The organism is Galactobacter caseinivorans, assembly GCF_003640665.1.
GTDB classification, from domain to species: domain Bacteria; phylum Actinomycetota; class Actinomycetes; order Actinomycetales; family Micrococcaceae; genus Galactobacter; species Galactobacter caseinivorans.
Map to the genome: position 1 here is coordinate 56,573 of NZ_QQXL01000009.1, position 57,671 is coordinate 114,243.

A 57,671-nucleotide genomic window follows, 5' to 3' on the forward strand; every position below is an offset into this window, starting at 1 on the left:
CAGGCACGGATCCCTGCGGCGCTACCGCCGCGGCGCTGGTGCTCGACGACGGCGGGGCGGCCTGGGTGCCCGGGGCTGCGGTGGCGCAGGAGGCCAGGGCGAGGGCTGCCACGGCGGCCGCTGCGGCGAAGGAGAGGGCGGTGCGTGTCTTCACGGGAGTCTCGATCATCTTGGGGAATCAGCGTGTTTTTTTGGGGGGCTGCGGTGCTGGGGGTGTTAAACGATGAGGGCCGGAGGGCCGGGCGCGGTGGTGACCACGCCCGGCCCTTGTTCCGGATCAGCGCTGCGCGGCGTAGGCCTTACGGCGTGCTGCGAAGGTGATGGCCGCTGCGCCCAGGAGGGCGAGCAGGCCGGCCGTGCCCACCAGATCGGTGGTGTTCTCTGCGCCGGTCTTGGCCAGGTTCCCGCAGACCACCTTGGAGGTGGCGGCGGAGGACTTGCCCACGGACAGGGTCATGGGATCCATGACCTGGCCGGCGCTGTAGAAGCCGGCGAAGGCCTTGGCCCCTGCCGCGGTCAGCGTCACCGAGGCGCCGCTGAAGCCGTTGGCGGAGCCGCCGTTGAACTTCACCGTGGCGAAGGAGACGTTGGACGCGGAGAGGTCCTTGCCCTCCATGTCCTGGCTCTTCACGTTGGCGATCAGGGTCGCCGAGCCGGGCCCGGTGACCTGAACACGCAGCCCGGAGAGCGTGGTGTTCATGAGGCCCTTGTGGCCCGTGAACTGCACGGAGCCCGGGAAGGAGACCGTGCCGGTTCCGGCCGCCGAGAGGGCGCCGGAGCCGGTGCCCCACGTGAAGCCGTTGCCGCTAGCGACGGCCCCGCCGCCCGTGGAGATCTTGCCCTTGGCGATGCCGCCCTTGGTGTAGGAAACGAAGGAGGCCTTCACGCCCCAGCTCAGCGAGACGCCGCCGGACGTTCCCGGCACCGAGACGGTGCGGCACTGCTGCTGAGCGCCAGCGCCCGTGCCTGGTGCAGCGGCCGCGCCGTCGGCGGTGCCGTTGCTGGCGTCCTTGCCATCGCCCGCCCCGGCCCCGGCGATGCCGGCGCCGAGCGAGGTACCCAGGTCAACGCCGTCGACCGTGGCGGCACTGGCGGAGGCCTTGCCGTTGATGCTGACGTTATCCAGCTTCTCTCCGGCGGTGTAGAAGTCGCCCATGGCAGCGGCGCCGGCCCGTGTCAGCGAGGCCTTGGCGTTGCTGAGGGAGAGCGCCTGCGCGCCGTTCGCCGCGGCGCCCGGCATGGCAACGCCGGCCACCACAAAGTCCTTGGACCCGTAGCGCAGGTCCGCGAAGACCACGTTCTTAGCGTTCACGGCCGGGCGATCCATGGTGGGGGAGGCATCCGCCTTAGCATCCAGGATCAGCTGGGCCCGGCCGGCCCCGGTGAACTTCACGCGCAGCTTGGAGAGCTGCATGTTCAGCTCGCCGTGGTGACCGGAGACCTGCAGGGAGCCCTTAAACGCCAGGGTGCCCTTGCCGTCCTTGAGCGTGCCGGTGCCTCCCGTGAAGGAGAACACGCCGTTGTTCTTGGCCTGGCTTGCGCCGTCGACGCCCGTGAACTTGCCCTTGGCGATGTTGCCGACCACGTACGTGCGGAAGGACTGGCGCAGGCCCCAGTTCAGCGTCGCGGAGTTGATGTCCACGGACTTGTTCTTGGTGTTGTCCTTGTCCTTGCCCGGGGTGGGCTTGGGCACGACAACCTCGTCGTCCTTGCCCGGGGTGGGCTTGGGCTTGGGGTCCGGGGTGGGCTTGGGGCCGGCAGTGACGGTGGCGTTGATGGAGAGCTTGTCCAGCTTCTCGCCGGCGGCGTAGAAGCCTGCCATGGCCTTGTTTCCCTCCTCCGTCAGCGTGACGGAGGCATCCTTCAGCGTCAGCTTGGCGTCCTTCAGGACCAGGGCGTTCTTGGGGAAGGTGACCTGGCCGAACTGGACGTTCTTGGCATTGATGGCGGGCAGATCCATGGCCGGGGCGGCGGGCGCCACGGCGTCCAGGATCAGCACGCCCTCCGTCGCAGAGGTGAGCTTGACGCGCACGTTGGAGTACGTCAGGTCCATCTGGCCGTTGTGGCCGGTGAAGTGCAGCTTGCCCTTGAAAGCCAGGGTTCCCTTGCCGTCCTTGAGCTCGCCGGTGCCGCCGGTGAAGGAGAACTCGCCATTGTTGGCAGCCTGGGTCACGCCGCTGGTGGCGGTCACCTTGCCCTTGGCGATCTTGCCGACCACGTACTTGCGGAAGGATTCCTTCACGCCCCAGTTCAGGGTCGCGTCCTTGACCGTGCCTGCCGGATCAACCGGATCAACCGGATCAACCGGGTCAACCGGATCAACCGGATCAACCGGCTCCACGGCGGTCGGGAAAAGGGCCTCGCGCTGGGCGTCCGTCAGGGTCAGCGGCTGGCGCTCCAGCAGGGTGTCGGTGGTGACGTTGCCGTGGGCGGACCACGTGACGATGTCGTACTGGCCGTCCTTCTTGAGCTTGCTCACCGGGGCGGTGACGTTGGTGGAGAAGGCACCATCCACGATCATCGCCTTGTAGGCGAAGCCTGCGCCGAGGGCGTTGTCGCCCGTGATCTCGGTGGAGGTCATCTGGCGATCCACGATGGCGGAGTAGACGCCCTGCGAGCCGTTTTCGGGCTTGTTGGTCGGCGCGGGCAACTGGGTGTAGCCGGAGCCTGCGACCGTGACGACGAGGTTCTTGTCATCGGCGCTCTTGACCGTGGCGGTCGTGGCGCGCTTCGCGGGTTCCACGGCGGTCGGGAAGAGGGTCTCGCGCTGGGCGTCGGTGAACTCCAGCTTGGCGCGGTAGGCCACGTTGGAGTCGGACGGGTTGGTGCGGCGGGGCCACACGATCACGTCGTAGTTCTTGGTCTTGTCCAGGCTGCTGGCCGCGATGGCCTTGGTGGCGCCGGTAAAGTCTGCGGCCACGCTGGTGACGGAACCGGTGCCCAGGTAGGTGGCCTGATCGGCGGAGTAGGGCTTCTCGCGGTCCATCACGGCAACGTGAACGCCCGCTGGGTAGGCGGCGGTGCTGTAGTTGCTACCCGAGATGGACACGGTCAGGCCGGCGGCGGCATCCACCTTCACCTCGTGTGAAGTGGTGGCCTTGGGGCTCGGGAAGAGCGCCTCGCGCTGAGCCGCACTGATCGTCAGCGGCTGGCGGTCAATGATCGCAGCGCCCTCGGGATTGCCGGGCGCGCGCCAGGTGAGGATGTCGTAATTCTTCTCCTTGGCCAGATTGGCGGTGGGCGCCGTCAGGGTGGTGGAGAACGCGCCGTCCGTGATGGCAGCGTCCTTGACGTGGCTGGCGGTGTCGGTGTCCACCGAGGTGGCCTCGGCGCCGCGCTCCACCAGCGCAGCGTAGATGCCCGCATCCATGTTGACGGAGGAGTTGGGCAGGTCCTTGTAGCCGGAGCCATCCACCTTCACGCTGAGGCCCTCGGCCTGGCTGGCCGCCGTGACGTTGGAAGTCGTGACCGGCTTGAACTCGGAGACCTTGGTGAAAGCGCCGGAGATGGACGCCGGGTCCAGTTCGACGCCCGCCTCGTAGAAGCCGGCAAAGGCTTTGTTGCCCTCGGCCGTCAGGGTGGCGGCCGCGCCGTTGATCTCCAGCTTGCCGCTGGCGACGTTCACGCCGGAGAAGGTGATATCAGCAACGTGGGCGTTCTTCTTGGAGAACGCCTCGGTGCCGATGGTGGGGGAGGCGGGCACGTCCGCGTCCAGGCGAATCTCTCCCGTGGTTGGGGAGGTGATGACCACGGACGGGTTAGCGAAGGTCACGTCCAGCTCGCCCTTGTGGCCCACAAAGTGCAGGGAGCCGGTGTAGGCGATGGTGCCCAGGCCGTCCTTGAGCTCGCCCGTGCCTGCGCCGAAGTCAAAGATGCCGTTGCCGCTGCGCTGCGTGGCGTTGCCGGTGGCCTCGATGGTGCCCTTGGCGATGGGGCCTTTCAGGTAGCTGCGGAAGGAGGACTTGACTCCCCACGAGAGGGTCGAATCGCTGACGGCGCCGGTGGCGCCGGCCGCGGCCGAAGCGGCTGGCACGGCCGCCAGGGCGCTCGCGGCAACGACGGCAGTCGCGGCAACCGCGCTGACCAGACGTCGCCAGCGGGGGGACTGGGTGGATGACATGGGTGATCTCCAGGTCTCAAGGGAAAGGGCATGGCACCCGCACTGGGCACTCAAAGGCAACACTAAGCGCACGTTTCGATATAACGCAACACGGGCGTGATGTAACGCCACGAAGGGTCGGTTATGCTTCCCTTAACTTCTAAGAAAGGCTCCCTGCCGTGCACACCGACGTCTCCACCTTCTCGGCTCGCCTGCGCCAGGCGACCCGCCTGGATCACGGCGAGGCCGAGGCCTCAGAGTTCATCTCTTCCCTGATGCAGGGAGAGCGAAGCGGCGCGGATTACGTGCTGTTGCTGGCCCAGTACCGCCCGCTGTACGCGGCCCTGGAATCCGCGGCTGAACGCCTGCGTAGCGACCCGGAACTGGCCGAAATCCTTGATCCCGCGCTGGATCGACTGGCCGCCTTGGACGCGGATCTTCCCGGCCTGGCCCAGTGGGCCGGCCTTGATGCCATCCCCGCCGTGACGCCCGAGGCCCTGGCCTACGCGGACCGCATCACGGAGGCCGGCCTTGACCAGGACGCCTCTCGACTGGTGGCCCATCACTACCTGCGCTATTTGGGTGATCTCTCCGGCGGCCAGGTCATCGGCACGCTCGTGGCCCGCCACTACGGCGTCCCCGCGCACCTCCTGAACATGTGGGATTTCCCACACATCCCCAAGCCCAAGGTCTACAAGGATCGCTACCGCGACCTCATGGACGTCTACGCGAATCAGGAGCGCGGCGATGCCATCGTGATGGAGGCGGTGCTGGGCTTCCAGCTCAACCGCGAGCTCTTCAGGGCCCTCTCCGCCATCTCTCCCCGCACGGTCATCGCGTGAGCACGGCTCGCCCGGCAAGCGCCCGACCCGCGGCGCCCCGCCGCTCACTTCTCAGCCGCGCCACCGCCACGGCGGCAGCGCTGGGACTGCTGGCCTCCGGCGCGGTCGTCGCCGTCGGCGCCACGTCGCTGGAACTGGCGGCCGCCCCGGCGGCCCAGGCCGCGACGTCGAGCACGGTTGATGGTGCAGCCAGCGCCGCAACGCTGAGCTGGGGGCTGAAGGAATCGTTCCGCTCGTACTTGACCAAGCCCTTTGTTGGCGGAGTAATCACCACTTCCGGGGGCGCCACTCAAGGCGCCAACAATGGCGTTTTCAGCTTTGGATCCGGCGCGGGCACTCTGCGCGGCGGCACGGGAACCCTCTCCTTTAAGGGCACCGTGCGCATCCAGGGCCACCACGGACAGATGGACTTGACGCTGTCCAATCCCCAGGTGGTGCTGACGTCCGGCACCGCCGGCGAGCTGCGCCTGGACGCCAAGCTGCCCCAGACCACGCAGACAGAGGCGTTCGAAAAGAAGAACGCCGTGGTCGCGAAGCTGAGCTTCAGCGGCGCGTCGGTCGCGTCCGGCAAGTTGGAACTCAACAACGCCGCCGCCGTCCTGACCGCGGACGGCGCCAAGGCCTTTGGAGGCATGTATTCGACCGGTGACGCCGTAGATCCGGTGAGCGTCCGCGCCGCGTTTGCGGCCCGCACCGCCACCGCGATCAAGGCCAGCGCCGGCTCCTCACAATACGGAACCAACGCCTGGCTCACCGCGAGCGGCCTGCCCTCCGGCGCCAAGGTCGCCTTCAAGCGCGGCTCGACGACGCTGGGTACCGCCACCGCGAACAGCCGCGGCACCGCGGTGCTCAAGGCCAAGGCCGGCGGCGTCGGGACCCAGCGCCTCAGCGCCAGCTTCGGCGGATCCGCCAGCAAGAAGCCCGCCGCCGTGGCCTTCACCGCCAAAGTGAACAAGCGCTCCAGCGCCACCCAGGTGGCCGCGCCGAAGTTCAAGAAGAACACCAAGGCCAAGGCCACTGTGACGGTGCCGCGGCTGGCCGACGGCAGCTACGCCGCGGGAAAGGTCTCCGTGACCTGGGACGTTCCGGGCAAGAAGGCCACCACCAAGAGCTACACCCTGAGCGCCAGGTCCAAGGGCAAGCTGACCGTGAGCGCACCGCACGCCAGCAAGAAGACGGTCGGTCTGCAGGCCACGTTCCAGGGCTCATCCACGACCCACGGCAGCAAGTCCAAGAAGACCTGGGTGAAGGTGCGCTGATGTAGCAGTCGGTGGGTTCAGGACCCAACGATGATGGGCGGTGAGGCACTGTGTGCCGCACCGCCCATCATCGTTCTTGACTGCGGGCCTAGTGCTTCGCTGCTCGCTTGGCGTCGCGGCCGGCCTGGCGCTTGGCGGCCTGCTTGGCGGCCTGCTTGGCCTCCTGCTTGGCGCGGGAGGCCTTGGAGCCGCCCGCCACCAAGGACGTCAGCGCAGTAGCTGCCGTGACAACGCCCACGGATTCCCACGCGCCCAGCTTCTTGGCCAGGGGATGGGAGGCACCAAAGGCGCCCACGTACAGCAGCGTCAGGGCGGTGGCCCGGCCCGCCCCCGCATCCTTCTTCCACCGCGCGAACGCCAAAGCGCCAGCGGCGGCCAGGACGGCGCCTCCGAGCTGGCGATTGCCGGTCTGCCTGGCGGTGGCGTAACCGCCCACCAGTCCGGCGGCGGTCACGATGGCGGTGGACGGCGAGGCCATGTCCCACTCCTAGGGTTCAGAGAAAATGCGCTGTTGTGGGGCCCGGATAGGGGCCCCACAACAGCCTAAACCTTGGCCGAGTTTTAGGCCTTGCCGGAGCGCTGGGACTTGGCCTGTTCGCGTGCCTCGCGGCGCGCGGTCCTGACCATCGCCGCATCCTGGTTCAAGCGGCGTCGGGCACTGAGCAACGCAACAAAACCGGCCGCGATCCCCAGCGCCCAACGCAGCCCATGACGCGGAGGAATGTCATCCGGGCCAATCGGGTTGGCCATGGCACGCAACTCACGCCCGGTCTGCACATCCCGTGCCAGGGCAATCTCCTGCTTCTTGCTGACCACCGTGGAGCGCGGCGGGAGCTGCAGCTCCTCCTCGGCCTTGAGCCCGGACTGCAACTGCTTTGCGCGCTCCGTCTCCGCATCCACCTCCGCACCAAAGAGCAGCACGGAGTTGGCGATCCAGAGCCACAGCATCAGGGCGATCAAACCACCGATGGTGCCGTACGTCTTGTTGTAGTTGGCGAAATTGGCCAGGTACCAGCCAAAGCCGGCGGTCGCCAGGGCCAGGACCAGCAGGGCCACGACGGCGCCGATGGACAGCCACGGGAAGCGCTCGCGGCGCACATTCGGGGTGAAGTAGTACAGGCTGGCAATCATGAGGATCACGATGATGATCAGGACCGGCCACTTGGCGTAACCCCAGATCGTCAGAGACTGCTCGCCCAGGCCCACGAGGTTGCCGATGGTGGTCGCCACCGAGCCGGAGAACACCAAGATGCCCACGCAGAGCACCGCGCCAAGCAGCACGCCCAACGTCAGCAGGTACATGGCCGGGCGCAGGACCAGCGGTGAGCGGCCCTCCGGGGTGTCGTACACCTTGTTCATGGCGCGGCCGAAGGACACCACGTAGTTGGAGGCGGTCCAGATGGCACCCAGCACACCGATCGCAAACGCGAGCCCGGCGCCCTGGCCGTCCGCCAGCTGCGCGATCATGGGCTCCAGCGCCTTGGCCACCTCAGGTGAGCCGTACTTCTTGATCGCGTCAATCATGAAGGCGGTCGTTGATTCCGCCTGGCCCACCAGGCCCAGGATGGAGACCAGCGCCAGGAGGGCGGGGAACATCGCGAAGAGCGAGCGGTACGTGAGCGCCGCCGCCAAATCCATGCACCCATCACGGGTGAACTCGCGGATGGCCCTGCCGAACAGGTACTGCCATGCGGTGCCAGGTAGCTTGCGCACAGACTCGATCTGATCCGCGTCCGTCGCTGCGACGTCCTTGGCCACGGTCCCCTCCGTTTCTGGGGGCCGGCGGCCGCCCTTCGTTCGGAAGGCTACCGTGCCAGGTGCCGTGGGGTGGTGCGGGGGCAGAGGGTGTTGAGCCCCGTGCCCGGGAAATTAACGCGGCGCCGGCGAGTCCCGGGAGGAGCGCGGGGCAAACGTCAGCCCGGTGGCGCGGGCGGCCAGCCCGCGTGCGGCAGGGTCAAAGAGCAGCCCGATGCCCGCGGCCAGCACCCACAGCCCGGCGACGGTGCCGAGCCACTCTGGCGCACCTGGCACCAGCTCCGAGGACAGCAGCCACAGTGTGTAGCCGGCCCCGCCAAACAGGGCGCGGACCAACGCCCAGATCAGGGGAGCGCGCCGACCGTCCTGCCGCGCGACGTCGAGCCAGACGCACCGCTGCCCCCACGAGGCGCGGCGCGGGCCAAGCACCGGGAGGAGCGTGACCGCCAGCGGGAGTAGCCAGCCCAGCCACGCCGCCCACGTCGCCGCTCCGGCGGGGAGCCCCATCCGGTGCCCCTCCGCGCGCACCAACTCAACGATGACCGCGGCGGCCACGCCGGCGGCGCCCACAAAGGCAAGGTCAAAGACCATGCCCCAGAGCCTGCGCCCGCGGCTCAGCGGGCGGCGGGTGGCCGTCGCAGTCAGTTGTCCCGGCGTTTTAATCCACTTAAACAGCGGCGTGAGTGCCAAGAGCACACCGACCAGCGTGCCGAGGGTATTGGTCGTCAGGTCGCCAATATCGGCCACGCGGTAGCGGCAATAGAGGCCAAAGATGCCTGTGTATTGCGTGGCCTCGATGCTCAGGCTGGCCAAATAGCCCAGCGCCACCGCGCCGACAGGGTGGATCCCGAGCAGGCGCACCGCCAGGATTCCAAACGGAATGAAGAGCAGTACGTTGAGCGCCAGCTGCCAGAAAGCGAGCTCGTGCAGCCCGGAGACGAACCCGTCCCTCATTGCGTAGCGGAGGTCATTCACGGGTCCCATCGGGTTCAGCGAAAGCCCACCGGCTGGCGCCACACACGATTCCCGGCGCGAGGCAGGCAGCGGCAACTGGGTAAACGTGCCCACCGCAATCAGATAAACGATGGTGGCGGCGCCGGCCAGCGTGCGCCCCCAGGTCAGCCGCCCAAAGCGCCGGTATTGCAGAGCGAGCAAGAAGACGCCGCCGAGCAGGATGCTGAGCCCGCCAAACAGCACGGCGACGAGGCCCGGATACAAAACGGCGGAGGTGTTCATAACGAACGATTCTATGAACGCCCGACGCCGCTGGGCGAGTTTGGTGGGCAAGCGCACCTTGGCGAGGAGGCGCGCGGGCGGGCCGGTTTACGCCGAGTGCGGACCCACGGCGATGAGCAACGCGACCGCGAGCGAGGTCAGCGAGGCCGGGTCGGAGAGGCTGATGCCCAGCTCATCCTCCACCTTGGAGATGCGGTGATAGACGGCCGGGCGTGAGAGATACAGACGCGTGGCGGCGGCCTGCTTGGAGCCCCCGGTTTCCACGAGCGCGCGCACCAGCGCCAGGTCCTGTTCGCGGCCCGTTGCCAGAAGGGACCCCAATTCCGATGCGGCAAAGCGTTCGCACCGCGGGTCCGACGCCAGCATGGCCATGAGCCCAGGCAAACGCACATCCGCGGCGCGGAACCAGAGCCGCGCGTCGGGGGAGTGGGTGTGAGGGGCCGCGCCGCCGGAACCGGACAGGGTTGCGAAACCCGACCCAGCGGCGTCGGGCAGGGTGGCACCCAGCTGCCGCGCGGCGTCGGCCACATGGTGCGCCTCGGCGAGGTTTGCCGCCGCCTCCAGCACGCCGCCCGCCGCCGGGCCGACGCCCACCCAGCGCTCGCCGGGCGCCGCAGCCGTGACCACAGCGCGGGCCACCCGGTCCAGGGTGGTGCCGCGGGGCGCGCCGCGGCCCGGGGCCAGCAGCACCGCCACCGCATCGCTGCCGGCGTGGCCCACCAACGCCGTGGCGCCGGCCTTGGACACCGCGCGCTGCAGGTCCTCGCGCAGCGCGCGCTCCGCCCGCGTGGCCGCCAAAGGGTCATCGCTCCGGGCGGGAACTCGGATGGAGAGCGGGATCAACCGCCCACCGGAATCTAGGCCAAGGGACGCGGCGCGCGCCTCCGCCTGCACATCGGTGCCCGGCCACTGCGCCAGCTCAGACAGGAACGCCGACTGCGCCAAAACCGCCAGATCGCGGGCATCCCGCTCCGCCATGAGGTGCAACGCCAGGGCCTGTGCGGCGCGCTCCGCCACGTGCAGCGCCGTGGCGTCGCTGCGATCCGGGACCAGCAACCGGCCCCAAGCGCTGTCCCTCACAGAGACAAGCACCGCGGTGCCGGCCGCGCGCTGGTGCGGGTCTCCCAGGTCGACGCCGCGTGGCTGGGTGCCGGGGGCTGTTGCCGCGCCGGGGTCTGGCGCCGTTCCGGGGGCTGTTGCCGCGCCGGGGGCTGTTGCCGCGCCGGGGGCTGTTGCCGCCCCGGCGACCTCCACGACGCGCCCATCCGGGTCCTCCAGGAGAACCGCGGTGCCCAGCATCGACGCGGCGGCGCCCACGATCTGTGCGGGGGAGGCGTCGGAGAGCGCCAGGTCGGTGAACGTCTCGTGGATGCGCCGATTGGCTTCCAGCTGCTCCAATTGCTCGGCGACGATGAGGCGGTGCACCGCCTCCGTGATGTCCACGAAGCGGACGCGCTGATGCAGGATCACTACGGGCAAGGTGGCCCCGGCGGCCGCTGTGCGCAGGGCCTGGCGGGTGGGTTCGCGGCCAGGAGGCAGCTCCACGATGACCCCAGCGGCGCCTGCCCGCTCCAATTGCGCCAGCTGCGCGGCGGCGGCCGCGGGGTCCGCGCCGATCATGAGCCCGGTGGTGAGGACCAGCTCGCCGCCCTGGAGAAGCTCCGCGATGCGGAGCTGTTCGCTGACGTGGACCCAGCGCACTACCGCGTCCAGCCCTTCGCTGCCCGCGATCAGTTCGGGGTGCCCTGCCGCGACGGTGGGCAGGTTGAGGACGGAACGCACGGTGACCAGCATGGACACAGTGTAAATGTGATACCCAGCTTTCTTTACAGGGTGAGTGATGTGTGGCGGTGGTGTGGCGGCAAGGATGGAGCCAAGGGAACGCGGCGGCCCGTCAACTGGAGGCGCGCCGGGTGTCCCAGCGACATCGCACGCAAGAGCAACCGCAACATCGCAGGCAACATCACAGGCAAAGGGACGAACATGGCGCTGACGCAGCACTGGATCAACGGAGCAGAGACCTCGGGGCAAGGCGGACGCCTCTCCGATATCACGAACCCGGCCACCGGCCGCATCACCGGGCAGGTCACGCTTGGCTCCCGCGAGTTAGTGGACCAGGCCGTGGCCAACTCCTACGAGGCGTGGAAGTCCTGGGGCTCTATCTCCCTGGCCAAACGCGCCACCGTGATGTTCAGGTTCCGTGAGCTGCTCAACGAACGCAAGCCGGAACTGGCCGCAATCATCACGGAGCAGCACGGCAAGGTGCTAGATGACGCGCTCGGTGAGATCAGCCGCGGCCAGGAGGTCGTGGAGTTTGCCTGCGGCGCCCCGCACCTGCTGAAGGGTGGCTTCAGCGAGAACGCCTCCACCAACGTTGACGTGCACTCCAAGCGCCAGTCCCTGGGCCCCGTCGCCATCATCTCCCCGTTCAACTTTCCTGCCATGGTGCCCATGTGGTTCTTCCCGGTGGCCATCGCCTCCGGCAATACCGTGATCCTGAAGCCCTCGGAGAAGGACCCTGCCGCCGCGAACTGGATGGCGCAGCTGTGGAAGGAAGCCGGCCTGCCGGACGGCGTCTTCAACGTGGTGCACGGCGATAAGGAGGCGGTGGACGCCCTCCTGGACCACCCGGACGTGAAGGCCGTTTCCTTTGTCGGCTCCACCCCGATTGCGCAGTATGTCTACGAGCGCGGCACCGCCAACGGCAAGCGCGTTCAGGCCCTGGGCGGCGCTAAGAACCACATGCTGGTCCTGCCGGATGCGGACCTGGACCTGGCCGCAGACTCGGCGATCAACGCCGGCTTTGGCGCCGCAGGCGAGCGTTGCATGGCCATCTCGGCGCTGGTGGCCGTGGGCGAGATTGGCGACGCACTGGTCGCCAAGATTGCCGAGCGCGCCCGGACGCTTCGCACCGGCGACGGAACGCGCGGCTGCGACATGGGCCCGCTCGTGACGTCGCAGCACCGCGACAAGGTGGCCGGCTACATCGAGGCCGGCATCTCCGCCGGCGCCACCCTGGTGGTGGATGGCCGCCCGGGCCAGAGCGCCGATCAGTTCGACTCCGACGGCGAGGGCTTCTTTGTTGGCCCCACGCTCTTTGATCACGTCGGCGAGGACATGAGCATCTACCAGGACGAGATCTTTGGCCCCGTGCTGTCCGTGGTCCGCGTGGACTCCTACGATGAGGGCCTGGCCCTGATCAACCGCAATCCCTACGGCAACGGCACCGCGATCTTCACCAATGACGGCGGTGCGGCACGCCGCTTTGAGAACGAGGTGACGGTGGGCATGATTGGCATCAACGTGCCGATCCCGGTGCCGATGGCGTACTTCTCCTTCGGTGGCTGGAAGGCCTCGCTCTTTGGGGACTCGCACGCGCATGGCACCGAGGGCTTCCACTTCTTTACCCGTGGCAAGGTGGTCACCAGCCGCTGGCTGGATCCCAGCCACGGTGGAATCAACCTCGGCTTCCCGCAGAACGACTGAACTCGCAAGAACTGCACCAGCAACGACTGCACCTGCAGCACAACAAGGAGCGCATCACCATGACGGCATCCACCGACACCGGCGTGAGCCAGGAGCTGCTCGAGGCCGGCCGCCGCGCCTACGAGCTGGACCGCGAGCACGTTTTCCACTCGTGGCAGGCTCAGGGCCCGTTCAAGCCCATGACCATCGTGAAGACCGAGGGGTCCTACGTGTGGGATGGCGAGGGCACTCGCATGATTGACCTCTCCAGCCAGTTGGTCAATACCAACATTGGCCACCAGCACCCCCGCGTGGTGGCGGCCATTCAGGAGCAGGCGGCGCAGATCTGCACCATTGCGCCGCAGCACGTGAATACGGCTCGCTCGGAGGCCGCGCGCTTGATCGCCGAGCGCACCCCCGGGGACTTGAACCACATCTTCTTCACCAACGGTGGCGCGGATGCGGTGGAGCACGCTGTGCGCATGGCGCGCCTGCACACCGGGCGCCACAAGGTGCTCTCGGCCTACCGCAGCTACCACGGTGGGACGCAGCTGGCCGTGAACATCACGGGGGATCCGCGCCGCTTTGACTCGGATTACTCCTCTGAGGGCGTGGTGCACTTTATGCCCGCGTACACCTACCGCTCCTACTTTGGCTCGGAGACCCCCGAGCAGGAGACCGAGCGCGCGTTGCGTCACCTCGAGGACATGATGGTGCTGGAGGGGCCCAAGAACATCGCGGCCATCATCCTGGAGACGGTGCCGGGCACCGCGGGCATCTACGCGCCGCCTCCCGGTTACCTGGCCGGCGTGCGCGCCCTGGCGGATCGGTACGGGATCATCTACATCGCGGACGAGGTCATGGCCGGCTTTGGCCGCACGGGCCAGTGGTTCGCGGTGGAGAACTATGACGTCACCCCAGACCTGCTCACCTTCGCCAAGGGCGTCAATTCCGGCTACGTCCCGCTAGGCGGCGTCGCCATCTCTGACGCCATTTTCGAGACCTTCCGGGACCGCGCCTACCAGGGCGGGCTCACGTATTCCGGCCACCCGCTGGCCGCCGCGGCCGCCGTCGCCACGATCGGCGCCATGACGGACGAGCACATGGTGGAGAACGCGGAGCGCCTGGGCAGGGAGATCATTGGCCCGCGGCTCCAGGAGTTCAAGGCCAAGCATCCCAGCGTGGGAGACGTGCGCGGGCTGGGCTGCTTCTGGGCCATCGAGCTGGTCAAGAATCGCGAAACGCGCGAGCCCATGGCTGCGTACGGCGGTTCCTCGCCGGAGATGAACCAGGTCGTCGCGGCCATCAAGGCCGCCGGCGTGCTGCCGTTCAACAACTTCAACCGCATCCATGTGGTGCCGGCGCTGAACATCCCGGACGAGCTCCTGATCCAGGCGCTGGACGTGGTGGATCGGGCCCTCACGATCGCGGACGGCTTTGTGACCGGCTGACCTGCCGGCTCAGTCGCCTGACGACGCCCGCCCAAGGTGAGCTCCTAGCTCGCGGTGGGCGGGCGTCGTGGTTTGCAGTGTCTGGGCGCGCTGTGGCGTGGTGGTTGACACGGAAAAGTGCGCCGCGAGACGGCAATCCTTGGGTGGGTTGGTGTTCGACGACGCCCGCTCCCGGTGCGTGGGCCGCAAACGTCGATGGTGAGCCGCAAACTCGGCCACGGGTGAGGTTTGCAGTGTCTTGGCGCACTTTGCCGTGGTGGTTGGCACGGCAAAGTGCGCCGCGAGACGGCAAACCTTGGGTGGGGTGGTGTTCGACGGCACCCACTTGCGGTGCGTGGCGCCGTCGGGCCGGGCGTCCGCATCCCGGCGTGCGGGAGGTTTGCGGCCCGGGATCGAGGTGTGCGGCGGGTACGTGGGCCGCAAACGTCGATGGAGAGCCGCAAACTCGGCTGCGGGTGAGGTTTGCAGGGTCTTGGCGCACTTTGGCGTGGTGGTTGACACGGCAAAGTGCGCCGCGAGACGGCAAACCTTGGGCGGGGTGGTGTTCGATGACGCCCGCTCCCGGTGCGCTGCCCGCTTGCGGTGCGTGGCGCCGTCGGGCGGGGCGACTAACCTAGCCAAGTGTCGCTTTCCATCCTGCTGATATTGCTCATCCTGCTCATCGTTGGCGCCATTGCCCAACGCGTCGCCGGGCTCGGGTTCGCCATGGTGGTCTCGCCGTTTGTGGTGATTGTGCTGGGCGCGCATCAGGGCATTGTGCTTGTGAACCTGTGCGGCGTGTTCTCCTCAATGCTCGTGATCCACCATGTCTGGAAACGCGTGCGGTGGAAGGCGTTCCTCTGGCTGATCATCCCGGCGCTGATCGGCTCGCTGCCCGGCTCCTTCCTGGCCAACTGGCTCCCGGCCGGCCCTCTCTCCGTGATCGTGGGCGGCGTCGTGTTGCTTGCCCTTGGCGTTTCCCTGCTGCTCAGCCACCGCGGAACGCAAATTCAGGAGTCCGGCCCCAACCGTTCCGTGGCCGGGTTCTTCGCCGGGTTCAGCAACTCACTCTCCGGCGTGGGCGACCCCGTGCTGACCGCGTACGCGCAGCTGAGCCGGTGGAAACAACAGGATTTTGTGGCCATGCTGCAGCCCTTCTTCATCCTCGCCGGCACCTTTTCTGCCGCTACCAAGGTCGCCGCAGACCCCAGCACCATGCCCGTGCTGGATTGGTGGCAGTGGCTGCTGCTCGCGGCCATGATTGTGCTCGGCGTGCAGATTGGGCACCGCCTGGCTCCCAAGGTGAACGACACACTGGCCCGCCGGATCGTCGTGATCCTCGCGATCGTTGGCGCGGCGAGCGCTGTGGTCAAGGGCATCATGGACACGGTGGGTGCCTGACCCGGTGCCGACGGGTGCGGGGTGGCACCATGGATACACCGGCGTCGCGCCGGGCTGGGGCTGGCAGTCACGCCGTTCCCGCCACGCGGTGCCGGCCGTACCGAGCCACACGTACCGAGCCACACGTACCGAGCCACACCTACCAAGCCCTACCCAGCGATACCTAGCCCTACCTAGCCAGCCCGAGAGGCCCCCGCGAATATGACCCCGCCCCGCATCCCGTCCAGCGCCGGATCGTCCTCATCGACGAATCCTGCCGCCGCTGACGCCCACGCGGAGTCAGGTCGGCCGGGCGGCCCGGGTGCCTCGAAGTTGCCGGGTGCTTCGAAGGTTCCGGGCGCCTCGGTAGAGGTGGAAGCAGAAGGCGTCTACCCGGAGAATGAGCGCCCGTCCTTCACCACGCGTAGCCGTGGCCGCTGGGCCCGTTTCCGGCAGGGGCTGCGGGACGGTTTGCCGTTCCCGCTCTGGTGTCAGGGCGCCATCGAATCTTTTCAGGCTTATCTTTTTGGCGCTCTTGTGGTGCTCATCCCCGCTCTGGCCGCGTGGTTTGCGGGCGCGTGGAGCGATAAAACGTGGCAGGACGCGGTGTCCATCGGTGCGCAGTGGTGGCTCAGCGCCCACGGCGTGCCGCTGTTCCGTGCGGAGAACGCGCAGGGCGGCGGGGGAGTCTTGTGGTTTGTGCCGTTGCTTCTGACGTTGGTGCCCTTTGCCCTGGCTTGGCGGGCCGGGCGGCGTCTGGCCCGTGCCTCGTGGTCGGATCAGCTGTGGCAGGGAATTGCCGGGGCCAGCCTGTTTTACGCGGCCGCCGGCGCGCTGACGGGATGGATCGGGCGAACGGAGGACGCGCAGAGCAGCTGGTGGATGGCCGCCGTGATCCCGCTGGTGGTGGTGCTTCTTGGCCTGGTGGTGGGGGCGCGCCGTGAGGCCGGCAGTTTTGGTCGCCTGATTGGAGTCGACGCCGCGGAGTGGTTGCGTCGCACCAGTCAGTATTCGCGTTGGGCCGGGTCCTATTTGTGGGCCGTGGCCCGCGCTGGCCTGATTGGTTGGGTCGCAAGCTTTGGCATCGCCGCCGTGGTCCTGTTGGTCCGCGGATTGACCCACTGGGTAGAGATCGTCACCGCCGCGCTGCACCTGGCACCGGGCCCCGTGGGTGGCGCCGTGCTGGCGGGCGGGCAGGGGGTCTACCTGCCTAACCTGATCAACTGGACGCTGGCCTGGATCTCCGGCGGCGGCTTCTCCGTGGGCACCGAGTCCTCCTTCTCGCCGCTGGAAACGCACGCCGGACCCATGCCGTCCTTCCCCGTCCTGGCCCTGCTGTCCACTGACCTGACGGACGCTTGGTGGGTCATGATCCTTCCCGTGGTGGCCGGCGTGGTGGCCGGCTGGTGGTTCCTGCGCGAGGGCGAAAATCACCTCGAGGAGTCCCTCCAACTGCGCTTTGGCCCCAGGTGGCTCGCGCTGAGTGTCTCCACTTTGCTGCTCGGTGCGCTGGTGGGGCTGGTTTCCGCGGTCCTGGCGGCGCTGGCCTCCGCGCTCTCCTCCGGCAGCCTTGGCGTGGGTGTGTTCACGGATCTTGGCCCGCACATTTGGCTCACGTCGCTGCTGCTCATGCTGGAGATCGGCGTCGGCACCATGATCGGTTACCTGCTTGCCCCGCTCTTTGAGCGGGATTTGGTCCTGGACGCCTGAAGCCGGCGGTCCTGTTCGGCACGCTGATGGCTGTGCCCGACGACGCCGCGTGAGTCGCCGCGGATCGGTGCCTTGGCGCCTGGGCGGGTGGCGTACGGCGCCGGATAGACTCGACGCATGCGTGTTGTCGCCCTTGTCTCCGGTGGTGGGACTAATCTCCAGGCCGTGCTGGATGCCGTCGAGGACGGCTCCCTGAAGAACGTTGAGGTGCTCGCCGTTGGCGCGGACATTCCCGGGACGGGCGGCGTGGATCGCGGTGTGGACGCCGGAGCTGAGGGCTTTGTTGTCTCGCCCAAGGACTTTGAGACGCGTGCGGAATGGGATGAGGCGCTGGCCTTGACGGTGGCGCAATACGAGCCGGATGTGGTGCTCTCCAGCGGCTTCATGCGCATTCTTGGCGCCCCCTTCCTGGAGCGCTTTGCCGGCCGGACGTTGAATACTCATCCGGCCCTGCTTCCATCATTTCCGGGCGCCCATGGTGTGCGCGATGCCCTGGCATACGGCGTCAAGGTCACCGGCTGCACCGTGCACTGGGTGGATGCCGGTGTGGATACCGGCCCCATCATTGCCCAGCGCGCCGTGGAGGTGGTGGAGGGCGAGGGAGAGGCGCAGCTGCACGAGCGCATCAAGTTCGCGGAGCGCGAGCTCCTGGTGCAGACGCTGAGCCGCCTGGCCGCGGGGGAGATCCCCTACCCGGCCTGAGCGGTGCTGAGGTTTGCGGCTCCGGATCGAGGTTTGCGGCAGCCGTTGAAGCCGCAAACCTCGATCGTCGGCCGCAAACCTGGCTCGCCCGCCCCGACTACCCCCGCCCAGCCACCCAGCCCGCCCAACCGCCGAAATATATATGATGGACGATGCTGGGACCTTCCCGGGCGGCACCAGCCGGACGCCGGCCGGGGACTCGCAGAATGGATGACGTACCCCTCTCCTGGTGCAGCCAAGACACCCTCAGCACCAGGTCGTTGCCCCCTCAAGATCGACGATGCGGATCCACTCGTTGGCACTCCGCAACCCTGAGCCAAGGAGACCACGTGGACCGCAGGCAGAATCCCCCTCTCGACGATCTACTCCAGCCTCCCTCCTGCGCCACCGCGCCTTCCGCGATGACCCCCGCCCCGGACGTCGCCACCGCACCAGAGCTGCACCTGGCCCCGATCCCCACGCCCACCACGCGGCTGCCCCGGCTCTTCCCCGCCACAGAGGCGACCCTCGTGATGAAGCTGGATTCGTTGCAGCTGGCGGGAAGCACCAAGGAGCGCACCGCACACGCCCTGCTGACCGGCATGTTGGAACGCCAGGAGCTCGCGACGGGAGGGACCGTGGTGGAGTCCACCTCAGGGAACCTGGGCATTGCGCTGGCCCGGCAGTGCGCGGTGCGTGGCCTCACCTTTGTTGCCGTCGTGGACGAACGCGCCAATCAGGCGGCCTGCAAGACCATGCTGGCCTTTGGTGCCACGGTTGAGGTGGTGCCGACCCCGGCGGACGGCAACCGCCTGCGGGCCAGACGCGAGCGCGTCCAGGAGCTCCTGGCGGCGACCCCCGGCGCCGTGACCACGCACCAGTACGGCAACCCGGACAATCCGCGTGCGCACCACTTCGGCACCATGCCAGAGCTGGTGCACAGCCTGGGGCGTGCCCCGAGCAGGCTGTACGTCGCCATGAGCACCACGGGAACCTTGCTCGGCTGTCAGCGTGCCATTGCCGAGCACGGTTGGGATACCGAGCTCGTTGGCGTGGATGCCGAGGGGTCCGTTCTTTTTGGTGGCAAGGCCGGCGAGCGGAAGCTGCCTGGGCTCGGCGCGGGAGTCGTCACGGAGCTCTCGGAGCAGGCCACGCCGGATCGGGTGGTTCGCGTCAGCGAGGCGGACATGGTGCTTGGCTGCCGCGTCCTGGCCCAGCGCGAGGGCCTGCTGGCCGGTGCCTCCACCGGCGCCATCGTGGCGGCGGTCGGCGCGGACCTCCAGCGCCTGGCGGCTGGTGAGGTGGTCGCCATGTTGATGCACGACGGCGGCGCCCCCTATCTGCCGACGGTGTTCGACGACGCGTGGGTGCGTTCCGAGCTGCCCGACGCCGGGCGCGGGCTGGCACGGGCCTCTCTGTCCAATCCCTTTGCGACCGTATGACGCAGACGGCGGATCTGGCGATCGTTGGCGGCGGCCCGTCGGCCCTGCGCGCCCTGGCGGAGCTGGACATCCTCCTGGCGGCCCGCCAGGAAGCGGGCGCCCAGGAAGGAGGCGACCAGGAAGTCCGCGGCGAGGAATCAGCCGGCCGAGCCACCCTCGCGGGCACACCTCCGCGCCTTCCACGCATCGTGGTGATGGAGCTGGCAGAACCAGGGGCAGGCGCGGTCTGGGACACGCAGCAGCCCGAGCATTTGATCCTCAACGCCAGCAGTTCCATCGTGGACCTCAGCTGCCCCCAGGTGCCGTTGAGTTATGACCAGTGGGCAGGTTCAAGCCAGGATTCGTTCCCGCCGCGGGCCAGCGTGGGCCGATACCTGGCGTGGGCCTTCGCCCGTCTGCAGGCCTCGCCGCGGTGGGAACTTTCCGTCCGTCGCGCCTGGGTGGATGCGGTGAGCCCCCACGCTGTCGGGTACAGCCTTCGCCTGCTGCCGGCGCGGGAGCCTGCCGACGCTCTCGACGCCGGCCACGCCCAGCCGCGGGAGGAGGTGCACGCCCGCGAGGTGCTGCTGTGCACTGGGCACGCGCCCCGCACGGTTCCGGATCATCTGGCCCTCTCCGGTCGGCACTCGGGCCTGCAGCCGCACCCCAACCCAGCCCCCGGCGTCCCGGCGGCGGGATCGCTCTGCGCCATCCGGGGCGCCGCCCTGACCGCCTTCGACGTGATCGCCGATCTGACTCTGGGCCGCGGCGGCGGGTTCGCTGCGGCGCCTGATGGCCGCCTGAACTACATCCCGTCCGGCGCGGAGCCCGCTCACCTCCAGATGTGGAGCCGCTCGGGCCTGATGATGCTGCCCAAGCCCTCCGGGCGAACCCCTGGCCTGGCCGCGGCCGTGCAGGCGCTGACCCGGTCCCTGGAACCGGGCTCCGTCCCGGACGATGCCTGGTGGCAGCAGATCCGGGACGCAGCGATCGCCGCGGCATGCACCGCGGGCATCGAGCTGGCACCCGCCGCACTGGACGCGGTCTGGGCGGAAACGCACCACGTCGCGAGCGGCCAGCAAACCGATCCGGCCCACCACCACGCCCCTGCCCACCGCCACGATCCGGCCCACCACCACGCCCCGGCAGACATCACCCCCGCGTGCCTGGAGCGCTGGCGCGCGGACCTGGCCCGTGCCCAGGGCGTGGTGGATGCCGACCCGCGCTGGTGGTGGGGCCGCGCGTGGGCGGCCGGGTACAGCGACGTCGTGCGTAGCCTTGATCGCGCCCAGCGCGACCGGGAGAGCTGGAGCCGGTTCCGCGCCCGCGCCGCCCTGCTGGAGAAGTGGGCCTTCGGGCCCCCGGCGCGCACCATTGAACGCCTGGTAGCCCTGAGCGAATCGGGGCTGCTCACGGTCCATCACGGAGCGCCGCCGCCGTCGGGCGGGGAGTCAAACACCCACACGGTGGACGCGATCACGCCGGGCCCCGGCGTGCTGCGAAGCCCGGCGCTGTGGGGGCCGCCGGCAGCGGAAACTGGGCAGGACCCCGCAGCGCCCGCCGCCGCGATGCCCGACCCCGCGATGCCCGACGCCGCGTGGTCGGCTCTGTGGGCCGGCCTCCTTGCGGACGGCTTGGCGACGGTGCGACCCGGCGAGCGCGGTGTCCTGACGTCCCGGGAGGGGCAGTGCGCGGGGCCAAACGGCGCGCCCACACCCGGGCTGTACGCGCTTGGCCGCCCCACCGAAGATCCCACCGTTGGCCACGATTCGCTCCAGCGGCGCCTGCGTCCGGAGTTCAGCCTGTGGGCGGCAGGATGGTCTCAACGCTTCCGTGGGAGGCTCTTCTCGCCGCTTCTTAGCCCACCGCTTCTCCGCCCCACCAAGAGCAAGGATTCCTAGCGTGGCAACCACTTCTGCGCCCGCCTGCCATGGCACCCCGGCACTCACAGCCCTCACGGAGCCGTGGATGGAGGAGCTCCTGGCCGATCACCAGCAATGCCAAACCTTGCTGTCTAAATATGGATCACCGCTCAACGTGATGGACTTTTCGGCTGTGGCCCGCAATATCGATGAACTGGTGAACGCGGCCACGGATCGCGGGGTGGAGCTGCGCGTCTTTGTTGCACGCAAGGCCAACAAGGCACTGGGCCTCGTGGACGCGGCCCATGCGGCGGGGCACGGAGTGGATGTGGCCTCGCTGCGCGAGTTGGAGCAGTGCCTGGAGCGCGGAGTCCCGGGTGAGGACCTGATCGTCACCGCCGCAGTGAAGTCCCGCGCCCTCCTGCAGGTGGCCCTGGGCTCCGGCTCCGTCGTGAGCGTGGACAACGCGGACGAGCTGGATGATGTGCTGGCCGTGGCGGAATCGCTGCCCACGGATCAGCTCCCGGCGCGGCTGGCCGTGCGGATGGCAGCCTCACATCCGGACATTGCGCCATCCAGGTTTGGGCTGAGCTGTTCGCGGTGGATCTCGGTGCTGGCACGGCTCTCGCCGCAGGAGCGGGGGCTGCTGAGCGTGGACGGCATTCACTTCCACCTCAACGGATACTCGGCGCGGGAGCGGGCCCTCGCGCTCGCCGAGGCCGGTCACTTCGCGGATGAGTTGCGAGGGCAGGGCCACCCCGTGAGCTTCGTGGATATGGGCGGCGGCGTGCCCATGAACTATCTGCGCAGCGAGGAACAATGGCGGGAGTTCTGGCGCGCGCTGGCCGCGGACTCCGCCGGAGTCCTGACGTGGAAGGGGGACCGGCTGGGGCTGCAGGACCCGGAGGCCGCACGCCCGTCCGCCGCCCTCTACCCGTTCTGGCAGGAACAGATCAGGGGGCCCTGGCTTGGCGCCGTTCTTGACGCACGCACCGCGGAAGGCGAGAGCATCGCCTCCATGCTCACGCGGCGTCGACTCCACCTCAGATGCGAGCCCGGCCGCGCCGTCCTGGATGGCTGCGGGCTGACGCTGGCTCACGTGGCGTTCACCAAGCGTGACCGCGAGGGCACTGGCCTGGTGGGGCTGCACATGAACCGTACCCAGATGCGCTCCACCTCGGTGGATGTGCTCCTTGACCCGCGCTGGGTGGAGGATCCCGCCGCGGAGCGCACCGAGGCTCTGGACGGCTTCCTGGTGGGTGCGTACTGCATCGAGGATGAGGCGATCCTGCGGCGGCGGCTGGCGTTCCCAGGCGGGGTGGCGCGCTCTGACATCGCCGCTTTTGTGAATACGGCCGGGTACCTCATGCACATCATCGAGAGCGCGTCGCATCAGCTGCCGCTGGCGCTGAATCTGGTGAAATCCGGCGGCGGATGGGCATTGGATGACATCGATAGTGAGGGTTCGCGGCCCCAGGAGCTGGCGCGCTGAAGCGCCACTTCTCCTGCTCGACGCCGCTGGGTCGCCTCAGGAGGTGCGCCCGGTTCCCCTGAAGCGAGCCAACAATCCTCGTCCGGTACGCACGCGGCGCGCGTGTCGCAGCTGGACGTCGCCGCCAGCCCACTCCGGGTCGCTCTCAGTCAGGGCGTGTTCCTCGCCGGGAGCATTGACCTTGAGTGAGCGAAGGAGTGCCTGCTCCAGGCTGACCGGTCGAAGATCGGCGGTCGAGCTGATCACTTGGCTGTAGTGCCGCCGGGGCTCCGGGGTGAGGTTTTCCCCGAGCGAGGGGATGAGTGCCTTGACGGTGGGCAGGGGGATCCGCGTGATCCAGGCAGCGGGGTAGATCAGGACCACGTAAGGAACCCTGGGGATGTTGATGAAGACGCGCTTGAGCCCAGCCACCCGCGCAAAGGTCTTGACGAGTTGCCGGTAACTCACGGCGTCCGGTCCGGCCGCATCCACCACCGCCGGTGCGGGGGCGGCGTCGTGGGCGGCCACGAGCACCGAGAGCAGCTCCTCAATGGAGATCGGAGCGATGGTGGCGTCCATGAAAGCCGGGAGGGGAATGAGCGGGAGCCGTTCCACCAGGCGCCGAATCAACTCGAAGGAGGTGGACCCGCCTCCCAACACAATTCCGGCGCGCACGGCCACCACGGCGCCGTCAAAGTGACGTAGCTCCGTCTCCACCTCCAGCCGGGAACTCAGGTGCTCCGAGAGCTCCCCGCCGTCCGGAACCAGGCCACCGAGATAGACGATTCGCTCCACGCCTGCCCGGGTTGCCTGCTCGGCAAAGCGCGCGGCCAACTCCCGGTCCTTGCTCCTAAACCCGGCGCCGTCCATGGAATGTAAGAGGTAGTAGGCGGTCTTCACGCCGGCAAGGGCGCGCGCCACCTGCCCTGCATCCTGGGCGTCCATGGTGCGCACGTCCACCTGTTCGGCCCAGGGAAAGGCGGAGGCCTTGTCGGGGGAACGCATGGCCGCCGCCACGTCGTGGCCGGCCGCGAGGAGGCGCGGGATCAGTCGGGAGCCGACGTATCCGCTGGCGCCAGTGACCAGAATGGTGGGCTGTGCCTGCTGAGGCCGTGTCATGGTGTGCCTGCTGTCGGGGGGTGGGGTGAGGCGGGGGGTGGGGTGAGGCGGGAGTGGGGAGAGGAGGGGGATGGGTGAGGCGGGGGATGGGTGAGGCGGAGGGAGCGGGGGATGGGGCCGGGCCGGGGGGCCAGGCCGAGTCCGCTCATCGTCGCAGACCGGCACGGCAGACACCAGCGGGCTGGCAGGAGAGGGCCGGTATCAGCGGGCCGAGCGCAGCCCGGGATGGCGCCCGGGATGGCGCCCGACATGGCGCCCGACATGGCGCCCGCGATCGCGCCCGACATGGCGCGCGCGGTGGCGCGCGGTTGCGTCGTCGAGCGGGACGTCGTCTGAGAGGATCGAGGCATGACGCTCCCGGTGCGGCAAGCCATCTGGCTCCCCTTGATCACGCTCGTGCTGGGAAGTGCCCTGCTGGCCACTGCCTTTGCGGTCTCTGCCACTCCGGCGCTCTTTGTCCCGGTTTCGCTGGCTGTGGCCCTGGTCTGGACCGTGGGAGGCCTGTGGAGCAGGCGGCTACGCCGGCGCCTCGGAGCAGGTGGGACGGACCGTGACTTGGCCGGCGCTGGGCTGTGGGCAGGGCGGAGCCGAACCGTGTCTGGGCCACCCGGGCGCCCCATGTCATGGACCAGGAGCCTGGGCTTCTCGAGTGCCGCCGCGGTTGCCGTCGCCGTGCTGTTTCTGGCCGGGACCTGGGTCCTGTCCATGGTTCCGTTGACCCGTGACTTCCTGCTCGCGGCGAGCACGGCCGCCTCAGCCACCCAGCTCTGGCTGACCGTACTTGTTGCGATGCTCACCGGCTGGGGGGAAGAAATCTTCTTCCGCGGTGCGCTGCCTGCCTACCTGGGACGGCATGGTCAGTGGTGGGCCATCGCGGTGTATACGGCCAGCACGGTCTTCACCGGCAACGCGGTCCTGGTCCTCGCGGCACCGATCCTCGGAGTGATGTGCCAGTTGGTGTTCAACCGCACGGGCCGGCTGTGGACTGCCTGCGTGGTCCACACTGGCTTCAGCTTGGGCGTGGTGGGATTGGTGCCCCTGCTCCTTCGCTAGTGGGCCACCACGCCGCGCGACGAACCGCCACTACTCCAGCTCGACGCCGCGCGTCTCCGGGGCCTTCCACAGCATGGCGGCGATCGCGATGACCACCAGGATCAGCGCCACCATGAAGCACGTCGCCAGGCCGTAGACGGGCCAGGCCAGCGCAAAGAGCAGCGGGCCCACGCCGGCGCCGAGCCGGGACATGGTGGAGGCCCAGCCAAAGCCAGAGGCGCGCAGTTCGGTGGGGTAGAGCTCGGACGCGTAGGCGTAGAGGACGGGGATGGCGACCTGGATGAGCGCGCCGAACACGAGCAACCACACCACGGCAACGCGTGGGTCATCGAGGGTGGCGGCCACGATCACCAGCAGCAGCGCGGACAGGGGAGCGGAGACGGCCAGGAGCACCTTGCGCCCCACAATCTCCACGAGCCACGCGGCAATCACCACGCCAATCAGCCCGGCGGCCGCCATGCCGGCGCCGGAAACCAGGGCGGCGGTGCTGCCAAGGCCGGCCTCCTTGAGGATGGTCGGCATCCAGTTCAGCGCCAGGTAGTAGACCAGCAGCACGCTCAGGAACAGGCCCCACGTGATCGCGGTGACGCGCGGCGCCTCGCGCCAGAGCCGCGTCAGCTGCTCCAACCACGCGGGGGTCTTGCTGGCAGCGCGGGGCGCAGGGCGCTCGACGTCGTAGGGCACAGCGGGTGCGCCGGTGCGCCTGACCAGGTCATCCACCACCGAGCGGGCCTCGGCCTCGCGGCCGCGGGCGGCCAGGAAGAGCGGGGACTCCGGGACGGAGCGTCGCACCCAGAACACCAGCAGCGCGGGCAGGATCATGATCGCCAGCGACCAACGCCAGGTGCCGGTGGCGGCGAGCAGCCAGGCGCTCACAAAGAAGGCCAGGGCGGCGCCGATGGGCCACCAGCCATCCATGGCGGTGAGGACGCGGCCACGTTCCTTGCGCGGAGTGAACTCTCCCACCAGCGCGTAGTCCACGGGGATGCAGCCGCCCAGCCCCACGCCGGCCAGGAAGCGGAATAGGGCAAAGAGTGCAAAATTGGGTGCCAGCGCGCCGGCGGCCGTGAAGACGGCAAAGATCAGCAGCGTCCAGGTGAAGGCGCTGCGCCGTCCCACGCGGTCTGCCACCGTCCCCCAGATCACGGCGCCAACCGCCATGCCGATCAGGTTGGCGGTGCTCAGCAGGGCTGCCGTGGGCCGGTCAAGGCCCCACTCCTGCATCACGGCGGGGATCAGCGCGCCGTTCAGCGTCACGTCCCAGGCATCGAACATGAAGCCCAGCCCGCCGATGAGGAAGATCTTGCCCTGGACGCCCCACCTGAAGGGGAGCCCTTGAACCACGGCATCCGAGGTGGGACGCGCTGGAGCCGACTGCGACACGGTGTCTCCCTGAGGGCAATGAAAGCGAAGCGGATGAGTGATGATCGCGGCGGCGGATCCCTGGCGGGTGCCGGACTGCGCCGCACCATCATTGCAGACGGGTGCCGGCCTGCACCGCCGCTACCCACAGATTCGTCCGCGCCCCTTCAACCGCATGGCTGGGCCGCGTAGTGTCGGGTCATGGGACTCGATTGGACAGCCCTGGAGCAGGGCTTGCAGCGCGTGGCCACACAAAAGGCCGCGGCGATCATGGCCGAGCATGAGGGCCATTCCTTCTATGGGCTTGCCCTGCATGGGGTTCCCACGGAGGAGGACGGCGAGCTGGTGCTCCCCGTTCTTGCGCTGAATTCTGAGGAGGCCCTCGCCAGGGACCTGAGCGATGAGCCTCCTGTGGATTCAGAAGATGACGATTTTGAGACGGACCCGGAGGCGGAGGAGTGGTCGGAGCCACCGCTGGATGGCTCGGATCCGCCGGACCCGGAGGAGGACGCCGCTGCGGATGACGCAGAGGCGTCCGCGCCGGGCGCGGTGGAGGAGACGGGCGACGACGAGCTGGACCTGGACGCTGACGTCGACACGGATGACTCCACGGCCGGTTTCTACTCCCGGCGCTGGGACCCGGGGGAGTGGCATTGGAACGCCGTCGATTTGGTGGAGTCCGCCGCGGCGGGTGTCTGGGAGCGCGCCTTCGCGGCAGAGGTGCAGGGCAACGGCTGGGAAACCACGGCGCTGCGCTACTACGGCCTCATGGTCCGCGTGGTCCAGGCGGTGCGCCAGGATTTGGAGGCCAGCGGCGGCAAGGAATTGGTGTGCTTTGTTGCGGACGATGACCACGCGGAGCGCCTGCTGCGCGCCAGCCTGACCGCTGAGCAGTTGGAGCGTCACTTCCCGGAATTGGTCGCGAACTAAACGCCAAGGCACCTGCCCGACGCCGCGTCGTCGGGCAGGTGCCTTGCCTTGCCTTGGTTGCCCCCGGGGCTGGGCCCCGTCAGCCCTTGGGCTCCGTCACTGCTTGGGCCCGCGGCGCCTGACCGCCGTAGACTGGGCCTGCCCCCACCCGCACCAAGCCGCCCAGGAGCTTGAACCGTGAGCCAGACCGCGCCCGATCGCGTGCCGCTGAAGCGTGCACTCATTTCCGTTTACGACAAGACCGGGCTCGAGGAGCTCGCGCAGGGTCTGCACCAGGCGGGGGTGGCGATCGTGTCCACCGGTTCCACCGCGTCTCGCATCGCGGCAGCCGGCGTTCCCGTCACCGAGGTGGCGGACCTGACCGGCTTCCCTGAATGCCTGGAGGGGCGCGTCAAGACGCTGCACCCGCGCGTGCACGCGGGCATCCTGGCGGATCGGCGCAAGGAAGATCATGTGCGCCAGCTGGAGGAGCTGGAGATTGAGCCCTTTGATCTGGTCGTGGTGAACCTGTACCCGTTCGTGGAGACCGTGCAGTCCGGCGCCAGCCAGGATGAGGTCGTGGAGCAGATCGACATCGGCGGGCCCTCCATGGTGCGCGCCGCGGCCAAGAACCACCCCTCGGTGGCGATTGTGGTGGATCCGGCCAAGTACAACGACGTGGTCGCGGCCGCGCAGTCCGGCGGCTTTGACCTGGCCACGCGTCGCCGCTTGGCGTCCCTCGCCTTTGCGCAGACCGCCGCCTATGACACGGCCGTGGCGACCTGGACCGCGTCGCAATTTGGCGATCCGGAGGCGCCGGAGACCCCGTCCTTCCCGCCCTACGCCGGCCTGGCGTTGGAGCGCAGCGAGATCCTGCGCTACGGCGAGAACCCGCACCAGGCCGCCGCGCTCTACGTGGAGGTGGGTGCCGCCCCCGGCATCGCCCAGGCGGAGCAGCTGCACGGCAAGGCCATGAGCTACAACAACTATCAGGATGCGGACGCCGCCGTGCGTGCAGCCTTCGACTTTGCCGAGCCGGCCGTGGCGATCATCAAGCACGCCAATCCGTGCGGCGTGGCCGTGGCCAGTCCCGGCGCGGCGGATCCCATCGCGGACGCGCACCAGAAGGCGCACGCCACCGACCCGGTCTCCGCCTTTGGTGGCGTGATCGCGGCCAACCGCCCCGTCACGGCCGCCATGGCGCAGACCGTGAAGGGCATCTTCACCGAGGTGGTGGTGGCACCGGGCTTTGAGCCCCAGGCCGTGGAGATCCTCTCCGCCAAGAAGAACATCCGCCTGATCCAGCTTCCCCAGGGCTTTGCCCGGGACAGCGTGGACGTGAAGCAGATCTCCGGCGGCGCGCTGTTGCAGCAGTCGGACGCCATCGACGCCGCTGGGGATGACCCGGCCAACTGGACGCTTGCCTCCGGGCAGGCCGCCGACGAGGCCACGCTCGCGGACCTGGCCTTCGCCTGGCGCGCGGTGCGTGCGGCCAAGTCCAACGCGATCCTGCTGGCCAAGGACGGCGCCGCGGTGGGCATTGGCATGGGCCAGGTCAACCGCGTGGATTCCTGCCGCCTAGCGGTGGAGCGCGCCAACACGCTGGGCGTGAAGGTGGAGTCAGACGTGGAGGGAGCTGGCGGGGCGGAGGCCGCGGCGGACGCGGTGTCTGAGGAACGTTCCATCGGTTCGGTGGCCGCCTCCGATGCGTTCTTCCCGTTTGCCGACGGGCCGCAGACGCTGATCGACGCCGGCGTGAAGGCCATTGTTCAGCCCGGCGGTTCCATGCGAGACCAGGAAACGATCGACGCCGCGAACGCCGCCGGCGTGAGCATGTACTTCACGGGGGAGCGCCACTTCTTCCACTGAGGTGGTTGGTCCGTTGAGTTGAGCGGTCCGCGGATCGCCGTCCGCACTTTCCACCGGGTTTTCGCCGTCAGTCAGTCCGATCCTCGGGGCTGGGGCGAAAACCCGGTGGATTTTTGCGTCGTGGGTCTGGGTCGCGGCCGGCGGCGGGGCGAATCCCCTGAGTTTGCGCAGATCCCCTGGGTTTGCGCAGGCCCCCTGAGTTTGCGCAGATCCCCTGGGTTTGCGCAGATCCCCTGTCGAGCAGACGGGGGATCCACGAAAACCCGGGGGATCCGTGGATGCCGGGTCAGGCGAGCAGCGTTCGGCGGGCTAGATCAGGAATGGGCCACCGCGGCGTCCACCGCGGAACCCGGCGCCAAGGACGCAAGCAGCGCCGCGCCGTCGAGCCCCGAGCCCTCCGGTTCCACCAGCACCGCGCCCGGAAGGTGCACGCCGAGCGCCTCGCGGAAGGCCGCGTCCACCGTGGGGTCCGTGAGGACCTTGCCCAGGCGGGCCACGCGGACGTCGTGGTTCAACCCGACCCGGGCCGCGGCGGTGGCCACCGAGGTGGCGAGTTCCTGCCCTGCCCACTGCGCAATCCCGTGCGCCACCTGGTCCGTGCCGGCCAGGGCGGTCACGCGGCGGGAGTATGAGGCCATGCGGCGCACGCGATCGGGGTCCGCCTGGATCTGCACATAGGCGGCCTCCAGGTCGGGGAAGTCCGTGCGGAAATCGTCGGTGAGTGCCGTGGCGGGCCCGCGTCCGTCGTGGTGGCGCATCACGGCGCGCCAGCCCTGGGCGCCCACGGAGTAGCCGGAGCCGTCGTCGCCCATCAGGTAGCCCCAGCCGTCCACGCGGGCGGTGCGCTCCGCGCCGACGCCAAAGATGATGGCGCCCGTGCCCGCCGCGACCACCACGCCACTTTCGTCGCCGAGGGCCCCAAGGTAAGAGGTCACGGAGTCGTGCGCCACGATGATGCGCTCTGGCCCCGTGCCTGCCTGGCCCAGCTCCTGGCGCAGGGCTGCCGCGAGGCCAGGGACGTCCGCCACGCCTGAGGTGCCGATGGCCAGCGTGACCGCGGCGGGGTCCTGCCCGGCGCGCAGCAGCACCGACGCGGCCATTCCGGCCAGCTGCGGCGCCAGCGGCTCCGCGGTGCGCACGCCGGGGAACTCGATCTCAGGGTGAGCCTCTCGGTTTTCAGAGCCGGGGGAGCCCGACGGCGTGTGGAGACGAAGACGGACGCCGGTCTGGCCGGCGTCCACGGCGAGGACACTCTGGTGCACAGGAAAACCTCTTGGCTGCGGGACGAATCACGGATGATGCAAACGACGGATGGTGCAAACGACGGGGGGTGCTCGGTAGGGCGGGCTGTGCCGAGGGTCTTGCCCCGCGGCTAGCGCCCCAAGTCTCTCACCTGCCGACACCCGCGCGGGCGAGGGCGGCCCGCCTGTCCCGCCCCGGCATCGGGGCTACGCGCCGTGCACCAGCTCCACGATGAGCACTGTGGCCAGCACCAGCATGATGAGCGCGATCAGCGCATCTAGGACCCGCCAGGTCCAGGGTTTGGCGAAGAGCGGGCGCAGGGCTCGGGCACCAAAGCCTAGGGCCAGGAACCACGCCCAACTGCCCGCGGCGGCGCCCAGCCAGAACCACCAGCGCTGATCCCCAAACTGGTTGCCGATGGAGCCAAGGAACAGCACGGTGTCCAGGTACACGTGGGGGTTGAGCCAGGTGAAGGCCAGCACGGTGAGCACGGCGGGCCATAGTCGCGGCGGGCTGGCGTTGGCTGCCTCCAGCGTCTCGGGGGAGCGCAGTGCCCGGCGTAGCGACAGGGCGCCGTACACCAGCAGGAACACGATCGCGGCCAGGCGCAGCACCACCAGGACGGGCGGCGCCAGCTCGGTGAGCGCCCCGATTCCGGCGATGCCGGCCGCGATCAGCGCGGTATCGGAGACGGCACACACCAGCACGACGGCGGTGACGGTGCCGGTTTTCGCGCTGAGGCCAATGCGGAGCACGTAGGCGTTTTGGGCTCCGATGGCGACGATCAGGGCAAGGCCGGCCACAAAGCCCGTGGCGAGGATGGAGAAGGGCATGAATCGAAGCTAGGGCCGAACGCCAAAGACCATGCGCAATGCTTCAGATTGGTCAAGCCTCTTAAGCAACGCTTCATACCGGGTTAGGGTGGCCACCATGAGCGCACCGCTTCCCCTGCATCAGCTGGAAACCCTTGTTGCCGTGGTGGACGAGGGCGGATTCGAGGCCGCCGCCCGCCGCCTCCACATCAGCGCGCCCGCCGTCTCACAGCGCATCCGCGCGCTGGAGCTGGCGGTCGGGCGAACGCTTCTGCAACGAACGGTGCCTCCCGTTCCGACGGATCCCGGTGAGCGCCTGCTTCCCGTGGCCCGGCGCCTGGTCCTGCTCTCCGCGGAGGCGCAGGCCGCGGTGGGGCTGGACGGAGCTGGCGGAGACGGGGCTGGCGGGGACGGAGTGGGAGGGAGCGGCCCGGACGGGACTGGGCCGGGCGCCGGCCGCATCACCCTTCCCCTCGCGGTGAACTCCGACAGCCTGGACACCTGGTTCCTGGATGCCATCGCGAGCGCCCCGGACGCACGCAGGACCGCCGTGCATCTGGAGCGAGCCGACCAGGATCACACCGCCGCCCTCCTGCTCTCCGGCCGGGTGGTGGGCGCCGTGAGCACCGCGGCACAACCCGTGCACGGCTGCACCAGCACCGCCCTTGGCGTGGTGCGTTACCTGCCGTTGTGCACCCCCGAGTTCGCCGTTGCCTACGGCCTGGGCTCCGCCCACGGCCCAGGCGGCCCGCGCGCTGGCGGGAGTCGCGCCGGCGGCCCGCACACTGCCAGCCCGCACACTGCCGGCCTCGCCACCGCACCACGCGTGGATTACGAGGCGGGCGATGACCTACAGGCCGGCTTCATGCGCCAACTCCTGGGGTATTCCAGCGAGCCGCCGCGCCACCGCATTCCCGGGTCCATCGCCTACGTCCGGGCCGTGGAGGCCGGCCTGGGCTGGGGGCTGATCCCGGAGGAGCAGGCCGCTCCTGGCCTGCGCTCCGGGCACCTGATCCCCGTGGTCCCGGGCAGATTCCTGGACGTCCCGCTCTTTTGGCAGCGACTGGAGCTGCCCTCCGCCACCTTGGAACGCTTCAGCGCGCACGTGGTCGCCTACGCCGCGCAGCGGTTGCGCCCCGTCGACAGCTGAGCGCGATCTGCCCGGAGTAACGGCCGCGGCGCGGTAGTCAGCCCCGAAGCCGCTTGATCAGGCGCAGTTCCCACTCACCCTCAGCGATGCGGTGGCGCACCCGCCCGCGGTCCGGCCCCGCGTCGTCGAGCACAAAACCGTGGCGCTCATAAAAGCGCCGCGCGCCCAGGTTTTTCTCGTGAACCTCCAGGCTGAGGACGTCCCCGTGCTTGCGCGCCCAGCGCTCCACGGCACGCAGGAGCCGCGGTGCCACGTCCCAGCGGCGCCCGCGCGCGGAGGGCGTCACGTACACGCCCACCAGCCAGGGGCCGGTGCCATCCTCTGGAAGGTAGCCGCCCATGGTGCCAAGCCAGCGGCCCTCATCGGTCTCCGCAACCACCACGGTGGTCGTGGGGCCCTCGCCACGCTCGCCGCGAGTGCGCCACTCGTCCTCTGAGAGCCCGCGCGCGTCCTCCAGGGTCTGGGCGAAGGCCAACGGGGAGTCCTGCAGCATTTCGAGGCGCAGGTCCCGGACCCGCTGCCAGTCCTGCTCGGTGGTGGTGCGGAGGCGGAACGGCTGCATCCGGACAGGGTATCCGGTGGCAAGGCGCTCCGGACCGGGGTTACTCATCATCCGCTCGGAGGATGACACAAAATGTGGCGTGGGGCACACTGGAAGACGTGGCGCTGGCCGTCCAGGCCGCGCCGATGGAAGGAGAACTCCATGTCCCCTCTGCTTGTAGGAACACTGACCTTCTCGGTCGCCGTGATTGCCGTGGCGATCTGGGCCATCCTCGCTCTCACGGCCCGCCGCAGGCAGCTCTCCGCCTCTCGCATCGCGGCGCTCAACGCCCAGCAATCGGCAGAAACGGGCACCGGAGCGGACGCGGCTCAGCACGGTTCCCAAGGCGCCCCGGGCCTCAGCGGGCGGCACATGGTCAACCAGCCAGGCTCCGCGGCAGGGATGAGTTTCTGAGCCATGGGCGGCGGTGGTCTCCCTCACCCGCGTCCGCATTGGCCTCAGGTCTGACGTAGAATCGGGCCGATTGGGCTCTGTCCAATCCTGACGCTGTCGAACCGTTGAGGGAGACGCCTTTCCATGGCACAAATCATCTACACCCACACCGACGAAGCGCCGATGCTCGCGACCCACTCTTTCCTGCCGATGGTAGAGGCCTTCGCCTCACAGGCGGGCGTGGAGATTCAGACGCGCGACATCTCGCTGGCCGGGCGCATCATCGCCACCTTTGCCGACTACCTGAGCCCGGAGCAGCAGGTCGCCGACTCGCTGACCGAGCTGGGCGAGCTGGCCAAGACCCCAGAGGCGAATATCGTCAAGCTGCCGAACATCTCGGCGTCGGTGCCTCAGCTCAAGGCGGTCATCGCCGAGCTGAAGGCCCAGGGTTACGACCTTCCTGACTACCCGGATGATCCCTCCGGCGACGTTGAGACGGATGTGCGTGCGCGCTACGACAAGATCAAGGGCTCCGCCGTGAACCCGGTGCTGCGCGAGGGCAACTCGGATCGCCGCGCGCCCCTGTCTGTCAAGAACTACGCCAAGAAGCACCCGCACTCCATGGGCGCCTGGAGCTCCGAGTCCAAGACCAACGTGGCCACCATGGGTCAGGATGACTTCCGCTCCAACGAGAAGTCCGTGACCATGCCGGCCGCGGACACGCTCACCATTCGATTTGTGGCAGAGAACGGCGCCACCAAGGTGCTCAAGGACAAGATCGCCGTGCTGGAGGGCGAGGTCGTTGACGGCACCGTGCTGCACGCCGCCGAGCTGGATGAGTTCCTGGCCGCACAGGTGGTCCGCGCCAAGGAAGAGGGCATCCTCTTCTCCGCGCACCTGAAGGCCACCATGATGAAGGTCTCCGACCCCATCATCTTTGGCCACGTGGTCCGCGCCTACTTCTCTGAACTCTTTGAGGTGTACGGCAAGCAGCTCGCCGCAGCCGGCCTGAACGGCAACAACGGGCTCGCCGCCATCCTGGCCGGCCTGGATGAGCTGCCAGAGGACGTTCGTGAGGGCGTCAAGGAGCTCATCGAGAAGGGCTACCAGGACGGCCCGGCGCTGGCCATGGTGGACTCAGACAAGGGCATCACCAACCTTCACGTCCCCTCCGACGTGATTGTGGATGCCTCCATGCCTGCCATGATCCGCACCTCGGGTCAGATGTGGAACGCCGCGGGCGAGTCCCAGGACACCCTGGCGGTCATCCCGGATTCCTCTTACGCCGGCGTGTACCAGGCCGTCATCGAGGATTGCCGCGCCAACGGCGCCTACGACCCCTCCACCATGGGAGACGTTCCCAACGTTGGCCTCATGGCGCAGAAGGCGGAGGAGTACGGCTCCCACGACAAGACCTTTGAGTTGGATGCCAACGGCCACGTGCAGATTGTGGACTCCAAGGGCTCCGTGCTCATGGAGCACCAGGTCTTCCCGGGCGATATCTGGCGCGCGTGCCAGGCCAAGGACCTGCCGATCCGCAACTGGGTTGAGCTGGCCGTTGAGCGTGCCCGCGACTCCCAGACCCCCGCCGTGTTCTGGCTGGATGAGGCCCGCGCGCATGATGCGGAGCTCATCAAGAAGGTCAAGACCTACCTGGCGGATCTGGACACGGAGGGCCTGGTCATCGAGATCATGTCCCCGGTGGATGCCACCAAGTACTCCATTGAGCGCATTCGCCGGGGCGAGGACACCATCTCCGTGACCGGCAACGTGCTTCGTGACTACAACACGGACCTGTTCCCGATCCTGGAGCTTGGCACCTCCGCCAAGATGCTTTCCGTGGTGCCGCTGCTGGCCGGAGGCGGCCTGTTTGAGACCGGCGCCGGTGGCTCCGCTCCCAAGCACGTGCAGCAGCTGGTCTCCGAGAACCACCTTCGCTGGGATTCCCTGGGCGAGTTCCTTGCCCTGGCCGTCTCCTTCGAGAAGCTTGCCAAGCAGGATGAGAACCCACAGGCCAAGATCCTGGGCGTGACCCTGGACGCGGCCACGGGCACCTTCCTTGATCAGAACCGGTCCCCGCTGCGCAAGGTGGGTCAGCTGGATAACCGCGGCAGCCACTACTGGCTGGTGCGTTACTGGGCGCAGGAGCTGGCAACTCAGACCGAGGACACCGCGCTGGCGGCGGCCTTTGCCCCTGTGGCCAAGGAGCTGGCGCAGCAGGAGGAGACCATCCTCTCCGAGCTCAACGGTGCTCAGGGTGTGGCCGTGGAACTGGGCGGCTACTACCACCCGGATGAGGACAAGGTCGCCGCGGCGATGCGTCCCTCGGCCACGCTGAACGCGATCATCGACGGCTTCAAGAAGTAGGCGGCTTGGCGAGGTAGTGGGAGGCTGTCGCCTTCCGCTGCACCCGCACTGCCCGACGGCGCGGTACCCCACTGGGGTGCCGCGCCGTCGCGTTCTCCGGGTGCGCTGACAGCGATTTTCGCTGCGCGAAGGGGGCGTTGCCTGGGGAGGTGCCCGGTAGGGTTTCGAGGGTGAACACTCCCGATCCGGATTCTCGACCGTTCCAGGTTCACCTGCGCGGCGTCGTCGAACTCTTGAGCCGCAGCATCTACTCCGGCCCCTCCGTCTATTTGCGTGAGCTGCTGCAAAACGCGCACGATGCTATCGCGGCGCGCCGCGATCACGACGGCCAGGGTGGCCTCATCACCATCACGCCGCTCTCGCCTCGCAGCGAGGTCCTGGTGGTCACGGATGACGGCGTGGGGCTGAACGTGGACGAGGTCGCGGAGCTGTTGGCGACCGTGGGGCGTAGTTCCAAGCGGGACATTCTTGACCTGCCGCGCGGGGACCGGCTGGGCCAGTTTGGGATTGGTTTGCTCTCTTGCTTCATGATCGCGGATGAGATCACGGTGCTGACCCGCTCCGCCAAGGGCGCGGAGCCCGTGGAGTGGGTGGGGCGCGCGGATGGCACCTTCAGCGTGCGCCCGCTGGAGGGGATTGAGGCGCTGCAGGTCCCCGTGGGCACGCGCGTTCAGTTGCGGCCAAGGGCGGATGACGCGCAGATGGCCTCCGAGCCCACGGTGCTGGCGCTGGCGCGCAAGTACGGCGAATACCTCTCCGTTCCCATCGATGTGGACCGCGCGGATGGCCGCCAGGTCCGCATCAACAAGCCGGCCATCTTCGCCAAACCGCTGGATGCGGAGCCGGAGGAGCTGCTGGCGTTGGGGGAGGAACTGGTCGGCGCCCGCCCCGTGGAGGCCATTGCCCTGAACGTGCCCTCCACCGGGACCGTTGGGGTGGCGTTTGTGGTGCCGTACGCGCCCAGTCCCGGCGCGCGCCAGGCCACCCGCGCATACCTTGGCCGCATGCTGTTATCGGAGAGCCTGGATGACCTGCTCCCTGAGTGGGGCTTCTTTGTTCGCTGCATTGTCACCACCTCCGGGCTGCACCCCACGGCCTCCCGCGAGGCGCTCATCGAGGACTCGGCGTTGGAGGAGACGCGGGCGGCGCTGGGGCAGATCCTGCGCCGCTGGGTGCTCTCCATGGCGGCCACGCGTCCCGCCTCGCTGCAGGAATTTCTCGCCGTGCATCACCTTGGCCTGCGCGCCGTGGCCGTGCATGATGACGAGCTGGCGGAGCTGATGGTGCCGCATCTGCGCTTTGAGACCTCGGTGGGGACCAGCACCCTGCGGGACCTGGCGGCGGCCCACCCGCGGCTGCGTTACACGGAGACGGTGGAGGAGTTTAGGCAGCTGGCGCCGCTGGCGAGCCCGGATGAGCCGGTCGTCAACGGCGGTTATGTGTATGACGCGGCGCTGCTGCGCCGGGCTGCCCAGGTGCTGCCTGGCCTCTCGCTGCAGCGGGCAGATCTGAGCGAGGTGCTAGATGCCCTGGCGGAGCCGCCGCTGGAATACCGGGCGCAGATCGCGGCCTTTGAGGAGCGCGCAGAGGCGGTGCTGGCTGAGCTGGATTGCGCCGTCATGGTGCGCAGCTTCAGCCCCGCAGACGTTCCTGCCGTCTACGTCACGGATCAGCGGGTGGTGGGCGCTGCCAGACGCCGCGAGGTTGCCCAAGACGCGGGCGGCCTGTTTGGCGCGCTGCTGGGCAAGCTTGACTCCACGCCGGCCGGCCCGCGCGGGCGGCTGTGCCTGAACTTTGAGAACCGGCTGGTCCGCACCCTGATGGGGACGGAGGATCCGGCGGTGTTCCCCTCGGCGCTGCGTGTGGTGTACGTGCAGTCGCTCCTGGCTGGCCACCACCCCCTCACGCGTCAGGACCGGAAGGTTCTGACGGATGCCATGACGGACATTGTGCACCTGTCGGTGGGCCTGGGCTCGGAGTCCTGACTCCGCTCAGCCAATCGTGACAGGATCGCCAGAAGACGCAGGACCAAGCAAGAAGGAGCCACACATGACGCAGCAGCCGGGCCAGGGAGAGTCTCGTGATGCGCGTGATCCGCGTGATGGACGCGGCGGCGCCGACCGCTCCCAGATTGAGGAGCTGCTGGGACAGGTGGACCTGCTTCCCTACGGCCCGCAGGGTCGCGCCCTCCTGGATGAGGCGCTGCGCCTGGTGCAGGAGTCCGGGGATGAGGAGACGGAGTACCGCATCCGCATGCGCCTGATCTCCGCAGCTCAGATGATGGGGGACACGGACGGCGTGCTCTCCAACTTCGCGTGGTGCGTGAGTCGCAACGAGCTGGACCCGGCGCGCTTTCCCACCGAGGTGGATGAGCAGGATTTGCTGTGGTTCTACAAGTGGATTCCGTCTTCGCTTGCCACGCATCCCACCTTCGCCAGGGCGGACATCCTGGACGCCCTGGCGAACATGCAGCAGCGCTACAGCCGCGAGGGCGTGGGGCAGCACGGTGTGCTGCAGGCCCGCTTCAGTGAGGCGCACCGCTCCGGCCACACGGAGGAGGCGCAGCGCTGGCGCGATGAGCTGCTGAGCACCCAGCGGGACGAATACAGCCACTGCGAGGCCTGCGTGCGGGCGGAGCAGGTGGACTTTGCGCTGGATCAGGACCGTCCGGCGGACGCGCTGCGGTTCTTTGACGAGATCATGGAGCAGGGGCTCACCTGCGGCGAGGAGCCGGAGTCGGTCATGGCGACCATGCTGCTTCCCCTGCTGCGCGCGGGCCGCCGGGAGGACGCCGAGCGGGCTCACCGCATGGGATACCGCCTGGCCAAGGACAACGTGGGCCTCATGGCCTCCATCGCTTTGCATATCGAGTTCAGCGCCGTGACGGGCAATCACGCCCGTGCCCTGTCCTTGCTTGAGCGCCACATCGGGACGCTTGCGCATGACGAACTCAACATCAACGGGCACTTCGCCACCCTGCTCTCCGTCGCCGTGGCCGCGGACATCATCGCCGGGGCGGGGCACGGGGACCTGGAGGTGCGCGGCAGCGCAGAGCCCCGCCTGGCGAGCGTGCTTGGCCCCCACGAGGGTCCCTATACGGTGGCCCAGCTGGCGCAGGCCGCCTGGTCTGCCGCCGCGCCCATCGCCGTGGCCTTTGACGCGCGCAACGGCACGGATCGCTACGCCCGCCGCATCACGGAGGCCCGCTCCCACGTCCTGGAGTCCTACCCGCTCGCCCTGAGCGAGCAACAAATCGTGCGTCACGAGCGCGCCGCGGAGCCGGTCGCCGGGGACGTGGACGGCTGGACGGATGTGGCCGTCTGGGCGGCCGTATCCGGCGACGAGCCGCGGGCTGAGGCGGCCGTGCAGAAGGCACTGGCCGCGCAGCCCACGCCCCGCCAGCGCCTGGCCCTGTGGAGCATTCGGGCCGCGCTGCTGGAGGCGGAGGAGCGAGAGCGGGCCATCAGCGAGCGCGTTGCCGCCTACCACGAGCTGGGCCTGAGCGCAGAGGCGGCCTTTGAGCGGGAGTACGGCTCCTTGGTGGCCGGCGTGATTGGCGATGAGGGCGCAGCGCAGCTCACGGCACTGTTGTCGCAGCTGGAGACGGCGGAACTGCGCGGGCGCGTGCACACCGAGCTGGGGCTGCATCAGCTCGCGGCCGGCGAGGCGCAGGAGGCCATGACGCAGTTCCTGCAAGGCGCGGAGGAGGCGGACCGTGCGGGGGATGCCGAGACGTTCCGCCGCGCCCTGATCGGTGCCTGCTGGGCCGTGCCCCTTGAAGAGGAGGACGGCGCCCTGCAGACCCGCCTGCTGGACATGGCAGAGGCCGCTGGGCCGCGCGCAAACCAGCAGTACGACGTCGCCTACTTGCGTTCCGTGGAAGCCGCGGCACTGCGCGATGACCAGGACCTGGCGGCGCAGCTTTCGCTCGCCGCAGCGGACCTGGCAGTGGCGCACCGCGCGACCGGGCCGCTGAACCAGATCACCCGGTTCCGCACCGAGCTGCTGACCGGCATGGAGCGCCACCTGGAGGCGGCGGCAGCGCAGCGCGTCTACAACCAGACGCTGCGCGAGCTTGGCCAGCCCGCGGACGTGGGCATGATGGTGGGGGAGGGCCGCTCCCTGGTCCGGGCCGGCGAGATGCAGGACGCCCTGGAGGTCCTGGCGGACGCGGGGCGGGAGATGGAAGAGAACGAGGTCACCACACCTGGGCAGTGGGCCGTGCAGGATCGTTGGTACGGCGAGGCTGCGGAGGGCTGCGAGTTCTACGGCACCGCCTTTGAGGCGTGGGAGCGCGCGGTGGAGCGCGGCGAGGAGGCCTGGGCAGAGGCACCCGAGCTGGAGGACGCGCAGCTGGCAGCGCTGGAGGCGTGCATGTCCGCACGCTCCCTGGTGGCGTTGGCCCAGCGCGCGGAGGAAGAGGACGACGTGCGCGGCTTTGGCGAGCGGGCCCTCTTCCTGGCCCGCGAGTTGGCGGAGCTGGAGCCGGGGCTGCTCCCCGTGACCCTGCAGCAGATGGGCAGGGCGTACGCCGGCGTAGGAGATGAGGCGGCACTGGAGCTACTGCAGGAGGCGGAGGACCTGGCCCGCGCAGAGGGCGCGGACTGGTTTGCGGCGGACGTACTGGATTCGCGCGGGCGCAGCCTGCTGGACCTTGGCCGCCCGGATGCTGCCATGCCCGTGCTGTTGCGCGCGGCGGATGAATACGCGTCCCAAGGGGACCAGGGCAACGCGGCGCTGGGAGAATACTCGGTGGCCCGCGTCTTGGAGGCCCAGGAAAGGGGTGAGGAGGCGCTCGCCGTCTTTAGCAACGCCCTGGAACGAGTACGTGAGGAACCCGGGCAGGTGCGCAGCGGCGTCGCCGGCGCTTATGGGGACCGCCTGGAGGCCGAGGGCCGGCTGGCAGAGGCGGAAGAAGTGCGCCGGCTCATCCTGTGAGCGTCGCCTTGGCCGGTGGATGACCCAGCACCATGAGTGAGGGAGTGAACATGAGGACCGTCCCAGAACGCGAGGACACCCGTGATGATGGGCCCATGAGCGGCTCCATGCGTGAGGTGCTTGATCACTGGCTTGGGCTCTACCGCGAGTCAACCCTCATCAAGGTCGGGGGTCTCAACGGCGAGCAGCTCTGCGAGCGCTCCGTGCCGCCCTCCTCCATGAGCCTCATCGGTGTGGTGCGCCACCTGACGGAGGTGGAGGCGTACTGGGTGCGCATGGTGTTGGAGGGGCGCGAGGACGTCCCGGACTATTACGCCACACAGGCCAGCCCGGATGGGGAGTTTGACGATGTGGACCCGGCCACCGCCGTGCAGGAGGTGGAGGCCTACCAGCGCGAGGTGGCGCAGACCCAGCAGATCCTGGACTCCTGGACGGACGTGGAGGCCCTGGCCCGCGGCCGCCGCCACGGCAAGCAGGTCAACGTGGCCTGGATCCTGACGCACCTGATAGAGGAATACGCCAGGCACCTTGGCCACATGGACCTGCTGCGCGAGCGGGTGGACGGGCGCACTGGGTACTAACTGGGTACTAAGCGGGCACCCGGCACCCGGTACCCGGCACCCGCTAGTCCAGCGGCCACTCGTGCACTGGGGTGCCCACATTCATGTGGTGCGCGTAGCGCTCCAACATGCCGCGCAGCGCGGCGGGCCGGTCAAGACCGGCGCTTTCGCGACGCGCAATCGCGTTGGTGATCCAGGTGGCGCCGTTCTGTTCGGTGATGCAGCGCTGCTCCAGGATGCCGAGGTAGCGATCAATCTCCTCCTCCGTCACCTCCAGCTCCCGCAGCCCAGTGCGGGCCAGCGGCAACAGATGGCGCAGGATGAGCTCCACGACCGGAAGCTCGCCCAAGCCGGGCCAGTACACGGTGGCCTCCAGGCCGCGCTTGGAGCATTCCAGGAAGTTCTCTGAGGCAGTCGTGAACGCCATGCGCGTCCACAGCGGCCGGTCCGCCGTGCGCAAAGCCTTGACCAGGCCAAAGAAGAAGGCCGAATTCGCCACCGTGTCCGCCAAGGTGGGGCCAGCGGGCAGCAGCCGGTTCTCCAGGCGCAGGTGAGGCTGATCCCCCGAGGGGTCGTAGATGGGACGGTTCCAGCGATACACGGTGCCGTTGTGCAGGCGCAGCTCATCCAGGGCGGGCACGCCGCTATCGGTGAGGCGGTTGGGGTCCTCGGAGAGCTCCGGGAGCAGCGCGGGGTAGTAGCGCACGTTCTCCTCAAAGAGGTCCAGGACGGAGGTGATCCAGCGCTCCCCGAACCACACGCGCGGGCGCACCCCCTGCTGTTTCAGCTCCGGCGCGCGGGTGTCGATGGCCTGCTTAAACACCTCGATCCGCGACTCCTGCCACAGCAGCTTCTCCATGAAGACCGGGGAGTTGGCGGCCAGGGCCACCTGCGGGGCCGCGATGACCTGGGCAGCGTTCCAGGTGGCGGCAAAGTTCTCTGGGGTCACCTGCACGTGCAACTGGACCGAGGTGCATGCCGCCTCAGGGGCAATGTTCTCCGCGTGGAAGCGCAGCCGCTCCGGGCCGGCGATGTCGATCAGGACGTCCTCGCCGCGGGCCTCAAGCACCTGGGAGTTCAGCGCCGCGTAGCGCTCGCCGGGTGAGATCCATTCGTCGGTGCGGCCAAAGGAGCGGCCAAGCGTGGGCAGGATTCCCACGGCAATGATCTCCGCGTCCGCCGCTGCCGCCTTCTCTTGGGCGTGGTTCAGCTCCGTGCGAAGCGAGTCCTCCAGGCTCTGCAGCCCGCCCCCGCCAATGGAGAGCGCAGGGTGATTGAACTCGATGTTGAAGGCGCCAATCTCGGTCTGGAAGGCCGGGTCCGCGATGGACTCCAGCACCTCCTGATTGCGCAGGGCCGGTTCGTAGTTCTCATCCACCAGGTTCAGTTCAAGTTCCAGGCCAATGCTGGTCCCCTCATCGAACTCTCCGCGGCGCAGCAGGGACCCCAATGTTTCGAGGTGCTCCACGAGGCGTTCGCGGTATTGACGGCGTTCTTCTCGCGTGAATGATCGCGACCTGACTTCGGCTCCCATGGCCGGGAGCGTACATGTTGTGGGGCCCCCACGTCGCGGGCGCGCCGCAGATTTCGCGGTCTGCGCGGAACATGTCGAAGGGCCGTGCGAAATGGCCAGCATCGATGCCGGGAGGACATTGACAAGGGTCCGTCTCAGGTGCCTCGCCTTCCCGACGCCGCGCGGGGTGTGGGTGCCGCGGTTTCGGTCGGCTGTGGGTGGGCGTGGGGGCGGGGTAGGGGATAGGGCCTGCGACCTGGCCCCATCACGCAGCGCCCCCGGACCGCGCATGATCAAGGCCCCCGGGGACCCGCATGATCAAGGCCCCCGGGAACCCGCATGCTCAAGGCCCCCGGACCCCGCATGCGCGGGGCCCGGGGGCCTTGAGGTCCAACAGCCGGTGGGTTCCGACCACTCCTGAACGTTCCGACTAGACCTGAGCGTTCAACCCAGGCTCAGCACCTGGAGGGGTGAACTCGGAGCCGTGACTGCTTGCCGTGACTACTTGCCGTTGGCGATAGCGTCCAGGTCCGGGTCGTTCTTGTAGGCGGTCTTGACGTTGGCCTCCGTCACCAGGACGGGGTCCAGGTACAGAGTCTTGACGTCAACGGTGCCGTTGTTGGCGGTGGAGGTGGTGGCAGGATCCTTGCCGGCCTGCAGGTCCTTGATCATGCCAACGGTCTTCTCCACCAGGGAAGTGGTGTCCTTGTTGATGGTGGAGTACTGCACGCCGGCGGCGATCGACTTCACCGACTCCTTCTCGGAGTCCTGACCCGTGATCACCGGGGTGCTCTGGCCGGCGTTCTTGGCGGAGAGCATCGCGGCGCGAGCCAGCGTGTCATTCGGGGACAGGACGCCGTCCAGCTTCTTGCCGCCCTTGTAGTTGGCGGACAGGATGGACTCGAAGCGCTGCTGGACGTTCTTGGGGTCCCAGCCCTGCGTCGCCACCTGGCTCTGCGAGGTCTGGCCGGAGGAAACGGTCAGGGTCTTGTCGTCAATCTTGGGCTGCAACACCTTCATGGCGCCCTCGAAGAACGGCTTGGAGTTGGCATCATCAGCGGAACCGGCAATCAGCTCCACGTTATACGGGCCCTTGCCCTTGCGATCCTTGAGCCCGTCAAGAAGAGCCTGGCCCTGCAGCTCGCCGACCTTCTCATTGTCATAGGCAATGTAGTAGTCAACGTTCTTGCTGTTCTGGAGCAGGCGGTCATAGGCAATGACCGTGACGCCCTGGGCCTTGGCGTTGGCCAGCTGGGTGCCCAGCTGCTTGCCGTCCACTGCACCGATGACCAGCACCTTGACGCCGGAGGTGATCATGGCGTCGATCTGCTGCTGCTGAGTGGGAGCGCCGCCGTCGCCGGCGAACTGCACCGAAGGCTTGAAGCCCGCGGCGGAGAGGTCCTTGTTGAACAGGTTCTCTGCAAGAACCCAGTTCTCCGAGGTCTTGGCGGGGAGGGAGATGCCGATCTTGGCATCCGCCGGGAAGGCCGCGGCAGCGGAGCCGCCGTCGGAGCCGGGGGTCGCACCGGTTTCGGCGCGGCCACAGCCGGTGAGGGCCAGGGCCGCGGCGGCCGTGATGGCTGCTGCTGCGGTAAGAAGCTTGCGCCTGCGCATGATGTTCTCCTTCAAGAGGTCGCCGGGGCGGTCCCGGCATAAGTGGTGTGAGCGAATGAGGTTCTTGGGGGTGTTACTTGCCGGAAGCGGCGTCTTTGGTGGAATCGATGGGCGGCACGGTGATGCCTGCCGCCGCCTGCTCCGGGGTGGGCTTGGGGCCGCCGGAGCCGCCGCCGCGCAGCGTGCGCTGCATGGCGCCGATGAGGGAGGGCTTGCCCTGCTTCTTGCTCCACACATCAAAGGCCACAGCGATCAGCAGGACCAGGCCCTTGACCACGTAGGTGGTGGACTGCGGCGAGGACATGAGCTGGAGGCCGTTGTTGAGCACGGCCATCACGAGCGCGCCAATGATGGAACCGATCACGGTGCCGACGCCGCCGGAGACTGCCGCGCCGCCGATGAAGACGGAGGCAATCGCGTCCAGTTCCCAGCCGGTGCCATCCAGCGGGCCGGAGGCCTGGGCGCGGGACACGAAGATCATGCCGGCCACCGCGGCAAGCATGGACATGTTCATCATGACGAAGAAGTCGACCTTCTTGTCGTTGATGCCAGAGAGGCGCGCGGCCTGGCGGTTGCCACCCACCGCGTAGATGGCGCGGCCGGACACGGTGCGTGAGGTCAGGAACTGGTACAGGGCCACCAGCACAATCAGGACAATGCCAACCACTGGGAAGGAGGTGCCCGGGGAACCGGTAGCGAACAGGTACGTCGCGAACGCCACCACGATGCAAATCAGTGCCACCCGCACGCCGTCGACCCATGCCGGTGCCAGCGTGGAACCGGCCTTGCGGGAGCGGGCGCGCTTACGGAAGGTGCTCCAGATCAGGTACGCAATGGCGAGCAGGCCCAGCAACAGCGTGAGGTTGTTATAGCCGGTGATCGGGCCCACCTCAGGCATGTAGCCGCCGCCGATGAACGTGAGGTCCTCGTTCACGGAGACCGTGTTCTGCTTGCCGATGATCTGGTTCACGCCGCGGAAGATCATCATTCCTGCGAGGGTGGTAATGAAGGCCGGAATGCCCACATAAGCCACCCAGAAACCCTGCCAGGCTCCCGCCAGGGCGCCCATGCCCAGGCCAATCACGATGCAGACCCACCAAGGCATGCCCCAGGTTCCTGAGGCGGTGGCCACGACGATGCCCACGAACGCGGCCACCGAACCGACTGAGAGGTCAATGTGGCCCAGGATGATGACCATGACCATGCCGATCGCCAGGACCATCACGTAGGCGTAGCCATTGACGATGTTCTGGACGTTGGACGCGATCAGGACGTTGCCGTCCGCCCACGGGGTGCCGGCCGCTTTCAGCGACGTGGCGACCTGGAAGAAGACGATCAGTGCGGCCAGCGCAAAGACCATGCCGAACTGGCGAATATTGCCGCCGAACAGCTGCTTAATGGAGTTCACAATCCGTATCTCCTGGTGCGAAGGGGTGCTCAGGCAGCCGGGGCGGCGCTGTGGCGGTCAGAGGTCATGAGGCGCATCAGGTTTTCCTGAGTTGCGTCCTCGCGGGGGAGCTCACCGGTGATGGCCCCCTCAAAAATGGTGTAAATGCGATCAGAGAGGCCCAGCAGCTCCGGCAGTTCGGAGGAGACCACAATGACCGCGCGGCCCTGCGAGGCAAGCTGCTGGATGATCGCGTAAATCTCATACTTGGCGCCCACATCGATGCCGCGGGTCGGCTCGTCCAGGATCAGCACCTGCGGGTCGGTGAAGAGCCACTTGGAGAGCACCACCTTCTGCTGGTTGCCGCCAGAGAGGGTGGCCACGCCGGCATCGATCGTGGAGGTCTTGGTGCGCAGGCGCTTGCGGTAATCCTCCGCGACCTCATATTCCTTAAACAGGTCGACGACGCCGCGGGGCGAGATTTTGCTGAGGGCGGCGGACACTGTGGTGCGTTTGATGGTGTCCAAGAGGTTCAGTCCCAGCGTCTTGCGATCCTCCGGGACGTAAGCCAGGCCGGCATGGATGGCCTTGCGAACGGTGGAGAGGTTGGCTGGCTTGCCGTGCACCCACGCCTTGCCAGAAATCTTGCGGCCGTAGCCCTCACCGAAGAGGGAACGCATGAGCTCGGTGCGTCCGGCGCCCATGAGCCCGGCAAAGCCAACAATCTCGCCGGCGCGGACCTCAAAGGCGGCGTTCTTGGAGCTGAGGCGGTCCGGGATGCGCGGGTGCTCCACGGTCCAGTCCTGGACCTTGAACAGCACCTCGCCAATCTTGGGCTCGTGATCAGGGAAGCGCGAATCCAGCGAGCGGCCCACCATGGCCTTGATGATGGAGTCCTCGTTGAAGCCGGATTCGTGATCCATGGTCGTGATGGACTTGCCGTCACGGATCACGGTCAGCGAATCCGAAATCTGCTCAATCTCGTTGAGTTTGTGGCTGATCATGATGCAGGTGATCCCGCGGCTGCGCAGCCCGTCCATGAGCTTGAGCAGGTCCTGGGAGTCCGTCTCGTTCAGAGCGGAGGTGGGCTCATCCAAGATGAGTAGCTTCACGTTTTTGGCCAGGGCCTTGGCGATCTCCACGAGCTGCTGCTTGCCGACGCCCAGCTCCTTGATCTTGGTTTCCGGCTCCTCGATCAGGCCCACCTTCTCCATGATCAGGCGCGCCCGGCGGTTAGTGTCCACCCAGTCGATCACGCCCTTGGAGGACTGCTCGTTGCCCAGGAAGATGTTCTCCGCGATGGACAGCTCGGGGATGAGCGCCAGCTCCTGGTGCACAATCACGATGCCGGCGTCCTCCGACTGCCGGATCCCGCCAAACTTGACCCCAGCGCCGTCGAACACGATGTCACCGTCGTAGGAACCGTGCGGGTAGACGCCGGAAAGCACCTTCATCAAGGTGGACTTGCCGGCGCCGTTCTCGCCACAGATGGCGTGGATCTCGCCGCGACGCACCGTCAGCGTGACGTCGTCTAGCGCAATGACCCCAGGGAAGCGCTTGGTGATGTTGCGCATCTCGAGGATCGCGTCCTGGGTTGGCATGGTGGCCACCTCTCGTGTGTGTCCCGGATCACCCGGGGAACTCGTAGAAAGTAAAACGACTTGTGGGCTTGGCGTCAAGTGTTGAAAGCAAAATGGTCTTCGGAACTACACGGCGACCGGCCCATAAAGTTCGGCGGGATCCGCTGCCGAGAGCACGGAGACGGCGCCACCAAGGGCCTCGGCTCGGTCCCGTAGGCCGGAGACCCGCACGGAGATGGTGCCGCCAATTTCTGGGACGGTGTGGCGCAGGAGCCCGCGGATCACGGGCTCCAGGAGTAGGTCACCCAGATCGCTGAGGGGGCCGCCAAGCAGGATGGTTTGCGGGTTGATGAGGCTGGCCATCTGGCCAAGCACCTTGCCGATGGAGAGGCCGGCGTCCTCCACGACCCGGCGGGTCGCCACGTCGCCGCTGAGCGCCGCGCTCACCAGTTCGTCTGTGGTGGTGGGTGGGTGGGGCGCCGCGGCCAGCGCGCGCAGCATGGAGGAGGTGCTCGCGACGGTTTCCAGGCATCCGCGGTTGCCGCAGCGGCACACCAGGCCCTGCTCCACCACGATCGTGTGCCCAATCTCGCCAGCCAGTCCGCGATAGCCGCCGTACAGCTTGCTATCCATCACCAGGCCCGTGCCGATGCCGGTGCCGATCTTGACGAAGACGAAGTTCTCGCCCGTCTCTTGATCCCCCCAGCCAAGGTGGGCCAAGGCGCCGAGGTTGGCGTCGTTGTTGACGTGGACCGGGACCTGCAGCGCGGCAGAGAGGGCCTCTGAAATGTCGATGCCCACCCATTCGGGGAGGATGGCGCCGGAGCCAATCCGGCCGGTGGCCGGGTCATAGGGTCCGGGCAGGCCGACCCCGGCGCCCAAGACCTGGGAGTGGGTCCGGCCGGCGTCCTCCAAAGCCTTGGACATGACCTCACGGGCGGCCAAAATGCCGGTCTCCGCATCGTGGCCAAGAGGGAGCGGGCGCTGCACATCCGCCACAATCTCGTGCGCGGGGGTCACGACCAGCGCGCGCACGTGGCGGCGGCCGATGTCCAGGCCAACGGCGACGTGACCCGTATCCACGAGGTGGATGTTCAGAGCGCGGCGGCCGGAGGAGGTGGTGGGGGTCAGTGTCACGCGCCCTGAGGAGTCAAGGTCCTTCACGATGCTGGCCACGGTTCCGGCGGAGAGGCCGGTGGCGCGGGTGAGCTGGGCCTGCGTTGAGGGTCCCTGTTCGCCCAAAACGGCGACGACCCGGCGCACGTTATCGCGGCGCAGGGCGGACTGAGAGCCCGGTCCTACGGACCCCAGCGAGACACCATTGACTTCAGGAGGCATGCCCACATCGTGATCTACGTCATCCTTGATGTCAAGAACTGAAGCCAACGCGGCTGGGTGTCAAGCCGCGGGGGAGGCAGTGAAACCCGCCGCCGGGCCCCGGAAACGCGACCAAGCGGCGTCGGGCACGATCAGCGGCCCAAGGCCGCGAGCCGCCGTGCGGTCCTAGCCGCCGGTGGCGGCGCGGTGACGCTCGGCGAGGCCAACGTAGGTTTCGGCGTTGCGCTTCAGCGCCTCTACCTCGTCCTCGCTCAGCTCGCGGCGGACCTTGGCGGGGGCCCCGGCGACGAGGGAGCGCGGCGGGATCTTGGTGCCCTCAAGCACCAGAGCCCCGGCGGCGATCAGCGAGTACTCGCCCACCTCGGCGTGGTTCATGATCGTGGCGGACATGCCGATCAGGCAGCCGTTGCCGATGGTGCAGCCGTGGATCACCGCGGTGTGCCCCACCGAGACGTCGTCGCCGATGCGGCACGGAGCGTCCGCGTCGGCGTGGACCACCACATTGTCTTGGAGGTTGGTGCGCGCCCCGATGCGCACGGTGCCGGAGTCGCCGCGGGCGCTGACTCCGTAAAAGGCGCTGGAGCGTTCGCCCATTTGGACGTCGCCGGAGAGCACGGCGGTGGGGGCCAGGAAGGCGGTCGGGTGGGCCAGTGGGGCGGCGTGGTCAAGTGGGATCAGGTGTGCCATGCCCGCGAGTCTAGATGGCGCCCCGCGCCCGCGCCCGCCGAAGCGCGCACTAGACTTGCCCAGTCATGGATTGCGCGTATTTTGATGCCGGCCGCTGCCGCTCCTGCACCCTCATGGGCGTGCCGCACCCGCAACAGCTTGAGCTGAAGCAGGGGCGCACCGCCCAACTGCTCGGGGCGGTCCCCGGCCTGCGCTGGGACGAGCCGTTTGCCGGGGCAGAGGCGGGGTTCCGTAATCGCGCCAAGATGGTGGTGGGCGGCACCTGGCGCAAGCCCACGCTGGGGATCCTGGACGCGGAGGGCCACGGGGTTGACCTGCGCCGCTGCGGCGTCATTGATCCTGCCATCACGGACATTCTTCCGGCCATCGCCACCTTTATTCGCGTGGCCAGGTTGCACCCGTACGACGTCCCGACGCGCCGCGGCGAGCTCAAACACGTCCTCGTGACGGCCAATCCGCGCGGGGAACTCATGCTTCGCTTTGTGGTGCGCAGCCAGGACGGGGTGGACGCGATTCGCGCCGATCTGCCCGGGCTGCTTCAGCGCCTTCCCCAGGTGCTGGTGGTCACCGCCAACCTGCTGCCCCAGCACATCGCAGCGCTGGAGGGGGCGCAGGAGGTGCACCTTTCTGGGCCCGCGACCCTGGACATGCCGGTGGGCGGCCTGCACCTGCGCCTGCGCCCGCAGGGCTTTTTCCAGACCAATACCGAGGTGGCTGCGGCGCTCTACGCGCAGGCTGCCGAGTGGATCAATGAGGCTGCCCCGGCCTCCGTGTGGGACCTGTATTGCGGCGTGGGCGGCTTTGCGCTGAGCGCAGCGGCGCCCGGACGCCAGGTGCTCGGCGTGGAGATTTCCGCAGAGGCGGTGGAGGGTGCCAGGGCGGCGGCGTCGCAGGCCATGCTCGACGGCGTTCGGTTCCGTTCCGGTGACGCGACGGCTTTTGCGCAGGGTTCGTCCGCGGACGAACAACCCGAGCTGATTGTGGTCAACCCGCCGCGGCGTGGGCTGGGGGAGCGGTTGGCCTCCTGGCTCAACGAGTGTGCGGCGAGCACGGTGGTGTACTCCAGTTGCAATGCGGAGAGCCTGGCCAAGGATCTGGAGCGCATGCCCGGCTGGCGGCCAGTGCGGGCCCGGGTGATGGACATGTTCCCGCAGACGGATCACTTTGAGGTCATCACGTTGCTGCGACGGGCGTAGCTTCGCGGTCCGTGGTGGGCCGGCCGGGACGTTTGCGGCCCACGTTCGAGGTGTGCGGCGTGTGGCGGGCGGTTTGCGGCCCACGTTCGAGGTGTGCGGCGCCCGGTGGAGCCGCAAACCTGGATCCGGAGCCGCAAACCTGGGCTGGCCGGGGATGTGTCTGACCGGGGAAGTGGCCCAGAAGTACGTCCGTGAAGAGCTTGACCCTCACACAGTGTGAGGCGGAATCGTCGGAGACATCATGTTCAGCATCGGAGAGTTCGCATCGATTGGCAGGGTGTCCGTCAGGATGCTGCGCCACTACGACGAGATAGGCCTGCTTGCCCCGGCCCGAGTGGATCCTCACACCGGATACCGCTCCTACCAGGGCAGCCAGTTTGCCGTTCTTGGACGCATTCTTGCGTTCAAGGACCTGGGATTCCGACTCGATGAGGTGACGCGGATGGTGCACGGCGGCGTTGATGAGCGCGCCCTGCACCAGTTGCTCGCCGCACGACGCTCGGAGTTGGCACATCAGCTTGACCTCGACGCAGCCCGGCTACGCCGGCTCGACGCGCGCCTTCGTCACTTAGAAGGAGAACCACTCATGTCCACCATCGCTACCGACCTCAAGCCCCTGCCCGCCGCGCGCGTGGCCCAAGCGAGCGCCGTCGCCCAGGGTTTTGGGCCAGAGAACATCACGCCGATCATCGGGCCGCTGTTCGGCCGCCTGGCCGGAGCGCTCGACGACGCTGGGGTCAGTTTTGGGCCCGAATCCCTCGCCATGTATGAAGCGATCGAATCCGGTGCAGGGGAGGAGGTGCGCGCGTACGCCGCCTTCCCCGTGGGGAAGCACGTTGGTGAGGGCGAGGGTTTCTCCATCGCCGAGGTGCCGGCGGTGCCGCTAGCCGCCACCACCGTGCACTACGGATCCATGGACACTATCGGCGAGTCATGGGAGGCGCTGCACGCCTGGATCGAGGAGAACGGCTACGAGCTGGCCGGTGTGTGCCGCGAGCTGTATGTGGTCTCCGAGCCGGAGGAACAACAGAACTGGGTGACGGAGTTGCAGCAGCCCGTGGCCAAGGCCCAAGGGTCACGCGGCCCGAACGGCGCGTGACAGCCTGATTCCAGACAAGGAGGGGCCGGGCACCATCATGGCGCCCGGCCCCTCCTTGCGCTGAAGAGTGTTAGTTGAACTGACCCAGCGTGGCCTCGTCGGCCAGCCCGGAGCCCGCGCGTGAGCCCACCTCCACCGCCACCACGGAGAGGATGGCGCCAACGGCCACTGCCGTGACGGACCAGACGCCCGGGACCACAACGGCGGCGGCCATGACGGCCACGCCGAGCAGGAAGAAGCCGCTTCCGACTCCGCTGAGAGACTTGCGCAGCGTGAGCCACCAGACGGCCAGGAAGAACACGGCCACCGGGACGCTGAGGGTGGCCGCCCCCACGATCTCGTTGAGGTGAGCCTCCCCACCGATGTAGTCGATGGCGACCTCGATGCCGGCAGAGAACGCTCCGGCGGCCGCGAAGATGAAGTAGTGGAAGTAGCCAAAGGTCACCGACGAGCGGATTCCGTCGATGTGCTCGTGGTGCTCGCGGGCAAAGTAGACCCACCACATGCCCGCGGCGATCAACAGGCCGGACCCGGAGATGATCAGCAGGTCGTTGAGGTGATGGCCGGTCTCGATCGCATCCACCACGGCGTTGGTGGAGGCCAGGATGGACTCGCCCAGCAGGATGAGCGTGAACAGGCCGTAGCGCTCGGTGATGTGGTGCGCATTCCACGGCGTGGTCTTTTTGCTCTCTGCAAACAGCGGCACCGAAATCTCGATCAATGCCAAGACGATAAAGGCAATGACACCCAGCGACTTGGGCACAAAGAGGTATCCAACCCACATCACCTGGATGATCACAATGCCGATCGCGTAGCGATAGGCGGTGGGCCGGTACTCCGGGTTGTTCGCCGCTGCGCGCAGCCACTGGCCCACCAGGGCCAGGCGCATGATGATGTAGCCAATCACGCCGAGGGAGAAGTCGCCCTCTTCCATGGCCCGTGAAGCGCCGGCGGCAAGGATCAGCACACCACCCATCTGCAGGACCGTCAAGACCCGGTACAGCCAGTCATCTGTCCCGAAGGAGGTGGCGAACCAGGTGAAGTTCATCCACGCCCACCAGATCGCGAAGAAGATCATGAGGTAGCCCACGACCCCCTCTGCGGCGTGGCCATGCGTCTCCATGTGGTGCAGCTGGGCGGAGGAGAAGGCCACAGCGACCACAAAGACCAGGTCAAAGAACAGCTCAAGCGGGCTGGCTGCGCGGTGGGGTTCGTTGGGGTCCCGGGGCTTCATCCGGGAGAGCCCAAAGCGGGGCAGGACGGAGGCGGCCGGCTGGTGATGATCAGTAGGCATAGCGGAGTTCGATTCTGTGAAGACGAGTGGCGGTGAGCGATGTCCCGGGGAAGCCCGGGGAAGAGTATGCCACGCGCTGGCTCGGCCAGTCGGGGATCCGCGCGGGGGTTGCGTTAGTCCGGTGCTGGCTGCGGCATTGGCTGAGCTCGCAACGGTGGCCCACCTCGCGGCAGCGCCCACCCACCCCCAAACACTTCCCGTTCTCGCCCACGGCGGAATAGCTCGCGCGCCACCGCCGTTGAAGCCTGCATGAGTGCCACGGAAGACGCCGCCCTGGAACGCCTGCTTGCGGACTTTGAGTGGCGGGTCGATTCGTCGGTGCGCCATCAGGTCTCTGCCAGCCGGCCATTTGTGGTGACGCCCGGCTCCACGACCCTGGTGTACGTCCTCAGCGGCGCGCTGCACCCGGGCTCCTCCGCCGCCCAGCCCCGCACGGAGGCGCCGTTGATCCCGGGGGACCTCTCGCTCTTCTCCGGCCGCTCGCCGGCCACTCTGCTGGGTGAAGGCACCGAGGAGAGCACTGTGGTGGTCACCAAGCTGCGGCCGGCCCCGGGTGCTGAGGGCATCGCCGACGCGCTCCCGGAGGTGCTGACCCTGCGTGGGCTCCCGGCCGAGGAGCCCGCCATCGCCGCACTCGCTGCCTCCATGGCACCGCCCCAGGCATGCAGCATGTCGCGGGTGGGGGACGCGACGGTCTGCGCCCGCATCGTCACCACCATCGTGACCGTCGCGTTGCGCTCGTGGACGCAGCACGGGTGCGCTCCCGTCGGATGGCTGGCCGGGGCCAGGGACCCGCAGCTGGGGCGTGTGCTCGAGGCCATCCGCAGCGATCCCGGGCGCCAGTGGACGGTGGGCCAACTCGCCGCGATCGGCGCCATGTCTCGCACGGTCTTTGCCGAGCGATTCCGCGAGCTCATGGGGACCTCGCCGGCCAGCTACGTCACCTCGGTGCGCATGGCGGCGGCCAAAAACCTTCTGGCGCCGCAGGGCCCCACGATCGCGGAGACGGCGCACCTGCTTGGCTACGAATCCGAGGGCGGATTCAGCCGAGCGTTCCGCCGCCACGCCGGGATCTCACCGTCCACCTGGCGTCGCGATCGCGACCGCAGCCCAGAACTGGTCGGCTAAGCGGGCCCGGCCACGCGGCGTCGGGCACAGGGTTGAAAGGCCCAGCGCCCGACGCCGCGTGCGCACCGCCCGCTGTCAGCGTTGCGTTGAGCGGGCGGCCGCGCCAAAGAGCACCGAACCGGCCGCGAGGATCACGCCGGCCGCCAGGAACGTGGGCACCACTCCGGCGGCGTCCACGACCAGGCCGCCCAGCGCCGCACCCAGCATGATCGCGAGCTGGAAGCCGGTGACCACCAGGCCGCCTCCGGACTCCAGGCGGTCTGGGGCTGTGCGACCAATCCAGGTGTTGATGACCACCAGCCAGGCGCCAAATCCGGCGCCCCAGAGCAGTACGGCGATCGCGACGGCGGCCAGGGAGCCGGGCAGGAGCGCGACCGCAAAGACGCCGAGGGCGATGAGCCCGGGAACGCCGTATGCCATGGCGATCAGGTGCCTGTCCACGAGGCGTCCCACGATGATGTTTCCGGCAAATCCGCCCACCCCGTACAGAACCAGCAACAGCGCCAAGGAGGTGGGCGTGATGCCGTCCACGCGTTCAAGGGCCAGGCGCATGAACGTGTATGCGGCGATTTGGCCCAGCACCGTGAGGACGTGGCCCAGCAGGCCAAGGCGAATGCCGGGGCGGCGCAGGGTGTCGATCAGCTGCCGCAGGCCGGTGCCGGGGGTAGCAGGCACGGGCGGAAGGACCAGGCGCAACAGGAGCGCGGCAAGGACAGAGAGCACCGCGGCGCCCACGAAGATCACGCGCCAATCGGCGAACGTGCTGATGACCACCGCGATGGGGACGCCGGCCACCGTGGCCACGGAGGTGCCAAGGGTGACCCTGGACATAGCTCTGCCCAGGCGGTCCGGGCTCGCGAGCGAGGACGCCACCGCCATGGACATGGCCCAGAATCCGCTCAGCGCAGCCCCGAGCAGCACCCTGGCCGCCAGCACCAACCAGAGATTCGGGGCCAGCGCCACCCCAAGATTGGAGACCGCGGCGACCAGCGCCAGGATCACCAGGAGCTTGCGCCGGTCCATGCGGGGGACCAGCGCGGCGACCGTGGGCGCCACAAGGAAGCCAACAAACGCGGTGACCGTGACGGTCTGGCCCGCCTGGCCCGGCGTGACGCCCAGGGACTGCGCCATGGGAGTCAGGATGCCGCTGGGGATGAACTCCGCGACCACCAGGACAAAGCTGGTGAGCATCATGACGGCCAGGCCCAGGGGGTTCATGTGGCTGGCCGGCGCGGGTGGGGACTGCGGCGGGTGGTGGCCGGCGGCGTGCTTGGTGGGAGGCGCCTCGGCGGCCAAGGGGTTGGCTTGCGGGGGATTCGGTGAGGTCATGACTCCAGTCTGGTCTGTTCCGCCCCGCCGGACTCGACGGTGCGTCCGGATGATCGCACCGTTCGTCCGGGGTCCGGGGCCCGGGGCCCGCTTGCCACGGTCCGCTTGCCCCCGGCCCACCCCTGCGCTGTGTTCGGTCCCTGCTGCCACTTGATACGACATTTGCCGTCTTGGAAGACGGCGAATGTCGTATCAGGTGGCATTTGCGCGGGCCCGCCCGGTGGAAGCCAACGTTGACCGGGGGCTAGGGTGAAGGGGTGAGTTCACCCGAAGCATCCAGAGCCGAGCTACCGGCGCGCCGGTAGCTCACCCCCTCTTCGCCCGGCCTGCTGAGGCCAGGCGATGCCTTCGGCGACCCCGTGGCGGATGCACGTCCCCACCGTGGATGGCGAGCGTGAGCACCGTGGTGCCGGTCCCTCTCCGACCGACACTTCTCTTGCAAGGACTCACCCATGCCCCCTGTCATTTTCCTGCTCGCCGTTGCGGTGTTTGCCCAAGGAACCTCAGAATTTATGCTCGCCGGATTGCTTCCGGCCATCGCCGCCGACCTCGGCATCGGCATACCCCAAGCCGGACTCCTGACCTCCGCCTTTGCCGTCGGCATGGTGGTGGGGGCCCCGCTCATGGCCGCCATCAGCCGCAGGTGGTCACCGCGGCTGGCGCTGTCCGGCTTCCTGGTCATCTTCATCCTGATGCACGTGCTCGGGGCGCTCACGGACGAGTTTGCCGTGCTGCTCATCTCCCGGATTGTCGCTGCGCTCACCAACGCCGGATTCCTGGCCGTCACCCTCTCCACCGTGTCGGCGCTGGTTCCTCAAGATCGGACGGCGCGAGCGCTCGCCGTCATCCTGGGCGGAACCACGCTTGCCCTGATCGCTGGCGTGCCCGGGGGAGCGGTGCTCGGCTCCCTCTTCGGATGGCGGTCCGCCCTGTGGGCCGTCGCCATCATCTCGGTTCCGGCGCTCATCGCGGTGGTGATCGCGACGCCCCGGGCGGCTGGGAGTGGAAGCCCAGTTGCGAGTGGGAGTGCCGCGGCGCCTGGGAGAGCCGAGGCGAGCGGCACGCAGGCTGTGCGGCTCACCGCCGAACTCGCAGTGCTGCGCCGCGGAACGCTCCTGTTCCCCCTCGGACTAGGTGCCCTCGTCAACGGGGCAACTTTCTGCGCCTTCACCTATGTGGCACCCGTGGTGACGGAGGCGGCCCAGCTGCCCACCGGCGTCGTGCCCCTGATTTTGGCGATCTTCGGGGTGGGCTCCTTTGCCGGGGTGTGGGCGGCCGGGCGGTTCGGTGATCTGCATTCCGAGCGCATTCTGGTGTTCGGGGGAATGGCATTGTTCCTGGGGTGGTGCGCATTCTTCGCCGGCGCGCACCTTCCCGCGGTGGTGTTTTCGCTCGCCTTGGTGCAGGGCGCGCTCTCCTTCGCGGTGGGCAGCACCCTGATCGCCACGTCCATCCGCGCTGCCGCGAGCGCCCCGACCATGTCCGGATCGTTCGCGACCGCGTCGCTGAACATCGGCGCGGCGGCCGGCCCGGTCCTGGGTGGGCTGGCGTACGCGAGCGCGGCCGGGGCCCTTGGGCCGCTGGCGGTCAGCGCCGCGCTGGTGGGCTTGGCCGCGTTGGTCTTCGCGCTGGGCCGCGGACGTGGTCCTGGCCGCCCCTGACTCTGCCCGGCGCACCGCGTCAGCCCGCTCCTAAAGTGACCGCGCGGCTTTGCCGTCTCCCGGCGCGCTGTGCCGTGGCTACTGACACGGCACAGTGCGCCGGGTCAGTGCACACCTTGGGAAGGGCCGGGCCCACACACGAACGCCCCACCTGCGGGCCTGCGGCGGGTGGGGCGTTCGTTGGTACGGCGGAACGCCGCGAGGTGGGTCAACTAGTCAAAAACGACGGTCCGGTGCCCGTCCAGCAGCACCCGGCGCTCCGCGTGCCAGCGCACGGCCCGCGCTAGCGTCTGTGCCTCCACGGTGCGCCCGCGCTCCACCAACTGCTCCGGCGTCCTGTCATGCCGCACGCGCGTCACGTCTTGGTCGATGATGGGCCCCTCATCCAGATCCGCGGTCACATAATGCGCCGTGGCCCCAATCAGCTTCACGCCGCGCTCGTGCGCCTGGTGGTACGGGCGCGCGCCCTTAAAGGACGGCAGGAACGAGTGGTGAATGTTGATGGCGCGCCCGGCCAGGGCGCGGCACAGGTCATCGGAGAGGATCTGCATGTAGCGGGCCAGGACCACCAGTTCGACGTCGTGTTCCTCCACCAGCGCCAGGATCCGTTCCTCTGCGGCGGCCTTGGTCCCGGGCCCCACGGGCAGGTGCTCAAAGGGCACCTCGTGGAATTGGGCTAGCGGGCGCAGCACCTCGTGGTTGGACACGATCACGGGGATATCGATGGGCAGCGAGCCAGTGCGCCGTTGGAAGAGCAGCTCATTCACGGCGTGCTCGGCAGTGGAACACAGAATGAGCGTGCGCAGCGGCGCCGCGTTCGCGTGCACCTCCAGGCGCATGTCGAAGGCCTCGCGCACTGGCTGCAGGCGCTCCTGCAGCGGTCCAAGGCCGGAGGGGGTCTCCACCTCCACGCGCAGGA

43 protein-coding genes (2 of these 43 running past the window's edge) are annotated in these 57,671 nt (G+C 68.3%); 23 read left to right on the forward strand and 20 right to left on the reverse strand.

The window, feature by feature from the left end:
* Both DWQ67_RS13005 and DWQ67_RS13010 read right to left on the reverse strand, forming a co-directional pair.
* Positions 1–154 carry the start of a heme/hemin ABC transporter substrate-binding protein gene (locus tag DWQ67_RS13005; protein WP_158595457.1) on the reverse strand. The gene continues 998 nt to the left of window position 1, outside the view, so only the first 154 of its 1,152 coding nucleotides appear in the window; the start codon lies at positions 152–154; the stop codon falls past the left edge of the window.
* Positions 155–277: 123 nt separating this feature from the next.
* Positions 278–4,120, reverse strand: a complete 3,843-nt coding sequence (locus tag DWQ67_RS13010; RefSeq protein WP_121486037.1) for an HtaA domain-containing protein — start codon at positions 4,118–4,120, stop codon at positions 278–280.
* A 158-nt stretch (positions 4,121–4,278) separates the two neighbouring features.
* On the opposite strand from DWQ67_RS13010, the gene DWQ67_RS13015 reads away from it, so the two are divergent.
* Together DWQ67_RS13015 and DWQ67_RS13020 are read left to right on the forward strand one after the other, a co-directional pair.
* Positions 4,279–4,941 carry a biliverdin-producing heme oxygenase gene (locus DWQ67_RS13015; protein ID WP_121486038.1) on the forward strand — a complete coding sequence of 221 codons (663 nt, stop codon included), beginning with the start codon at positions 4,279–4,281 and terminating at the stop codon, positions 4,939–4,941.
* A complete protein-coding gene (locus tag DWQ67_RS13020) occupies positions 4,938–6,200 on the forward strand; it encodes an HtaA domain-containing protein (RefSeq protein ID WP_121486039.1) in 1,263 nt (420 codons plus the stop codon). The genes DWQ67_RS13015 and DWQ67_RS13020 overlap by 4 nt, the downstream gene beginning before the upstream one ends.
* 88 nt (positions 6,201–6,288) lie before the next feature.
* On the opposite strand, the gene DWQ67_RS13025 is transcribed toward DWQ67_RS13020, so the two are convergent.
* The 4 genes from DWQ67_RS13025 to DWQ67_RS13040 all read right to left on the reverse strand — a co-directional run bounded on the left by DWQ67_RS13025 (position 6,289) and on the right by DWQ67_RS13040 (position 10,985).
* Positions 6,289–6,678, reverse strand: coding sequence for a hypothetical protein (locus DWQ67_RS13025; protein ID WP_325049636.1), 390 nt, complete (start codon positions 6,676–6,678; stop codon positions 6,289–6,291).
* Positions 6,679–6,761: 83 nt separating this feature from the next.
* A complete protein-coding gene (locus tag DWQ67_RS13030; protein ID WP_121486040.1) occupies positions 6,762–7,958 on the reverse strand; it encodes a YihY/virulence factor BrkB family protein in 1,197 nt (398 codons plus the stop codon).
* Between the two features lie 111 nt (positions 7,959–8,069).
* Positions 8,070–9,191, reverse strand: a complete 1,122-nt coding sequence (locus DWQ67_RS13035; protein ID WP_121486041.1) for a VanZ family protein — start codon at positions 9,189–9,191, stop codon at positions 8,070–8,072.
* An 87-nt stretch (positions 9,192–9,278) separates the two neighbouring features.
* A complete protein-coding gene (locus DWQ67_RS13040; protein ID WP_147433702.1) occupies positions 9,279–10,985 on the reverse strand; it encodes a PucR family transcriptional regulator in 1,707 nt (568 codons plus the stop codon).
* A gap of 189 nt (positions 10,986–11,174) precedes the next feature.
* On the opposite strand from DWQ67_RS13040, the gene DWQ67_RS13045 reads away from it, so the two are divergent.
* The 8 genes from DWQ67_RS13045 (at position 11,175) to DWQ67_RS13080 (ending at position 22,632) form a co-directional block, all read left to right on the forward strand.
* A complete protein-coding gene (locus tag DWQ67_RS13045) occupies positions 11,175–12,677 on the forward strand; it encodes a CoA-acylating methylmalonate-semialdehyde dehydrogenase (protein ID WP_121486043.1) in 1,503 nt (500 codons plus the stop codon).
* A 59-nt stretch (positions 12,678–12,736) separates the two neighbouring features.
* Entirely contained in the window at positions 12,737–14,107 is a 1,371-nt protein-coding gene (locus tag DWQ67_RS13050) for an aspartate aminotransferase family protein (protein ID WP_121486044.1), read from the forward strand.
* 621 nt (positions 14,108–14,728) lie between these two features.
* Positions 14,729–15,487, forward strand: coding sequence for a sulfite exporter TauE/SafE family protein (locus DWQ67_RS13055; RefSeq protein WP_121486045.1), 759 nt, complete (start codon positions 14,729–14,731; stop codon positions 15,485–15,487).
* Between the two features lie 351 nt (positions 15,488–15,838).
* Complete coding sequence (locus tag DWQ67_RS13060) at positions 15,839–17,176, forward strand: cell division protein PerM (protein WP_233556099.1); 1,338 nt, start codon at positions 15,839–15,841, stop codon at positions 17,174–17,176.
* A gap of 117 nt (positions 17,177–17,293) precedes the next feature.
* Positions 17,294–17,878 carry a phosphoribosylglycinamide formyltransferase gene (purN, locus tag DWQ67_RS13065; protein WP_121486046.1) on the forward strand — a complete coding sequence of 195 codons (585 nt, stop codon included), beginning with the start codon at positions 17,294–17,296 and terminating at the stop codon, positions 17,876–17,878.
* A 401-nt stretch (positions 17,879–18,279) separates the two neighbouring features.
* Positions 18,280–19,299 (forward strand): cysteine synthase family protein, encoded by a 1,020-nt coding sequence (locus tag DWQ67_RS13070; protein WP_121486087.1) that lies wholly within the window; start codon positions 18,280–18,282, stop codon positions 19,297–19,299.
* A complete protein-coding gene (locus DWQ67_RS13075; protein ID WP_121486047.1) occupies positions 19,296–21,179 on the forward strand; it encodes an FAD/NAD(P)-binding protein in 1,884 nt (627 codons plus the stop codon). The genes DWQ67_RS13070 and DWQ67_RS13075 overlap by 4 nt, the downstream gene beginning before the upstream one ends.
* Position 21,180: 1 nt before the next feature.
* On the forward strand, positions 21,181–22,632 hold the full coding sequence (locus DWQ67_RS13080; protein ID WP_199712724.1) for a type III PLP-dependent enzyme domain-containing protein: 1,452 nt from the start codon (positions 21,181–21,183) through the stop codon (positions 22,630–22,632).
* Between the two features lie 36 nt (positions 22,633–22,668).
* Here DWQ67_RS13080 and DWQ67_RS13085 read toward each other — a convergent pair whose 3' ends face one another.
* Positions 22,669–23,730, reverse strand: a complete 1,062-nt coding sequence (locus tag DWQ67_RS13085; RefSeq protein WP_121486048.1) for an NAD(P)H-binding protein — start codon at positions 23,728–23,730, stop codon at positions 22,669–22,671.
* 348 nt (positions 23,731–24,078) lie between these two features.
* On the opposite strand from DWQ67_RS13085, the gene DWQ67_RS13090 reads away from it, so the two are divergent.
* A complete protein-coding gene (locus tag DWQ67_RS13090; protein ID WP_121486049.1) occupies positions 24,079–24,783 on the forward strand; it encodes a CPBP family intramembrane glutamic endopeptidase in 705 nt (234 codons plus the stop codon).
* Between the two features lie 30 nt (positions 24,784–24,813).
* On the opposite strand, the gene DWQ67_RS13095 is transcribed toward DWQ67_RS13090, so the two are convergent.
* Entirely contained in the window at positions 24,814–26,166 is a 1,353-nt protein-coding gene (locus DWQ67_RS13095) for an MFS transporter (RefSeq protein ID WP_233556100.1), read from the reverse strand.
* Positions 26,167–26,346: 180 nt separating this feature from the next.
* Here DWQ67_RS13095 and DWQ67_RS13100 point away from each other — a divergent pair, with 180 nt between their 5' ends.
* Together DWQ67_RS13100 and purH are read left to right on the forward strand one after the other, a co-directional pair.
* Positions 26,347–27,075 (forward strand): DUF4303 domain-containing protein, encoded by a 729-nt coding sequence (locus DWQ67_RS13100; protein WP_121486050.1) that lies wholly within the window; start codon positions 26,347–26,349, stop codon positions 27,073–27,075.
* Positions 27,076–27,252: 177 nt separating this feature from the next.
* Positions 27,253–28,923 (forward strand): bifunctional phosphoribosylaminoimidazolecarboxamide formyltransferase/IMP cyclohydrolase, encoded by a 1,671-nt coding sequence (purH, locus tag DWQ67_RS13105; RefSeq protein ID WP_121486051.1) that lies wholly within the window; start codon positions 27,253–27,255, stop codon positions 28,921–28,923.
* 314 nt (positions 28,924–29,237) lie between these two features.
* Here the strand turns inward: purH and DWQ67_RS13110 are convergent, their stop codons facing one another.
* Both DWQ67_RS13110 and DWQ67_RS13115 read right to left on the reverse strand, forming a co-directional pair.
* Entirely contained in the window at positions 29,238–30,185 is a 948-nt protein-coding gene (locus DWQ67_RS13110; RefSeq protein WP_121486052.1) for an N-acetylglucosamine kinase, read from the reverse strand.
* 186 nt (positions 30,186–30,371) lie between these two features.
* On the reverse strand, positions 30,372–30,998 hold the full coding sequence (locus DWQ67_RS13115) for a LysE/ArgO family amino acid transporter (protein ID WP_121486053.1): 627 nt from the start codon (positions 30,996–30,998) through the stop codon (positions 30,372–30,374).
* A gap of 97 nt (positions 30,999–31,095) precedes the next feature.
* Between DWQ67_RS13115 and DWQ67_RS13120 the strand changes: the two genes are divergently transcribed.
* Positions 31,096–32,127, forward strand: a complete 1,032-nt coding sequence (locus tag DWQ67_RS13120; RefSeq protein WP_158595458.1) for an ArgP/LysG family DNA-binding transcriptional regulator — start codon at positions 31,096–31,098, stop codon at positions 32,125–32,127.
* A gap of 37 nt (positions 32,128–32,164) precedes the next feature.
* Here the strand turns inward: DWQ67_RS13120 and DWQ67_RS13815 are convergent, their stop codons facing one another.
* On the reverse strand, positions 32,165–32,689 hold the full coding sequence (locus DWQ67_RS13815) for a GNAT family N-acetyltransferase (protein ID WP_158595459.1): 525 nt from the start codon (positions 32,687–32,689) through the stop codon (positions 32,165–32,167).
* Positions 32,690–32,830: 141 nt separating this feature from the next.
* Here DWQ67_RS13815 and DWQ67_RS13820 point away from each other — a divergent pair, with 141 nt between their 5' ends.
* The 5 genes from DWQ67_RS13820 to DWQ67_RS13145 all read left to right on the forward strand — a co-directional run bounded on the left by DWQ67_RS13820 (position 32,831) and on the right by DWQ67_RS13145 (position 40,947).
* Positions 32,831–33,082 carry a hypothetical protein gene (locus tag DWQ67_RS13820; protein WP_158595460.1) on the forward strand — a complete coding sequence of 84 codons (252 nt, stop codon included), beginning with the start codon at positions 32,831–32,833 and terminating at the stop codon, positions 33,080–33,082.
* Between the two features lie 123 nt (positions 33,083–33,205).
* Entirely contained in the window at positions 33,206–35,428 is a 2,223-nt protein-coding gene (locus tag DWQ67_RS13130; RefSeq protein WP_121486056.1) for an NADP-dependent isocitrate dehydrogenase, read from the forward strand.
* Between the two features lie 170 nt (positions 35,429–35,598).
* Entirely contained in the window at positions 35,599–37,413 is a 1,815-nt protein-coding gene (locus DWQ67_RS13135) for an HSP90 family protein (protein WP_121486057.1), read from the forward strand.
* Between the two features lie 64 nt (positions 37,414–37,477).
* Complete coding sequence (locus tag DWQ67_RS13140; RefSeq protein WP_121486058.1) at positions 37,478–40,366, forward strand: hypothetical protein; 2,889 nt, start codon at positions 37,478–37,480, stop codon at positions 40,364–40,366.
* 50 nt (positions 40,367–40,416) lie between these two features.
* Positions 40,417–40,947 carry a DinB family protein gene (locus DWQ67_RS13145; RefSeq protein WP_158595461.1) on the forward strand — a complete coding sequence of 177 codons (531 nt, stop codon included), beginning with the start codon at positions 40,417–40,419 and terminating at the stop codon, positions 40,945–40,947.
* A gap of 43 nt (positions 40,948–40,990) precedes the next feature.
* On the opposite strand, the gene DWQ67_RS13150 is transcribed toward DWQ67_RS13145, so the two are convergent.
* The 6 genes from DWQ67_RS13150 to DWQ67_RS13175 form a co-directional block, all read right to left on the reverse strand.
* On the reverse strand, positions 40,991–42,460 hold the full coding sequence (locus tag DWQ67_RS13150; RefSeq protein WP_121486060.1) for a glutamate--cysteine ligase: 1,470 nt from the start codon (positions 42,458–42,460) through the stop codon (positions 40,991–40,993).
* Positions 42,461–42,940: 480 nt separating this feature from the next.
* Positions 42,941–44,053, reverse strand: coding sequence for a substrate-binding domain-containing protein (locus DWQ67_RS13155; protein ID WP_121486061.1), 1,113 nt, complete (start codon positions 44,051–44,053; stop codon positions 42,941–42,943).
* A 73-nt stretch (positions 44,054–44,126) separates the two neighbouring features.
* The gene (locus DWQ67_RS13160; RefSeq protein WP_121486062.1) at positions 44,127–45,461 is read right to left on the reverse strand and encodes an ABC transporter permease subunit; all 1,335 of its coding nucleotides are present in this window, start codon (positions 45,459–45,461) and stop codon (positions 44,127–44,129) included.
* A gap of 29 nt (positions 45,462–45,490) precedes the next feature.
* The gene (gene mmsA, locus DWQ67_RS13165) at positions 45,491–47,041 is read right to left on the reverse strand and encodes a multiple monosaccharide ABC transporter ATP-binding protein (protein WP_121486063.1); all 1,551 of its coding nucleotides are present in this window, start codon (positions 47,039–47,041) and stop codon (positions 45,491–45,493) included.
* Positions 47,042–47,146: 105 nt separating this feature from the next.
* Positions 47,147–48,358 carry an ROK family transcriptional regulator gene (locus DWQ67_RS13170; RefSeq protein WP_121486090.1) on the reverse strand — a complete coding sequence of 404 codons (1,212 nt, stop codon included), beginning with the start codon at positions 48,356–48,358 and terminating at the stop codon, positions 47,147–47,149.
* Positions 48,359–48,523: 165 nt separating this feature from the next.
* Complete coding sequence (locus DWQ67_RS13175; RefSeq protein ID WP_121486064.1) at positions 48,524–49,045, reverse strand: gamma carbonic anhydrase family protein; 522 nt, start codon at positions 49,043–49,045, stop codon at positions 48,524–48,526.
* A 65-nt stretch (positions 49,046–49,110) separates the two neighbouring features.
* Between DWQ67_RS13175 and rlmC the strand changes: the two genes are divergently transcribed.
* Positions 49,111–50,241 (forward strand): 23S rRNA (uracil(747)-C(5))-methyltransferase RlmC, encoded by a 1,131-nt coding sequence (rlmC, locus tag DWQ67_RS13180; protein ID WP_121486065.1) that lies wholly within the window; start codon positions 49,111–49,113, stop codon positions 50,239–50,241.
* Between the two features lie 241 nt (positions 50,242–50,482).
* A complete protein-coding gene (locus DWQ67_RS13185) occupies positions 50,483–51,340 on the forward strand; it encodes a MerR family transcriptional regulator (protein ID WP_121486066.1) in 858 nt (285 codons plus the stop codon).
* Positions 51,341–51,410: 70 nt separating this feature from the next.
* Here the strand turns inward: DWQ67_RS13185 and DWQ67_RS13190 are convergent, their stop codons facing one another.
* Positions 51,411–52,634 carry a low temperature requirement protein A gene (locus tag DWQ67_RS13190; protein WP_233556101.1) on the reverse strand — a complete coding sequence of 408 codons (1,224 nt, stop codon included), beginning with the start codon at positions 52,632–52,634 and terminating at the stop codon, positions 51,411–51,413.
* A gap of 249 nt (positions 52,635–52,883) precedes the next feature.
* Between DWQ67_RS13190 and DWQ67_RS13930 the strand changes: the two genes are divergently transcribed.
* Entirely contained in the window at positions 52,884–53,762 is an 879-nt protein-coding gene (locus DWQ67_RS13930; protein ID WP_199712725.1) for a helix-turn-helix transcriptional regulator, read from the forward strand.
* Between the two features lie 75 nt (positions 53,763–53,837).
* On the opposite strand, the gene DWQ67_RS13200 is transcribed toward DWQ67_RS13930, so the two are convergent.
* The gene (locus DWQ67_RS13200; protein ID WP_233556102.1) at positions 53,838–55,091 is read right to left on the reverse strand and encodes an MFS transporter; all 1,254 of its coding nucleotides are present in this window, start codon (positions 55,089–55,091) and stop codon (positions 53,838–53,840) included.
* Positions 55,092–55,543: 452 nt separating this feature from the next.
* On the opposite strand from DWQ67_RS13200, the gene DWQ67_RS13205 reads away from it, so the two are divergent.
* A complete protein-coding gene (locus DWQ67_RS13205) occupies positions 55,544–56,752 on the forward strand; it encodes a Cmx/CmrA family chloramphenicol efflux MFS transporter (RefSeq protein WP_121486067.1) in 1,209 nt (402 codons plus the stop codon).
* Between the two features lie 212 nt (positions 56,753–56,964).
* Here DWQ67_RS13205 and purU read toward each other — a convergent pair whose 3' ends face one another.
* Positions 56,965–57,671, reverse strand: partial view of a formyltetrahydrofolate deformylase gene (purU, locus tag DWQ67_RS13210; RefSeq protein WP_121486068.1) — the 3' portion only. The gene runs 145 nt beyond the window's last position; only the last 707 of its 852 coding nucleotides appear in the window; the start codon falls outside the window, past its right edge — the gene reads right to left on this strand; its stop codon occupies positions 56,965–56,967.

Bases quoted from the DNA above. Each gene is read 5' to 3' on its own strand.
- DWQ67_RS13185 (WP_121486066.1), top strand. From the start codon at position 50,483: ATGTTCAGCATCGGAGAGTTCGCATCGATTGGCAGGGTGTCCGTCAGG.
- DWQ67_RS13130 (WP_121486056.1), top strand. From the start codon at position 33,206: ATGGCACAAATCATCTACACCCACACCGACGAAGCGCCGATGCTCGCG.
- DWQ67_RS13175 (WP_121486064.1), bottom strand. From the start codon at position 49,045: ATGGCACACCTGATCCCACTTGACCACGCCGCCCCACTGGCCCACCCG.
- DWQ67_RS13010 (WP_121486037.1), bottom strand. From the start codon at position 4,120: ATGTCATCCACCCAGTCCCCCCGCTGGCGACGTCTGGTCAGCGCGGTT.
- mmsA (WP_121486063.1), bottom strand. From the start codon at position 47,041: ATGCCAACCCAGGACGCGATCCTCGAGATGCGCAACATCACCAAGCGC.
- DWQ67_RS13200 (WP_233556102.1), bottom strand. From the start codon at position 55,091: ATGACCTCACCGAATCCCCCGCAAGCCAACCCCTTGGCCGCCGAGGCG.
- DWQ67_RS13025 (WP_325049636.1), bottom strand. From the start codon at position 6,678: ATGGCCTCGCCGTCCACCGCCATCGTGACCGCCGCCGGACTGGTGGGC.
- DWQ67_RS13820 (WP_158595460.1), top strand. From the start codon at position 32,831: ATGTCCCCTCTGCTTGTAGGAACACTGACCTTCTCGGTCGCCGTGATT.
- DWQ67_RS13150 (WP_121486060.1), bottom strand. From the start codon at position 42,460: ATGGGAGCCGAAGTCAGGTCGCGATCATTCACGCGAGAAGAACGCCGT.
- DWQ67_RS13040 (WP_147433702.1), bottom strand. From the start codon at position 10,985: ATGCTGGTCACCGTGCGTTCCGTCCTCAACCTGCCCACCGTCGCGGCA.
- DWQ67_RS13115 (WP_121486053.1), bottom strand. From the start codon at position 30,998: ATGCCCTTCTCCATCCTCGCCACGGGCTTTGTGGCCGGCCTTGCCCTG.
- DWQ67_RS13140 (WP_121486058.1), top strand. From the start codon at position 37,478: ATGACGCAGCAGCCGGGCCAGGGAGAGTCTCGTGATGCGCGTGATCCG.
- DWQ67_RS13085 (WP_121486048.1), bottom strand. From the start codon at position 23,730: ATGACACGGCCTCAGCAGGCACAGCCCACCATTCTGGTCACTGGCGCC.
- DWQ67_RS13120 (WP_158595458.1), top strand. From the start codon at position 31,096: ATGAGCGCACCGCTTCCCCTGCATCAGCTGGAAACCCTTGTTGCCGTG.
- DWQ67_RS13035 (WP_121486041.1), bottom strand. From the start codon at position 9,191: ATGAACACCTCCGCCGTTTTGTATCCGGGCCTCGTCGCCGTGCTGTTT.
- DWQ67_RS13050 (WP_121486044.1), top strand. From the start codon at position 12,737: ATGACGGCATCCACCGACACCGGCGTGAGCCAGGAGCTGCTCGAGGCC.
- DWQ67_RS13070 (WP_121486087.1), top strand. From the start codon at position 18,280: ATGACCCCCGCCCCGGACGTCGCCACCGCACCAGAGCTGCACCTGGCC.
- DWQ67_RS13205 (WP_121486067.1), top strand. From the start codon at position 55,544: ATGCCCCCTGTCATTTTCCTGCTCGCCGTTGCGGTGTTTGCCCAAGGA.
- DWQ67_RS13930 (WP_199712725.1), top strand. From the start codon at position 52,884: ATGAGTGCCACGGAAGACGCCGCCCTGGAACGCCTGCTTGCGGACTTT.
- DWQ67_RS13155 (WP_121486061.1), bottom strand. From the start codon at position 44,053: ATGCGCAGGCGCAAGCTTCTTACCGCAGCAGCAGCCATCACGGCCGCC.
- DWQ67_RS13100 (WP_121486050.1), top strand. From the start codon at position 26,347: ATGGGACTCGATTGGACAGCCCTGGAGCAGGGCTTGCAGCGCGTGGCC.
- rlmC (WP_121486065.1), top strand. From the start codon at position 49,111: ATGGATTGCGCGTATTTTGATGCCGGCCGCTGCCGCTCCTGCACCCTC.
- DWQ67_RS13815 (WP_158595459.1), bottom strand. From the start codon at position 32,689: ATGCAGCCGTTCCGCCTCCGCACCACCACCGAGCAGGACTGGCAGCGG.
- DWQ67_RS13190 (WP_233556101.1), bottom strand. From the start codon at position 52,634: ATGCCTACTGATCATCACCAGCCGGCCGCCTCCGTCCTGCCCCGCTTT.
- DWQ67_RS13170 (WP_121486090.1), bottom strand. From the start codon at position 48,358: ATGCCTCCTGAAGTCAATGGTGTCTCGCTGGGGTCCGTAGGACCGGGC.
- purN (WP_121486046.1), top strand. From the start codon at position 17,294: ATGCGTGTTGTCGCCCTTGTCTCCGGTGGTGGGACTAATCTCCAGGCC.
- DWQ67_RS13075 (WP_121486047.1), top strand. From the start codon at position 19,296: ATGACGCAGACGGCGGATCTGGCGATCGTTGGCGGCGGCCCGTCGGCC.
- DWQ67_RS13090 (WP_121486049.1), top strand. From the start codon at position 24,079: ATGACGCTCCCGGTGCGGCAAGCCATCTGGCTCCCCTTGATCACGCTC.
- DWQ67_RS13145 (WP_158595461.1), top strand. From the start codon at position 40,417: ATGAGGACCGTCCCAGAACGCGAGGACACCCGTGATGATGGGCCCATG.
- DWQ67_RS13045 (WP_121486043.1), top strand. From the start codon at position 11,175: ATGGCGCTGACGCAGCACTGGATCAACGGAGCAGAGACCTCGGGGCAA.